Genomic DNA, 57,671 nt, shown 5'->3' with positions numbered 1-57,671 from the left:
AGCTGACCGGGACGACCCGGGACCGCTGGCAGCGCACCGAGCGGACGATCACCGTGCTGTGGGCGTGCTTCGAGGCGTACACGGACGCCCTGCACGCCGCCCGTGAGGTGCGCTCCCGGCGGCGCTGGCCGGGCAAGGAGGAGCTGACCGAGCTGACCGGGCTGCTGCGCGGGGAGCATGTGCAGGTGCCGGGCGGGGCGGGCGAACAGGCCGCGCTGACCGAGTCGTTCACGCTTGAGGGCCTGGTCGCCCGGATGAACGAGCTGTACGCGCGCTCGCTCGACGTGGTGGTGACGGCCGACGCCGTCTGGTCGGCGCTGCCCGCCCGGATAGATCTGCTCGCCGCCGAGCTGGGCCGGACGCGTTCGCTGGCGCACTCGGTCGGGGTGCGGCCCGGGGAGCATCCGGCCGGGGACGATCTGGCGGAGATCACGACCGAGCTGGCGGCGCTGCGCACCCAGGTGGTGTCGGATCCGCTGGCGTTCTGGCACTCCGCCGGGGGCAGTTCGGCGCCCGGTGGCGGGCGGCCGGACACCGGGCGGTACGACCGGGCGGCGCTCGCCCTGGAGGACATCCGGCGCGAGATCGAGGCGGTGCTCCAGGTCCGGCAGGACGCGGAGGACCGGCTGCTGCGGCTGCGGGACGTGCTGTCGCGGGCGGATCGCACGCTCGCGGAGGCCAGGTCGGCCCGCGTCGAGGTGCTGGCGAAGATCGCCGCCTGTGAGGTCCCCGCGGTCAGCGGCCCGCCGACCGCCCTCCAGGAGCGGCTCGCGACGGCCGCGGAGCACCGCCGGCACGCCCGCTGGCACCGGCTGTCGCCGCTGCTCGACGCCCTGGAGCGGGAGGCGGAGGACGAACTCCTGCGGGCTCGCGAGTCGTTGACGGCGGTCACCGCCCCGCTCGCGGTGCGCGCGGAGCTGCGCGGCCGGCTCGACGCGTACAAGGCGAAGACGGCCCGGCTCGGCGCGGCGGAGGATCCGCTGCTGGTCGAGCGGTACGACGCGGCGCGCCGGATGCTGTGGAGCGCGCCGTGCGATCTGCGGGTCGCCGAGCAGGCGGTGCTGCGCTACCAGCGGGCCGCGGCGGAGGCGCTGTCGGCGCCGCGGGATGCCGTCGAGGGTGCGGCGGGTGGCCGGATCGGCCAGGGCGGCCAGGGCCACGGCGGCGGAAGCGGCTGCGGAAACGGCTGTGGCGGCTCTGGCGGCCACGGCGCGGGGGACGGTTCGGACGGCAGGGAGAGCCAGTGGTGAACGGGGAGCCCCTCGTGGGCAGCTGTCAGCGTCCGTCGTGCGAGGGGTCGTACGAGGACATGGGAGGCGGCGAGCTGTACTGCGACACCTGCGGGCTCGCCCCGGTCGTCGCGCCCGGCGGTGTGCTCGCGGCCAACCCGACGGGTGTCGCGGTGCCGGCCCGGGAGCCGGTCAGCGGTTCGGTGCGCGGTGGCTCGCGCGCCTCGTCGCGGGCGTCCGCGCGGTCCTCGGCGTCCCGGCGTTCGGTGTCCGGGCGGCTGTCGCGGTCGCTGTCGGGACAGAGCACGGTGCGTTCGGTGTCGGTGCGCAGCTCGGGTTCGTCGGGCGCGCAGTCGGGGCGGGGCCGGCTCGGCGCCGGTCTGGTCACGATGCCCGGGGTGCCGCGCCCCGATCCGCGCGGGGCCGTCATGGCGAACCCGGAGGTCCCGGAGAGGAAGCGATTCTGCTCGCGTTCCGACTGCGGTGCCCCGGTGGGCCGTTCGCGCGGCGAGCGGCAGGGCCGTACCGAGGGCTTCTGCACCAAGTGCGGCCACCCGTACTCCTTCGTGCCGAAGCTGGCCGCCGGGGACGTGGTGCACGGCCAGTACGAGGTGGTGGGCTGTCTCGCGCACGGCGGTCTCGGCTGGGTCTATCTGGCCGTCGACAAGGCGGTCTCGGACCGCTGGGTGGTGCTCAAGGGCCTGCTCGACACCGGCGACCAGGACGCCATGGCGGCGGCCATCTCGGAGCGCCGGTTCCTCGCCGAGATCGAGCACGCGAACATCGTCCGCATCTACAACTTCGTCGAGCACCTGGACCAGCGCACCGGTTCCATGGACGGCTACATCGTCATGGAGTACGTGGGCGGCAAGTCGCTCAAGGAGATCGCCAACGAGCGCCGTACGCCCGACGGGCGGCGCGATCCGCTGCCGGTCGAGCAGGCCTGCGCGTACGGCATCGAGGCCCTGGAGGCGCTGGGCCATCTGCACAGCCGCAACCTGCTCTACTGCGACTTCAAGGTCGACAACGCGATCCAGACCGAGGATCAGCTGAAGCTCATCGACATGGGCGCGGTCCGGCGGATGGACGACGACGAGTCGGCGATCTACGGCACGGTCGGCTACCAGGCGCCGGAGGTCGCGGAGCTGGGCCCGTCGGTGGCGAGCGACCTGTACACGGTGGCGCGCACCCTGGCGGTGCTGACCTTCGACTTCCAGGGCTACACGAACGTGTACGCGGACTCGCTGCCGGAGCCGGACGGCATCGAGGTGCTGCGGACGTACGAGTCGTTCTACCGCTTCCTCGTGCGCGCCACCGACCCCGACCCGGCGCGGCGGTTCGGCTCGGCGCAGGAGATGGCCGAGCAGCTGACGGGGGTGCTGCGGGAGGTCGTGGCGCTGCAGTCGGGCCGGCCCCGGCCCGCCCTGTCGACGCTGTTCGGCGCCGAGGTACGGGTCACGGACAGCGAGCTGTTCGCCGAGCAGACCGACGATGTGTCGGTCCTCGGCGCGCGGCGCACGGAGGGGTCGCGGCGCGGGGGGCGGGCGCTGCCGACGGCGGTGGGCGGCCGGGGCGGCGCGTTCCTGCGCCCGCTGGACGTGCCCGCGACCACGCTGGCGCTGCCGGTGCCCCGGGTCGACCCGGGCGACGCCAACGCGGGCTTCCTCGCCGGTCTGCTCGCCGCCGCGCCCGCCGAACTGATCACCGCCCTGCACGCGGCCCCGGTCACCTCGCTCGAACTGCGGCTGCGCGAACTGCGGGCCCGCCTCGAAATGGGCGATCTGGGGGCGGCCGGCCGGTCGCTGGCCGATCTGGAGCAGGGCTTCGGCGACGACTGGCGGGTGGTCTGGTACCGGGGCGTCACCTCCCTGGCGAGCGGCGACCGGGAGAGCGCGGCGCTCGCCTTCGACGCGATCTACGACGCCTTCCCCGGCGAGCCGGCGCCCAAGCTGGCGCTCGGCGTGTGCGCGGAGGTGCTGGGCCAGCTGGACAACGCGACCGAGTACTACCGGCTGGTGTGGGCGACCGACCCGAGCTATGTGAGCGCGGCGTTCGGCCTGGCCCGGGTGCGGCTCGCGGCCGGCGACCGGGCGGGCGCGGTGCGGGCCTTGGAGTCCGTACCGGAGTCGTCCATCCACTACACGGCGGCGCGGGTCGCGGCGGTACGGGCCCGGCTGCGGCGCCGGCCGGCGAACGAGCCGCTGGGGGCGGACCTGACGGCCGCCGCCGCGCAGGTCTCGGCGCTCGCGGGCTTCGGGCTCGACGCGGTGCGCCGTGAGCGGCTGGCGACGGAGGTGCTGGGCACGGCGCTCGACTGGGTGCTGTCCGGCAGCCCCGGCGCGGGCCCGGACGGCACACTGTTGCTCGGCAGCGAACTGGACGAGCGCGGACTGCGCTTCGGCCTGGAACGCTCGTACCGGGTGCTCGCCCGGCTCGCCCAGCGCGGCGAGGAGAGGATCGAACTGGTGGAGCGGGCCAACCGTTTCCGCCCCCGGACGTGGGTGTGAGTATGTCCCTGAAGCCCCAGCCCCCGCACCCCCTGGGCACCTGCCCGGTGTGCGCGGAACCGCTCGAATCGGGGGACCGCTTCTGCGGGGCGTGCGGTTACGACCTGTCGGCCGCCGCCCGGCCCCGGCCGGACCGGCCGACGGTGCCGCTCCCGCTGCCCGTGGACTGGCCCGAGGCCCCGCCGCGGGACCCCCAGGCGCTGTCCACGGCGACCCAGCATCCCGGCGATCTGCCGGGCCTCGCGTCGGGCGGCGGGGAGCTGCCGGCGGTTCCGCTGCGTACGGACGAGGTGCCCGGGGCCCCGGACGGCCCGGGGGCAGGCGTGTCCGCGCCGGGCGGTGCGGAGGCGCAGAATCCGGAGCGGGACGGTGCCGCCGAGGCGGACGGCCCGGAGCCCGACGGCGACTTCACGCTCGCCGCGCCCGATCCCCGGGCCGCGCTCCAGGCGGCCGACGGCGCGGGCGGCGTGGAAAGTACGGGCGGTGCGGGCGACCGCCGGAAGGTGTGCGTGGCCTGCCGGACCGGTCGGGTCGACCGCGACGGCTACTGCGAGCACTGCGGGCACGCCCAGCCGCGCGAGCGCGACCACATGGAGCGGGAACTTCCCTCCGTCGCCGCCGTCAGTGACCGGGGTCTGCGCCATCACCGCAACGAGGACAGTTTCTCCGTCGCCGCCTCGGCGCTGCCCGACGGTTCCCCCGCCACCATCGGCATCGTCTGCGACGGCGTCTCCTCGGCGACCCGCCCCGACGAGGCGTCCGAGGCGGCCGCCGCCGCCGCGAGCGCCGCGCTGGTGGCGGCGCTGCCGGCCGGCACCCATCCGCAGACGGCCATGCACGAGGCGATCGTGGCCGCGTCCGAGGCGGTCAACGCGCTGGCCGCGCCGCCCACCGGCGAGCGCGAGCACCAGAACGCCCCGGCCTGCACCATCGTCGGCTCGGTCGTCGCCGGCGAGGTGTTCATCGTCGGCTGGGTCGGCGACAGCCGGGCCTACTGGGTGCCCGACGACCGCTCCGTCCCGCCCGCCCGGCTCACCGAGGACGACTCGTGGGCCGCGCAGATGGTCGCGGCGGGGCTGATGACCGAGGCGCAGGCGTACGCGGACGAGCGGGCCCACGCCATCACCGGCTGGCTCGGCGCCGACGCGTACGAACTGGAGCCGCACACCGCCGCGTTCAAGCCGGACCGGCCGGGCGTGGTGCTGGTCTGCACCGACGGGCTGTGGAACTACGCGGAGGGCGCCGAGGACATGGCCCGGGTGCTGCCCGCCGACGCCTCGGACCGTCCGCTGCACGCCGCGCAGGTCCTCGTGGGCCACGCGCTCGACGGCGGCGGCCACGACAACATCACCGTCGCGCTGCTGCCGTTCGCGCTGCCGCCCGAGGAGGCGGAACCCGCCGCCTGACGAGCCCTCCGGCCCGTCAGGCCCTCCGAATCCCCGTATCCCCGTCTCCCCGTATCCCCGTCTTCCGGCGACTTCCGCTGTCGTCCGCTGTCCTGACGCCGTTTCCCTTCTCGTGAGCCGAGGAGCCGCATCCCACATGGCCAACTTCGCCAAACCGACCGGGCCCCAGTTCTCGGTGGACGTGTACCAGAACGAGTTCCTGCCGGAGGGCGGCCGGGACGTCAACGCGATCGTCACCGTCACCGCGACCGGCGGCGGCACCGGCGGCCCGTCCGCCGGATCCGCGGGTTCCACCGCGGTCGTGCTCATGCTCGACTGCTCGGGGTCGATGGAATACCCGCCGACCAAGATGCGCGGCGCGCGCGAGGCGGCCGTCGCCGCCATCGACACCCTGCGCGACGGCACCGCCTTCGCGCTGGTGGCCGGTACGCATGTGGCGCGCGAGGTCTACCCGGGCGACGGCAGGCTGGCGACGGCCGACGCGCGGACCCGGGAAGAGGCCAAGCGGGCGCTGCGGGCGCTGACCGCGAGCGGCGGCACCGCCATCGGCACCTGGCTCCGGCTCGCCGACCGGCTGCTGTCCGCCGCGAAGGCCCCGATCCGGCACGGCATCCTGCTCACCGACGGCCGCAACGAGCACGAGTCGCCCGCCGATCTGCGGGCCGCCCTGGAGAGTTGTACGGGCCGCTTCACCTGCGACGCGCGCGGAGTGGGCACCGACTGGGAGGTCGACGAGGTCCGGGGCATCGCCCGGACGCTGCTCGGCACCGCCGACATCGTCGCCGATCCGGCCGGGCTCAAGGCCGACTTCACGGCGATGATGGAGCACGTCATGGGCAAGGAGGTCGCGGATGTCGCGCTGCGCCTGTGGACCCCGGTGGGCGTGGAGATCTCCCTGGTGAAGCAGGTCGCCCCGACGGTCGAGGACCTGGTCGGGCGGCGCAGCGAGGCGGGCCCGCGGGCCGGCGACTACCCGACCGGTTCCTGGGGCGACGAGTCCCGCGACTACCACGTCTCGGTCCGGGTGCCCGAGGCCTCGATCGGCCAGGAGATGCTGGCCGCCCGGGTCTCGCTGATCGTCCCGGACGCGGCGGGCGGTCCGCCGACGGCGCTCGCCCAGGGACTGGTCCGGGCGGTGTGGACGGACGACATGGTGATGTCCACGGCCATGAATCCGCAGGTCGCGCACTACACCGGCCAGGCGGAGCTCGCCGATGTCATCCAGCAGGGGCTGGACGCCCGCAAGTCGGGCGACCACGACGGGGCGACGGCGAAGCTCGGGCGGGCCGTGCAGCTCGCCGCGGCCTCCGGCAACGCGGATACGGCGAAACTGCTTTCGAAGGTGGTGGACGTGGTCGACGCCGCGACCGGTACTGTGCGTTTGAAGGCGAAGGTCGCGGAAGCGGACGAGATGACTCTCGAGACACGCTCCACCAAGACCGTACGTGTGAAGAAGTAGCCCGCGCTGCCCGCCAGGGCAACGGACGACGAGAGGGGGAAGCACCGACATGCCTACCTGCCCGAACGGACACCAGTCGGTCTCCGACGACTGGTGCGAGGTCTGCGGCCACCGCATGGCGGCCGGGGCGGGTGCGCCGACGGGTGCCGTACCGCAGTCTCCCCCGCCGCCGCCCGCCTACGGCTACCCCGGACCGGGCGGTCCGGCGGGCCCCGGCATGCCCGGCCCCGGTGGCCCTGGCGGCCCCCGTGGACCTCTCGGACCCGGTGGCCCCGGTGGGCCTGCCGGACCCGGTGGCCCCGGTGGGTACGAGCCGGGCGCGACCGCCCAGGCCGAGCTGTGCCCGCAGTGCCGCACCCCGCGTGAGCAGATGGCGCCCTTCTGCGAGGAGTGCCGCTGGAACTTCCTCACGAACACGGCGACCTCGTACACCCCGATCGCTCCCACCGGCCTTCCCGCGCCCGGGGGCGTCCACCTGCCGCCGGGCTTCCAGGCCCCGCCGCCGGGACCGTCGGCTCCTCGGCCGCCCGCCGACCCGTTCGACTACCAGGGCTCGCGGCCCTCGCAGGTGAATCGCCCGGCGGAGCCGCTGAGCACCGACCCGACGCACCTCCAGTCGCCGTCGCAGCGTCCGCCGATGGCCGGTCCGCCGGCGCCCCCGGCCCCCGGCCCGGGGCAGGGACCGGGGCAGGGGCAGGGACCGGGGCAGGGGCAGGGACCGGGGCAGGGGCAGGGACCGCAGCCGCCGCAGGGGCCCCGGCCCCCGCAGACGCCCCAGGCACCCCAGGCTCCGCAGGCGTTCCAGCCGGCCCCGCCCGCCGCGCCGGGTCCGGGCATGCCCCCGCCGCCTCGGCGGCGCGCCGACGACGACTGGCTGCTGCCGCCCCCGTCGCAGTCGGGCCCGCAGGCACCGCCCGCGCCCGTCGCGCCGGGTCCGGGCATGCCCCCGCCGCCCGGCCAGGGACAGGGCGGTCCGGGGCAGGGCGGGCAGCTGCCGCCTCCGCCCGGACCGGGCCCGCAGGATCCCGGAGCCCCCGGCCCGCACGGCTTCGGCCCGGGTCCGCAGGCACCCCAGGGCCCCGGCATGCCGGGCGCCCCCGACCCGCAGGGGCCACCCGCGCCGTTCGGCCGGCAGCCCGGCCGGCCCGCCGGGTGGACCGCGGTGATCGGTCCGGACCGCGAGTACTTCATGGCGATGATGCAGCGCAGCGGACCGGAGGCCACGGGGCTCAACATGCCCGCGTACTCCCCCGAGCAGCGCGTCCCCCTCCAGGGCAGCCAGGTCAGCATCGGCCGCCGCCGGCACTCCACCGGCGAGTCGCCCGACGTCGACCTGTCGGTCCCGCCGGAGGACCCGGGCGTCTCGCACCAGCACGCGGTGCTCGTGGCGCAGCCCGACGGCTCGTGGGCGGTGGTGGACCAGAACTCCACCAACGGCACCACGATCAACGGCTCGCCCGACCCGATCCAGCCGTACGTGCCGGTGCAGCTCGCGGACGGCGACCGGGTGCACGTCGGCGCCTGGACGACGATCACGGTCCGCCGCGGCTGACCCGTTCCCTGTCCCGGTCCGGGTCGCGGTCCCGGTCGCGGTCACGGCCGACCTGACAGAGATCCCCCCGGGGTACGCCGTACGGCAACGGCGCCCCGGGACCGGCCGGCCCACGTACAGCAGCCCCCGTACCGCAGCCCCCGAAGCGCTCCCGCTCCTCCCGCCACCACGGCGCCTGAGCGGGAGCGCTTCGCGTTTCCCCCTCCCCTGGCCTCGCCCGCCCGGCGGCCGGAAGCGATTTCGGCCACCGTTCCTCCCGGACCCCCGGTCGTTCGCCGGGACGTCTGAGACGATTGACGGGTGAACGAGATTCCGCGCGACACGCTTCAGGAGCAGACCTTCTACGAGCGGGTGGGCGGCGAGGAGACCTTCCGGCGCCTGGTCCACCGGTTCTACCAGGGGGTGGCCGAGGACCCGCTGCTGCGGCCGATGTACCCGGAGGAGGACCTCGGCCCGGCCGAGGAGCGGTTCACTCTGTTCCTCATGCAGTACTGGGGCGGCCCGCGCACCTACAGCGACCACCGGGGCCATCCCCGGCTGCGGATGCGGCACATCCCGTTCACCGTGGACCGGGCGGCGCACGACGCCTGGCTGAGCCACATGCGCGACGCGGTGGACGAGGCGGGGCTCGCGCCGGAGGACGAGCGCGAGCTGTGGGCGTACATGACGCACGCCGCCGCCGCGATGATCAACACCGCGGGCTGAGGACGCCCGCCCCACGCTCGCATTCCGGCCGCTCACTCTGACCGCCCGCTCCCGGACGAACACATTCCGGTGACGGAACCCCGAATACCGGTCACGATCGGATCAAGGTGGGTCGGCAAGCGGTTTCCAGACCCCCTCCCCTCTGACAGCATCCGATGAACGTTCGATACTGAACGATCACGGTGTTTCAGGGGGGAACCGGGTGACGGGCTTCGTACTTCTGCGGGTCAGAGCACACCGGCTTTTGCTCGCCGCCGCCCTGCTCGCCGTCCTCCTGACGACCTCGGTGCTCGCCACCCTGGCCGGTTTCTCCGGCTCGATCGGCGACGCCGCGCTCCAGAGCACCCTGAAGGGCCGCTCGGCGCCTGCCGCCGCCCTCGTCGTCAGCGGCCAGATCCCCGCCGACCACCGGGCGAGCGCCGACGCCGCCGCCCGCAAGGGCGCCGAGCGGACCTTCGCCGGGCTGCCCGTCACCGTACGGAAGCTGCAGACGTCCGGCCCGTACGCGCTGCCCCGCACGCTCCAGCCGCCGGCCGCCCGCTCCGGCGACCCGGACCTCACCCACTTCGCGGCGCTCGACCGCTCCCGGCTCACCCTGGTCCGCGGCTCCTGGCCGAAGGCCGGCGGCGCCACCGGGCCGGTCGAGAGCGCGATGCCCGAGGAGGCCGCGCGTCGGCTGAAGATCACCCCCGGTACCGTCCTCGACCTCGCCGACCGGCTCGGCGGCAAGCCGCTGAAGACCCGGATCACCGGCGTCTACCGGCCCGTCGACACCGCCGACCTGTACTGGCAGCTCGACCCGGCGGGCGGCCGAGGCGTGAAGACCCTGGTCTTCACCACGTACGGCCCGCTGGCCACCGACCCCGCCACCCTCGCCTCCGGCCGGGTCACCTCCGGCAGCACCTCGTGGCTGGGCGTCGCCGACTACACCGGCGTCGACACCGGCCGGATCGCGGCCCTCCGCGAGTCCGCGACCGACGCGCCGAAGGCGATCCTGGAGGACACCGCGGGCTTCGGCGCCACCATCACCGCGTACACCTCGCTGCCGACCGTCCTGGAGCAGACCGAGCGGGCGCTGCTGGTCTCCCGTTCCACGCTGTCGATCGTGGCCGTCCAGCTCGTCCTGCTCGCCGCGTACGCGCTGCTCCTGGTGGCCCGGCTGCTGAGCTCCGAGCGCTCCGGCGAGACCGAACTGCTGCGCGCCCGAGGCGCCTCGCGCCGCCGGATCACCGGGCTCGCCACCGTCGAGGCGCTGCTGCTCGCGCTGCCCGCCGCCGTCGTCGCCCCGCTCCTCGCGCACCCGCTGACGCTGCTGTTCGCCGACCGCACCGCGCGGGAGGCGCTTGGCCGGCTCGCGCTCGTCCCGCCGCCCGTCGTGTGGCTGGTCGCCGCCGGTGTCGCGCTGTGCTGCGCCGCCGCCGTGGTCGCCCCGGCGCTCGCCGCCGGGGACGGCGCCACCGTCTCGCTGCGCAAGGGCCGCTCCGCCGCCCTGCCCGGGCCCGTCCGCGCCGGGGCCGACATCGCCCTGCTGCTCGTCGCGGGCATCGCCTACTGGCAGCTGGACCGGCAGACCGGCACGGGCGCCGGTGCGCTGGCCGGCGACCGCTCCGGCGGTCTCGGGGTCGACCCGCTGCTCGTCGCCGCGCCCGCCCTGGCGCTGCTCGCCGGCACCGTCCTCACGTTGCGGCTGCTGCCGCCCGCCGCGAAGCTGGCCGAGCGGCGCGCCGCCGGCGGGCGCGGGCTGCCGGCGGCGCTCGCCGGCTGGCAGTTCAGCCGCCGTCCGCTGCGCGGCGCGGGCCCGGTGCTGCTGCTCGTCCTCGCCATCGCCATGGGCATGCTGGCGATCGGGCAGAGCGACACCTGGAACCGCTCGCAGCGCGACCAGGCCGACTTCAAGGCCGGTGTGCCGGTACGGGTCCTGGGCGCCGGCCCCGGCGAACTCGCCGACACCGAACGGCTCGCGATGGTGGACGGGGTGCGCGGCGTGGCGTCCGTGCACCGCGGCTCCACCGACCTCAACGGCAAGCAGGCGACCATCCTGGCCGTCGACACCCGGCGGGCCGCCGGACTGACCTTCCGCCCCGACCTCGCCGACGGCTCGCCCGCCGCCAAGGTCGCCGCCGTCACCCCGAAGCCGGGGAAGCAGACCGGCATCCCGCTGCCCGCCGGCACCCGCGCGCTCACCGTCGTGCTGCGCGACAAGGCACCGGCCGGGACGCCGAGCACCCAGGTCACGATCGTCCTGGAGGACGCGTCCGGGATGCCGTTCCACCGGCTGATCGGCACCCTCCCGGCCGACGGCCACAGCCACCGGCTCACCCTCGACCTGCCCGCGCTCGACGGCGGGCACGGCTTCCGCCTGTCCGGGCTCACCTTCGACGGTGCGGTCGACCCGGGCAAGGGCGGGCAGCGCGAGGTCTTCGTGGAGCAGGTGCTCTCGGCCCGCTCCGGGGATGCCGGGGCCGCCGAACAACCCGGACAGGTGGAAGCCGTGCGCGCCGCCCTGGCGGACTGGCACGCCACGTACAAGGTGGACGACGGCCCGGAGGAAAGCCAGGCCACCTCGATCGCGGTCCGGCCCACCGCCACCGCGCCGCTCACCGCGAGCTTCGTCGCGGGCACCGCGGATCGGCACCCGGACCGGTTCGCCAGGCAGGACGTCTACACGGTGTCGATCGACGCGCCCCGCGCCTCGCCGCCCAAGGAGATCCCGGCCCTGGCGACCGACGCCTTCCTCGCCTCCACCGGCGCGAAGAAGGGCGACAGCCTCCAGGTCTCCTTCAACGGCAACACCCTTCAGGTGCGGATCGCCGACACCGTGCGGGATCTGCCGACCACCGGGCCCGGCGCCCGCTCCGTCTCCGTGACCACGACCGTCTCCACACCCCAGGACGGCGGCGCGCTCCTGATCGACCTGCCCACGGCGAACCTGGCCCTCACCGGGCGCGGCTCCGCGACCCTGGCCCCCACCGAGTGGTGGCTGGACCCCGAGCCGGGCCGGACGGACCAGGTCGTGAAGGCCCTGCGCGCCCGGCCCGACAGCGACCCCACGCAGGTGGTCGTACGTGACGAGGTCGCGGCCGAGCTGCTCGGCGACCCGCTCGGCGCGGGCCCCAACTCGGCGCTGATGGCGGTCGCGGCGGCAGCGGCGGCGCTCGCGGCGGTCGGCTTCGCGGTCGGCTCGGCGGGCTCGATGCGGGAGCGGGCCCAGGAGTTCGGCGTGCTGCGCGCGCTGGGCGCGTCGCGCCGCCAGCTGGCCCGGCTGATCGCCGCCGAGCAGAGCGTGCTCGTCGGCATCGGTCTGGTGGTCGGTGTCGCGCTCGGCACGGTACTGACCCGGGCGGTCGTCCCGCTGATCGTGCTCACCGGGCAGGCGGAACGTCCGGTGCCCCGGGTCCTCGTCGAACTTCCCTTGGGGCACGTGCTGTTGCTGCTCGCGGGGGTGGCGGCGCTGCCGCTGGCCATCGTGGTGGCGATCGCGCTGCGCCGCCACGACCCGGCCGTCACGCTGCGCTCGCAGGGGGACAACTGATGGCCCCGGGTTCCCCGGGGTCCGGCCAGTCCCCGGGCTCCGCGGACCTCCCGGACCCGGACCCCGTGGAGTCCACGAACCCCGCGGGCACCACGGCCGCCAGGGATGCCGCGGGCACCGCCGGCCGGGTCCCGTCCGCGGTCCCGACCCCGTCGTCGACCTCGGCCCCCGCACCTCACTCGTCCCCCTCGTCTCCCACACCTCCCGCGCATCCCTTGTCCCTCTCGTCCACTCCCGCCCGCGGAAAGGCGACCGCCATGCCCCGCAAGCCCGCCCGTACCGTGGCGCCCTGGGTCCGGACCCGGTTGCGGACCGCGCCGGGCGCGGCGTTCGCGTACGGGCTGCTCGTCCTGGTCACGGCCTTCCTCGCGGCGTCTCTGCCGTGGACGACCGACGGATACGAGACGGACGGGCTGCGGCACGCGATCAGCGCCGCCCCGGCCCACCGCGCCACGATGACGATCAGCACCCGGGCGGCGAGCAGTCTCGGCGTCGAGGCGCAGGCGTCCGAGCTCTCCCCGGACAGCCTGCTCCGCAAGCGCGACAAGCTGGCGCCCCTGCTGCCGGATCCGCTGCGCGTCGACCGCGCCGACTCGGTCTACGGAGCGCACACCACGAAGCGGGTGCCCGCGCTCGACCCGTGGCTGCCCCAGCGCGACCACGTTCCGCCGCAGCTGCTCCTCGACGCCCCCACCGGCCTGGCCGACCACGCCCGCTATGTCTCCGGCCGCGCGCCGAAGCGGGGCGCGGACGGCGGCATGGAGGCCGTGGTCTCCGAGAAGACCGCCAAGGCGCTGGGCATCAAGACCGGTTCGGTCGTCCATGTGGCGGGCACCGACGGCGAGCCCAAGGCGATCACCATCACCGGCATCGTCCGTCCGCTGGACGCCAAGCGGCCCTTCTGGACGGTCGAGACGCAGCTGGAGACCCCCGCCTATCTGGCCACGGGCGGGGCCGAGCCCGCGTGGTACTGGGCGGCCGCGCTGATCATGGGGCCGGAGAGCGCGCCCCAGCTGGCCGGCACGCTCGGGGAGCCCGAGCAGTACTGGCGGTTCGCGCCCGCCGCGAACGAGCTCACCGCGCGGGACGCCGACCGGCTCGCCGGTGTGCTCGACTCGCTCGGCGCCGGCCCCGGCCTCGTGAAGATCCGTGAAGTCCTCGGCGACAACGGCGGGTTCCACACCGATCTCGACGACGTGATCACCGGCTTCCGGGACATGCGCGGCTCCATCGCCTCGGTGGTGGCGGTCGCCGTGTTCGGGGTCGGCGCGGTCGCGGCCGTCGTCCTCATCATGACCGGCGGCCTGTTCACCGCCCGCCGCCACCCCGAACTGGCCCTGCTGCGCTCCCGGGGTGCTTCACTGCCGGGCATCGGCGTCCGGCTGCTCGGCGAGACGGCCGCCGTCACCGTGCCGGCCTCGGTGCTCGGGCTGCTGCTGGCGTACGGGTTCACCGGCGCCTCGCCCGACCGGATCGGGCCCTCCTGCGTGGCCGTCGGCGCCGTCGCGCTGCTCGGCTGTCTCGTCGTACCGCTGCGCGCGATGTTCCTGCACCGCCGTCCGCAGCTGCACAGCGCGCGGGACGATCTGATCAACGCCAAGCCGTCCCGGCGCCGTACGGTCGCCGAACTCACCTTCCTGGTCCTCGCGGTGGGTGCGGTGACCGCGCTGCGCCGCCGCGGCGTGGACACCCCGGGCGCCGGATCCGGCACGAGTACGGGATCCGGCGGCGCGGCCGACCCCGGCTCCGGCTCCGTCGACTACCTGGTGAGCGCGGCCCCGGTGCTCGTCGCGCTGATCGCCGCCTTCGTCCTCGTCCGGCTGTACCCGCTGCCGCTGCGCTGGGCGGCCCGGCCCGCGCGCCGGCTGCGGGGCGTGGTCGGCTATCTGTCGCTCGCCCGGGCCGGCCGCTCCTCGGCCACCGGCGCGCTGCCGCTGCTCGCCCTGCTCGTGGCGCTGACCACGGCCGCGTTCGGCGGCTCCGTGCTCACCGGCATCTCCGACGCCCGCGACAAGGCGGCCTATCTGGCGACCGGCGCGGACGCCCGGGTGGAGAGCGGGGTCGCCTTCTCCCCGCTGCCCCCGAAGGTGGAGACCACGGTCCGCGCCTTCCCCGGGGTACGGGAAGTGTCGCCCGTCCAGGTCGAGTACGGCGTCGACCTGCCGGCCCGGCCGGGCATCAACGACAACGGCATGGGCGCCCCGCTGGTCGGCATCGACCCCGCCACGTACGCCCGGCTCGCGGAACGCACCGGCTTCGGGGCGTTCCCGGCCGATCTGCTGAAGTCCACCGGCACCGGCGGGGGCAAGGCCGTCGGGGACAACGAGCGGGTCGTGCCCGTGATCGCCTCGCCGCGGGTCGCCGACCGGCTCGGCGACAAGCCGATGGAGATCACGGCGGCGGCCGGACGCTTCCATGTGAAGGTCGTGGCCGTGCGCGAGGTCACCCCGGCCCTGCCGGACAAGGACTTCTTCCTCGTCAACCTGGCCGACCTGGTCAACCAGGCGCCCACCGCGCTGCTCGTCACCGGCGGCAAGGACGGGGCACTGGACGGCGAGGGGCTGCGCACCACGGTCCTCGCTTCCAGCAAGAGCGCCCATGTGGAACTGGCCGCCGAGAAGCGGGCCGGTTCCGTCGACTCGCCGCTCCAGACCGGCGCCGAGGGGCTCTACCTCGTCGCCATCGCCGCCGGCGCGGGCTATGCCGTCCTCGCCCTGCTGATCGCCCTGTTCCAGGTCGCCCCCGAGCGCACCACGCTGCTCGCCCGGCTGCGGACCATGGGCCTGACCCGGAGCCAGGGCCGGCGGCTGCTCGCCCTGGAGGCGCTGCCGCAGGCGGCGCCCGCGGCGGTGGGCGGCATCGTGGTCGGCTGGGTGACGATCCGGCTGCTCTCGCCGGGTGTCGACCTGACCCGGCTGGCACTCGCCGGGGCGCCCGAGGAGGCCGCGGCCCTCGGCACGGCCTTGCGGGCGGACGCCTGGACGCTCGGGCTTCCGGCGGCCGGCGTGGTGGTGCTCGCGGGCGGGGCCGCCGTGGCCCAGGCGTGGTGGGCGGCCCGTAAGGGCTCGATCAAGGAACTCAGGGCAGGAGACGCACGATGACGACGACCTCGACACCCTCGGGGGCCTCGGGGCCCTCGGCCTCGGCCTCTGCTTCGGCCTCCACTTCGGCCTCGGCTTCGGGTGCTTCGGCCTCGGGCGCTTCGGCCGGGACCACGCTGGAGGAACTGGAGCGGCGGGCCACGGCGCACCGCGACCGGCCCTCGTACGGTCATGACGCGCTGATCGCCTGCGACCGGCTGGTCCGCATCTTCACCACCGACGGGGTGGAGGTGCAGGCCCTCCAGGGCCTGGACCTGCTGGTGCGCAAGGGCGAGCTGATGGCGCTGGTCGGGGCGTCCGGCTCGGGCAAGTCGACCCTGATGAACATCCTGGCCGGGCTCGACGTGCCGACCGCCGGCGCGGCCACCGTCGCGGGCTGCGACCTGCTCGCGATGGACGGCAAGGCGCGGCTGCGCTACCGCCGGGACGTCGTCGGCTTCGTCTGGCAGCAGACCGCGCGCAACCTGCTGCCGTATCTGAGCGCCGCGCAGAACGTGGCCCTGCCCATGCAGCTGCGGGGCGGCGGCAAGGACGGCGCCGGGGGCGGCCGGTCCAAGGACAAGGGGAAGCGGGCGGAGGAACTCCTGTCGATGCTCGGCATCTCCGACCTCCGCGACCGGCGTCCGCACCAGCTCTCCGGCGGCCAGCAGCAGCGGGTGGCGATCGCGGTCGCGCTCGCCAACAACCCGTCCGTGCTGCTCGCGGACGAGCCGACCGGTGAGCTGGACTCGGGCACCGGCGAGCAGATCTTCGCGGCGTTCCGGCGGGCGAACGAGGAGCTGGGCACGACGATCGTGATCGTCACCCACGATCAGCAGGTCGCCTCCGAGGTCCGCCGTACGGTCGCGATCCGCGACGGCCGGACCTCGTCGGAGGTGCTGCGGCGCACCGAGGTCGACGCCGAGGGGCAGGAGTCGCTGGTGGCCCGGGAGTACGCGATGCTCGACCGGGCGGGCCGGCTCCAGCTGCCGGCGGAGTACACGGAGGCGCTCGCGATGCGGCACCGGGTGGCCCTGGAACTGGAGTCGGACCACATCGGGGTGTGGCCGGACGACGCGGAGCACTGACCCGGGGCCGGTGCGACGCGTGTCCCTGACACCCGTGTCCCTGACAGAAGTCGGGGGCGCGGGTCGGGGGCGCGAAGTCTGCGGGCCGAGCGCCGGCTAGGGAGCGGCTCGGGCTCAGAGACTCAGGGGCTCAGGGCCAGCAGGCCCGCCTCGGTGGGGCGGAAGCCGCATCGCGCGTAGAAGCCGGTGAGGTGCGGCTCGTAGTCCACGTGCAGCCAGTGCGCGCCCCGCTCGCGGGCGGCTTCGGCGGCGGCCCGGACGAGTGCCACGCCGAGCCCCTGCCGGCGCTCGTCGGGGTGGACGGTGGTGTCGAGGACGAAGGCGTGCGCGCCGCCGTCGCCGATCACGTTGACGTAGCCGACGAGCCGGCCGGCGCGGCGGGCCGTGACGTGCAGCAGCCGGCGGGCCAGGACCGGGGTGAAGTCGGTGCTCCGGTGGCCGGGCCAGGAGGCGTGGAACAGCGCGTCCAGCTCGGGGCTGGTCAGCTCGGCGTCGACGGCGAGGACCGGAGCGGGAAGCGCGGAGGCCGGGGCGGGGACCTCGGGGTCCGGCGCGCCGGACCCCTGGTCGTCCGCCGTCGGGTCCGTCCTCATCGGGCCCTCCGTCACCGGGGCTCGCTCGGGGTGACGGTCAGCGCCGTCGGTACGTCGCGCAGGGCGACCGAGCCGTACGGGGTGCGCAGCCGCAGCCACGGACCGGCGGCGAACAGCGCCACCGGCAGTTCCTCGCCGGGTACCGGCGGCAGGAAGCCCAGGGACTGCGCGGCGTGCGCGGCGCGCAGCGGCAGGCCCGTACCGGTGAAGACGCGGGACCAGATCTCGCGGCCGATCCGGTCGCGTTCGGCGCGGGTGCGCCGTTCCTCGGGCAGGGCCTCGTCCCGGGACCGGAACTCGGCCACCGCCTCGGCCACCGCGCCGCGCAGCTCGGCGGCGGACGGCAGTCCGGCGACCGGCTGCCAGTCGGTCCGGGGCGGCAGCACCCCGGTCCACGGCGGGCCGGTGACCGTGCCGGGCACGAACGCCTTTCCCGACGACTCCTCGATTCCTTCGAGGAGTTCGCCCGCCGAGACGGTCGCGTCCAAGTCGACGGGGTCGGCCAGGCGCGCCGTACGGATGGCGATCACCTCGAACGACGGCGGCCGGCCGAACACGGCGACCGCGCCGCCGCCGGCCTGAAGACGGACGGTGGCGGCGCGGTCGTAGTGCAGCAGCCGGCGCAGGAAGGCGGCGAGACCCGCCGCCTCCCTGGGGTCGGCGAAACGCAGCGGCGCGGACGCGGTCATGCGTCGGTGGCCCGCGAGGTCATCCCGTCGTCCATGTACTCCTTGAGGAACTCCCGCTCCTCGTCGCTGATGCGACGGGGACGCTGCTCCTCCAGGTCGAACGGCACGACGACTGTGGACGCCCGGACGTAGGTGACGTCGGGGTCCTTGATCTCGTACGCGATCGTCAGCGACGCCGCGCCGATCTTGGTGACCCAAGACTCGACGGTGACCGGCTCGTGCCGGTGCACCAGCGGCCGGACGTAGTCGATCTCGTGCCGGGCCACGACGGACCCGCCGGAGAAGGACGGGCTCCCGTCCCCCGGCGCCAGCCGGAACATGAAGTCGATCCGGGCCTCCTCCAGGTAGCGGAGGAAGACCACGTTGTTGACGTGCCCGAAGGCGTCCATGTCCGACCAGCGGAGGGGACAGGAGTAGAGGTGCCTCGCCATGGGTTCGCCGGCCTCAGCCTCGGGTCAGCTTCTTGTGCGTGGCACGGTGCGGACGGGCCGCGTCCGGGCCGAGGCGCTCGACCTTGTTCTTCTCGTACGACTCGAAGTTGCCCTCGAACCAGAACCACTTGGAGTCGCCCTCGTACGCCAGGATGTGCGTGGCGACCCGGTCCAGGAACCAGCGGTCGTGGGAGACGACCACGGCGCAGCCGGGGAAGTCGAGGAGCGCGTTCTCCAGCGAGGACAGGGTCTCGACGTCGAGGTCGTTGGTCGGCTCGTCGAGGAGCAGCAGGTTGCCGCCCTGCTTCAGGGTGAGCGCCAGGTTCAGGCGGTTGCGCTCACCACCGGAGAGCACACCGGCCGGCTTCTGCTGGTCCGGGCCCTTGAAGCCGAACGCGGAGACGTAGGCGCGGGACGGCATCTCGACCTGGCCGACGTTGATGTAGTCGAGACCGTCGGACACGACCTCCCACAGCGTCTTCTTCGGGTCGATGTTGGCGCGGCCCTGGTCGACGTACGAGATCTTGACGGTCTCGCCGACCTTGATGTCGCCGGAGTCCGGGGTCTCCAGACCCTGGAGCATCTTGAAGAGCGTGGTCTTGCCGGCGCCGTTCGGGCCGATCACGCCGACGATGCCGTTACGGGGCAGGGTGAAGGAGAGGTCGTCGACCAGGACCTTCTCGCCGAAGGCCTTGTTGAGGTTCTCGACCTCGACGACGACGCTGCCCAGACGCGGGCCCGGCGGGATCTGGATCTCCTCGAAGTCCAGCTTCCGCATCTTGTCCGCCTCGGCGGCCATCTCCTCGTAGCGGGCGAGGCGCGCCTTCGACTTGGCCTGACGGCCCTTGGCGTTGGAGCGGACCCACTCAAGCTCTTCCTTGAGGCGCTTGGCGCGCTTGGCGTCCTTCTGGCCCTCGACCTTGAGACGGGAGGCCTTGTTCTCCAGGTACGTGGAGTAGTTGCCCTCGTAGGGGATCGCGCGGCCGCGGTCCAGCTCGAGGATCCACTCGGCGACGTTGTCGAGGAAGTACCGGTCGTGGGTGATGGCCACGACGGTGCCCTTGTACTTGGCCAGGTGCTGCTCCAGCCAGTTCACCGACTCGGCGTCGAGGTGGTTGGTGGGCTCGTCGAGGAGCAGCAGGTCGGGGGCCTCGAGCAGCAGCTTGCAGAGCGCGACACGGCGCTTCTCGCCACCGGAGAGGTTGGTGACCTGCCAGTCGCCGGGCGGGCAGCCCAGGGCGTCCATGGCCTGCTCCAGCTGGGCGTCCAGGTCCCACGCCTCGGCGTGGTCCAGGTCGTCCTGGAGCTTGCCCATCTCCTCCATGAGCTCGTCGGTGTAGTTCGTCGCCATTTCCTCGGCGATCGCGTTGAACCGGTCGAGCTTGCCCTTGATCACGGCCACGCCGTCCTGGACGTTCTCCAGGACGGTCTTGGACTCGTCGAGCTTGGGCTCCTGCATGAGGATGCCGACGGAGAAGCCCGGCGACAGGAACGCGTCACCGTTGGAGGGCTGCTCCAGGCCGGCCATGATCTTCAGCACGGTGGACTTACCGGCACCGTTCGGGCCGACCACACCGATCTTCGCACCCGGCAGGAAGCTCAGCGTCACGTCATCGAGGATGACCTTGTCGCCGTGCGCCTTGCGCGTCTTGCGCATGGTGTAGATGTACTCAGCCAAGAGAAACCGTCCGGCAAGGAGTGAGTGGGCAGATGGACTCCATCTTGCCTGACCGAGGGCCGTCGGCGGAAACCACATCCGCCGGGGCCGCCTGAGCTGCGCGTTCTCAAGGGCCGTTCGGTGACCGGCGGGCACCGGCGGGCAGCCGTTCGACGGTGGCCGGGCCGCCGCGCGTCACCACGCATCACCATGCGTCACCGTGGTCATGAGAGGCGAGGGGCGGGGGCGGCCCCTGGAGGGCCCGGCGCGGGTCAGTCCGGGCGTTTCACGTCCTCCCCCTTCACGTCGGAGGCGACACCGAACGGCTTGATCACCGTCGCGCCGGCGGTCACGTCACCCGCCAGGCAGAGGGGGTCCTCGAAGATCCGCAGGTCGAGAACGAACCGCGTCGTCCGCCCCGCGCGCTCCAGGCCGTGGATTCTCTCGTCGGTGTAGCCGAGCTTGTTCAGGGCGGCCCTGACCCGTTCCGGCGTGGGGTCGGGGAGCGCGTCCAGCTCCTTGGTGATGCGTGCGGCGTGCAGCCGGCCCTCGCACCGGAAGGCGGCGGTCAGCTCCACCCCGGACGACCGGCGGGCGGGGCGCGTGGAGGACGCCGGCGGCCGCGACGGGGGGTCGCCGACGGGCGGCGGCTCGGCCGGGCGCGAGGTGAGGGGTGTCACGGGTCTCCCCGAGGGCCCGGTGGGCACAGGAGGCTCCTCGGAGTCCGGGGGTGCGGTGGGCGCGCCGGGGTGGCACGGCCGGCCGACGGCGAGTTGCATCATCATGAACTCCACCTCCGGGTCCGTCCGGGGAGGTACGGGGGCGGGTGTGGCCGTGAGGGTGCCGGCCACACCGCCGGACGTCGCCCCGGTTCCGGGCTTGGTTTCGGTCCCGCAGGCGGTGAGCACGCCGAGGGAGAAGACGGTCACGGCGGCCATGGCGCTGATTCGTGTGAGTTTCATGCGCCCAGTGTCGGAAGCGCGCCCGGCCGCGGGCATGAGCACGCGTACTCATCCCAACAGGCGTGACATACACAGGCGTTGAGCCAGGGGAACCCCGGAGGGAACGCGGAACGGCCCCGGTGCGCGTGATGCGCGCCGAGGCCGCTCCCTATCCCTACAACGGGTTCAGGCGTTCAGGCGGTGCCTTACTGACCGGCCGCCTTCTTCTTGCGGAGGAAGAAGATCGCTCCGCCGCCGACCACGACGAGCGCGACGGCGACACCGGCGATCATCGGGGTGGCGCTGGAGCCACCGGTCTCGGCGAGGTCGCCGCCACCGGTGTTCGTGCCGGGAGTGTTGCCGCCCGTGGTGTCACCACCGGTGGTGGAGCCACCGGCGGACGGGGACGGAGACGTGGACGGGGAGGTGGACGGCGCCGGGGTGGTCTCGGACGGCGTCGGGCCGGGGGTGGCCGTCTGGCAGTCGAGCACGCCCTCGATGACCTTCTCGAAGCCGTTCGGGCCCGTGATGGTGAACTTGTACGCCTCGTCCTCGGCGACCGGGACGGTGAACGTCTCGGTCTTGCCCGCGGCGATGGTGTGCGTCTCGCCCTTGACCTCGAAGGTCCAGTCCTCGTCGCCCTCGTTGCCGGCGGTGATGTCCACGCCGCCCTTGGCGCAGTTCTTCATAGCGGTCACGGACGGCAGGGCACCCTGCTTGGCCCAGGTCGCGCTCGCCTTGGCGGTGACGGTGGAGGTGCTGGTGCCGGCCAGGATGAGGGTCTGGCTCTTGACCTTCTTGGCCACGAAGGCGCGGCCGATCGGCACGACGGTGTTGGCCTGGACGTTCAGCTCGGCGCTGCCGTCGGCGGCGCCGGCCGGAACACCGAAGTAGATCTTGTTCTCGCCCTTGGAGACGGCGGTGACCGCCTTGCCGTCGGCGTCCACGATCTGCACGCCGGCGGGGGCACCGGGCGCGAGGGAGACCGCGGCGGTGTCGGCGCTGGTGTCGACGGTGATCGGGCCGAGACGCTCGCCCGCCTTTCCGGCGACGGAGGACGGCGAGAGGCTGAGCGACGCCTTCGGCTCGGCCAGGTTGGTGGCGTTCTTCTCCAGGTAGTCGGTCAGCTTCGCGGCCGCGCCGTTGGTCGGCATGGCGTCGACCTTGTCGGAGAAGTGCCAGATCGCGGCCTGGGTGGCGGCGGCGGCCGTCTCCACGGTGAGGCCCTTCGCGCCGGCCTTGCGGCCCAGCTCGCCGAGGTCGTTCACCTGCGGGTAGGAGTGCTGCAGGATCCAGCGGATCTTGCCGGCGTCCGCGTTGTCGTGGAGGGACGACTGGTCCCAGCCGACCTCGTCGTACTCCTGGCCCTGGATGGCCCTGGTGTGGAAATCGATGCAGTAGGTCTGAATGGACCCCCCGGACTTCACATCCATCTCGAACAGACCGGCGGACACCTGCCGCTCGTGCCCGTTGGACTTGACGACCACCTTGTCGAAGACCTTCAGGTCGCCGAGCGTCGCCGTGGCACCACCGATGCCCTCGTTGCCCTGGTCCGCCATCGCCGGCCCCGCGACCGCTATCGCGCTCGCGGCGACGAGGCCCGAGACCATGGCCGCGGCGGCAAGGCGGGCAACGCCGCGCCTGCGTACAGAAATCATGGAATTCCCCTCCGGACAGGCCGCTCCGCGTCATCGATCGAGACGCGTGGGGGGAGCGCCTGTCAGCAGACTCACTGACCCACGGGAAGCAAACGCCTCATGAGTACCCAGAATCCTAGGGAGCGGGAAGGCCGGGGTATCCCCTCGCGCAGTCTGATAACCATTCCGACTCGAAATCGTTATCGGAGACCGTCAGTTGGACGAGAATTGCAGGTCGCGGTATCGACAAATCCCCACGCCCGAAGGTCAGGAGGCGGACACCACCGAGGGATCCCCTCCCACTCTCCAGGGGTCGGGCACATCATCGGACGCTCCGTCAAGAGCCTTGCCGGGTACGCCGATGGACCGTACGACCCCTGCCCGCTCGTCCCGGTTCCCCCGCTTCCCCCAGTCCTCCTCCCCCGTCGGCGGCGGCCCACTCGCGGACGTCTCCCTCACCGCCCGCACCGCCCTCCGGAACGCCGCCGTGCCCCGCGTCAGATCGTGGCCCACCGCCGTCGCGGCGACGTCCACGAAGGTCTTGCGCCGCCCGTCGAGTTCCTCCTCGCGGATCTTCAACCTCCCGTGCACCACGAGGGGTTCCCCCACCGACACCGAGGCGGCCAGATTCACCGCCAGGGCACGCCAGGCGGACACCGTGTAGAAGCTGGTCGGACCGTCCGTCCAGACGGCCCGCTCGCGGTCCCAGCGACGGGCCGACACCGCGAAGCGGAACCGGGCCACCCCGCCCGTCGCCGTGTCCCGGTACTCCACGTTCGTCGCCACGTTGCCGACCAGGGTCACCGTCGTCTCGCTCATCAGCCGTCACCTTCCGCGCCGTTCGGGCCCTCGCGGCGAGGGCCGTGCTCGGATCCCATACTGATCCTCTTCCGGAGAATCCACTCAAAGCTGTGGACAGCAGGGCAGTTGTGGAAAACCCCGCCACTCGGGCGAGTGACGGGGCCTGGGGACAGCAGGGGACGGACACCCCTGGAACATGGCTTATCTGGACCGCGCGGCACCCGCCCTCGTCGGCCCGAGCCGGGTCCCCCGCGCGACGCCACCGAACCCGTGGCCGGCGTGACTGTTGTGACCACTGCGACCGCCGTGACCGCTGTGACTGTCGTAGCCACCGAGGCTCCCGTGCCCCAGTCCCGCGCCCATCCCGGCACCGGCTCCCATCCCCCGGCTCGCGACCCGCTCGGCGCCCGAGGCCGTCACGTACTGCTCGCGCACCTCCCGGTAGCGCATCAGCTCCGCCGCGATCGGATCGAGCACCCGCGCCCGCCCGCAGGCCGCGGCCGCCTCCCGCAGCCGCCGCTCGGCCTCCTGCCCGTACCGCCGCGCCGGCCCCCGTACGGCCACCGCGCACGCCCACTCCACCAGCGGACCGCCGACGATCCCCGCGAGCATGATCAGAGCGGGCACGAGCAGGCCCGGGGTCAGCACCCCGGCGATCTGCCCGATCAGCCACAGCGCGCCGAAGATCTGCAGCAGCGTCATCATCGCCTGCGCGAACACCGCCGCCGGCCACCACGCGGGCCGGGGCGGGCGGGCCGCCGGGTCGCCCATGGTCACCGTGAGTTCGTCGAGAGCCTCCGGTAGCCCGACGGCCCCGCGCGCCGCCGCCTCCCGTACCGCCTGCGCCCAGGGCCCGGGCAGCCCGCGCGCGGCCTCGTCGGAGACGGCCCGTACGGCCTGCTCGACACGCTGGCGGGCGGTCAGCTCGTCCTCGACCGGGCTGTCGAGCCTCGGGTCCGTGATGCCGTGCGCGCGGAGGGACTCGTACCAGCGGTAGAGCCGCAGCCAGGGCGTACCGCAGGCCTTGATGGCGGTGCGCCGCCAGACCCGCTCGGCGGCCTCGCCCGCCGCCCGCGCGCCGACCGCGCCCGCGAGCCGGTCGGCGAACTCGTCCCGGGCCCGCTCGCCGAGCCCGGGCCGCCCGTCCGCCACGTACACCGGACGCAGCCGGGCGGCGGCCGCGTCGACGTCGGCGGCGAGCCGCCGCTCTGGCGCGGTGCGCTCCTGGACGAACCGGCCGAGCAGCTCGCGCAGCTCCCCGACGCCCGCGCCGGTCAGCGCGGACAGGGACAGCACCGTGGCGCCCGGCTCGCCGTGCTCGCCCAGCGCCATCCCGTCGTCGTCGAGCAGCCGGCGCAGATCGTCGAGGACGAGGTCGGCGGCCTCGGTGCCGAGCCGGTCGATCTGGTTGAGGACGACGAAGGTGACCTCGGCGTGCCCGGCGAGCGGCCGCAGATAGCGCTCGTGCAGGGCCGCGTCCGCGTACTTCTCCGGGTCCACCACCCAGATCACCGCGTCGACCAGGCCGAGCAGCCGGTCCACCTGGTCGCGGTGGGCGGTGACGGCCGAGTCGTGGTCGGGCAGGTCGATGAGGACGAGGCCCTGGAGGTCGCTGTCGCCGGTGCCGCCCGCGAGCGGCCGGCGGCGCTGCCGGCCGGGGATGCCGAGCCGGTCGAGGAGCCCGGCGGCCCCCTCCGACCAGCACAGCGCGAGCGGCGCGGAGGTGGTGGGGCGGCGCAGTCCGGTCTCGGCGACGGGGACGCCCGCGAGGGCGTTGAACAGCGTCGACTTGCCGCTGCCGGTGGCGCCCGCGATGGCGACGACGGTGTGCCGGGACGACAGCCGCTGGCGGGCCGCCGCCTCCTGGAGGACCCGGCCGGCCTCGGCGAGCACCTCACTCTCCACGCGCGTACGGGACAGGCCGACGAGTTCGTGGAGCGCGTCGAGCCGGGTGCGCAGGGCTCCCCCGTACCCACCGCCGCCGAGGGCGGGCGGCGCGTCGTCCTCAGTGTCGGATCCGGCGGCGCGCCCGGGGGCGGACGGCGCCGGGGCTCGCTCGTCCGGGTGCGGGGAGCGGCCGGCGGCGGTGGAGGCGTGGGAGTCGGAGTCGGGGGTGCGGTCGGTGGGGGTGCGGTCGGCGGCGCGGCGCGCGATCAGGCCGTCGTCCCAGCGGCGGGCGGACCGCTCGGAGCCGGGGGCGTCGGGGGCGGTGGGGGTGCCGGTGGGGTCGGCGGGGTCGGTGGCCTCGGGCGCGGTCGCGGGCGGGGCCGAGGTCGCGCCCGTCGCTTCGGCCGGGGGCTCGGGCGCGGGTTCCACGGCGGTACCGTCCACGGCCCCGCTCACTCGCCCGGCCGGTGTCCCGGTTCCGACGTCCCCGGCGCTCCCGGAGCCGCGCTCCGTACCCGGGTGCGCGCCCTGGTCCCCATCCACCTGTGCGTCCATGTCCACGGCGTCACTTCTCCTTCTGCAGTACGGAGAGCGCGGCGATCAGTTCGGCCTGCGGCTCGGGGGTCACGTCGAGGGCGTCGAGGGGCGCCAGGCAGCGGTCGCGTTCGGTGTGCAGGGCGCGGTCGAGGTACGCGGTCGCCAGCTCGCCGCCCTTGTCGCGCAGCCGCAAGGCGCCCTGGGCGCCGAGGAGTTCGGCGAGCCGGTCGCCGGCGGCCCGGGTGCGCCGGCCGCCGAGGAGGACGGCGGCGAGGAGCGCGGTGAGGGTCTCGCTGTCGGGGGCGGCGGGCGCGGGGGCGCGGCGGCTCGTGCGGGTGGGACGGCCGGTACGGGCGGCGGCGGGACGTTCCATCTCCCGTACCTCCTCCTCGACCATCTCCTCCAGGACGCGCCGCCAGCGCCGTACGGTCATCGCGACCCGCTCGCCGGAGTCCGGGTCGGCGCCGCCGTAGCGGGCCGGGCGGCCGTACGGGAGCAGGGCGAGCGCGGCGGGCTCGCGGCGCCAGGCGTCGCGGACGCGCTCGTCGGCGGCGGCGACGGCGCACTGCGCGAGCGCGGCGAGGGACTCCACGAGCGCGTCGAGGAGTTCGCCGGCGGAGCTGTCCCGGGGGTAGCCGCGCCAGCGCGTCCGCGCGTCGCCGGCGAGGACGGCGCCCCGGCGCACCTGCTCGCGCAGTCGCCGCCCCTGTTCCTCGTACGCCGCCTCGACGGCGCCCCCGAGCCGTACGGCCGCCGCGTACTGCGCCGCCACGGCCCCCGCCAGCTCCGGCATCCGGCTGTCGAGCGAGTCGAGCACCCCGGCGGCGGTCCGGCCGACGGCCTGCTGGCGGGCGGCCGGGTCCTGGGCGCAGTGGGCGAGCCAGCCGCGCAGCGGGGCGACGGCGTTGTCGGGCAGCAGTCCGCTGCCGCCGCCGGTGGACTCGGGCAGCTCGGGGATGGTGAACCGGGGCAGGTCGCCGAATCCGGCCTTGAGGAGCAGCGCCTCGTACTGCCGGGAGACCTCGCCGATGACCTGGTGCGGGACGCGGTCGAGGACGGTGACCAGGGTCGCGTCGTACTCCTTGGCGGTCCGCAGCAGGTGCCAGGGGACGGCGTCGGCGTACCGGCTCGCGGTGGTGACCATGACCCAGATGTCGGCGGCGCAGATCAGCTCGGCGGCGAGCAGGCAGTTCTCGACGACGAGCGAGTCGATGTCGGGCGCGTCGAGGAGCGCGAGCCCGCGCGGCAGGGTGGCGGAGGTCTCGACGCGCAGGGAGTTGTCCTCGGGGGGCTCCTCGGGGTGGTCGTCGTCCTGCTGGGGCAGCCAGACCCGGGTGAGCTGGGGCAGGACGCGCATGCCGGCGAACCAGTGGTGATCCTCGGGGTGGCAGACGAGCACGGGGGTCCGGGTGGTGGGCCGGAGCACTCCTGCCTCGCTGACGCGCCGCCCGACGAGCGAGTTGACCAGCGTCGACTTCCCGGCCCCGGTGGATCCGCCGACGACCGCGAGCAACGGCGCGTCGGGATCTTTCAGACGGGGCACCAGGTAGTCGTCGAGCTGTGCGAGCAACTCGGCCCGGGTCTGCCGGGCCCGGGGCGCGCCGGGGAGCGGAAGGGGAAGACGCACGGCGGCGACACGGTCGCGCAGGGCGGAGAGTGCGTCGATGAGCTGGGGCCGTTCGTCCAAGGTCACCACATGCGAAGAATGCCCAATTTAGGAGTCATTTTGAAGCGTATGGGCGCCCTGCGCGCCGACCGAACGGATGTAGCCGAGAACGTCAGGCATAACGACTGCACAACACCCGGCCCCCGTGGCGCAAAAAGCGCTGCGCGAATCGCACCTGGCTGCGATTATCGGACCGCTTCACCGAACCTCCACATCGTGCCACGCAGGTGAAGCAGCCGGGCCAGGGCCACCGGACCCCTATCCTTGACCCGGTCACCGTCGGCCCCCGTAGCTCAGCGGATAGAGCAGGTGCCTTCTAAGCACTTGGCCGCAGGTTCGAGTCCTGCCGGGGGCGCGTGACGGAAGACCCTCCTTCGGGAGGGTCTTTCTGCTGGTCGGGGGAGTTTTTCGGTCGAGATGGGGCGGGGCGGGAACCGGGCACTGTTGGCTTGATCCGTCCGACTGGAACCGGCCGGGGGCGGCCTCTGGCGGCCGTCCGGCCCGAAAACGGCCCGAAGTTCGGGCCGCCACCCACACCCACCTCCCGACATCCGCCTGAGTCTCGGCACCCCGATCGCGGGCCCCGTCGCGCCTGGCCCTTCGCGCTCCGCGCAACGCTGCCGCCACCTTCACAACACCGGGATGGCCGCCCCGCCGACGGCGGCCCCACTCTCAACGACGAGGCCGACGGTGTGCGCTTCGTCCAGCCCGCCGGCCTCGTCCCACACAACATCCACGCCGGCATGCGCCAGCAGATCGAAAACGACCTCTCAGGCCTGACCATGCTCCGGACAGCCCAGAGGGGGCTGTACGACTCGTCGTCGTACAGCCCCCTCGGAGGATCTGCTTAGGAGTTTCCCCTTCCGTTGCCGTAGTCGGAGCCGCCAGAGCCGTAGCCGCCGCCTCCGCCCGAGGTCACCTGGATGGTGGCGGTGGCAGTGTTGCTGGTGATCGTGTCGCCCTCAACGCCGAGCGCGGTGGCGTGGGCGGTGTTGGTGACCGGGCAGGTGGTGCCGTGGTCGCCGTACCCGCCGTTTCCGCTGCCGCGCGTGCCGCACACCGCGTCGGCTTCGGTGACGGTGTACGTGCCCCGGCAGGTCGTGCTCTGACCGGGGTCGAGGGTCGTCGTGTCACAGGCCACCGACGCCACGTGGTCGTCATGGACAGCCACGTCCGTCAGCGCCGTCTGCCCGGTGTTCGTCACCGTGTAGGTGTACGTCACCTCGTCGCCCGGAGAGGCGGTGCCCTCCACGTCGGACTGCTTCGTGATCGACAGCGACGACTGGCCCGAGACGACCGGAACCGTCTCCTCGGCCGGCGGGCTCTCCACCGTCCCACCCTCGGGATCGGTGCCGCTGGCGAGGGCCGTGTTGGTCACGTGGCCGGCCGCGGCATCGGCGTCCGTGATGACGTAACTGCCGTGGCACCGGGTGCTGTCTCCGGGGCTGCCCTGGGGGGCGAGGGTGGTGGACTCGCAGGTGATGCCGGTGACCCGGTCGTCCGTGACGGTGAGGTTGGTGATCTGGGTTGGGCCGGTGTTGCTGACGGTGTAGGTGTAGGGAACGGTGTCACCGACGTGGAACGGACCGGGAGTGTCAGCCTCCTTGACGATGCCGAGACCGGCCGGTTCCTGGCTGGGGACGACCTGATCGACGACCCACGGCGCCTCGGTGGGAAGGAGGTCGGTCAGCGCGCCGGACACGTCACTGGCCGCCTGCGCGGCGATCTTGTTCCAGGTCCGTTCGCCGCCGACGAACGCGGCGCCACCGGCCTTGGTGGTGGGCACGTTCATGGTCCACGTGTAGGTGTACGTCGTGCCGGGCGCGATGATCGTGTTGCCGTAGTCGAAGCGGATCGCGCGCACCGCCGACCAGTTGGTCACCCCGCCCGCCGTGACCCAGTCAGAGTGGGCGTTGACATCGCCGCCGCAGTAGAACGGCTGGGTGCCGGTGTTGTCCATCTCGGGCCGGCAGGGGTCGGTGTTGGTGGAGTAGTAGACCGTCACCGGATCGGAGCCGGTGTCGATCGGCCCGGTCAGCGTCGGCACCCATTCGTTGACGTCGCTGTGATCGGCATACCGGGAAGCCGTCACACCGGTGTTGTCGGGGTACGGAAGCAGGTCGTAGGCGACGAAGTGGGTCATGGGCTCGTTGCCGTTGTCAGCGAGAGTCACACGGTAGGTGACGGTGCCGCCCGCGGTGGAGGTACCCACCTGGGTGGGGTCCTGTTCCGCCGATCCGAGGAAATCGGTGTCCCTGTCACCCTTCACCTCCTTGGTGACGCCCAACGCCGCCGACCGGGCCACGGCGAAGTCGGCGGTGGTCGCCGAGACACCTTCCTGCGTGTCACCGTTCTTGTTCACATCGGCGGCGTCCGCGACCTTGCCGAAGCTGCCGGCGAGCAGGTAGCCGCGCACATCGAACAGGTACGCGACGTTACCCTCGTAGGCCGGCTGAACGGGGTAGGTGGGGTCCGTCGGTCCCGCGCCACCGGCAGTACCCCCGTACGTGCCGGCAGGCGTGTACGGATTGACGGTCGTCTGGAACGCGTACCGGCAACTGTCGCTCAACGGAACGGTGGCGCCGGAGCCGGCCGTGGTCGCGATCAAGGCTGTGCGGCCGTTGAGGTAGTTCGGCGTCAGTGACACCTCGAAGTCGGACGCCACCGGACACCCTGCCGCCTGGCCGGCGGCGAGGGTGAAGGATCCCGGCACGTAGGTCAGCTGGGGCGGGATCAGGTCGATGATCTCGGGCTGGAGGTCCGTGGTCGCCAGGCTCGGGTCCCAGCCGATGTTCAAGCCCCAGGTCTGCGTCGCTCCCGGCGCGGCCGGGGTGGGGCCGACGAGGTCCTTCCTGAGGTACCCGCTGGTGAGGTACTCCTTGATCCTCAGCGACGAGCAATCCGTGGCGGTGTCGTCGGCCACGCCAGGCGCCGAGACGGTCGTGCTCTGGCAGTTCGTGATCGTCGATCCGGGCGTCGCGGACGCGTCGATCGTGCCGTTGATGATGATGCCGTAGGTCGTCGACGGCGAGACGTTCGGGATGGTCACGGTGATGTTGGTGACCCGCACACCGGGCTTGGTGATGTCGAGCCGCGAGCCCGGCCAGGTGAGTGTCTCCTGCGACGAGTCGCTGTAGGTCACCACGATCGTCGTGCCGCTGGGCGGCGGGGCCCCCGTGCTGTTGCTCTGAAACGAGCCGATGGCCGTCGCGTTGAACCCTGCCGGCAGGTCGTCGCGCATGACGAGCGACGCGTCGACGTTACCGCGATTGCCCACGTTGATGTACCAGTTCGCGGGCCCGTTGACGGCCGCCACGCTGTAGTCGGTGCCCTTGTACGTATACGCCTCGACCACCGGCGGACCGCTGGGGATCGTCGTGACCGCCGTGGCGGTGAGCGGAGGGATCGGCGTGGTCGAGCCGAAGGGCGTAGCCTCCAGCCTCGCCGTGTTCGTGAAGGTGTCGTCCGGCTGCGCCGTAGCCGGGAGCGTGTACGTGATGGTGCGCCCGGCCTGGTCGCCGGCCATCCGGGGGATGGCCGGCCAGGTCGCGGTGTGAGTGCCGGAATCGTACGTGCAGCCGTCGCTGCAGCTCACGAACGTGACTCCAGGTGGCAGCACATCGGAGATGACCACGTTGTCAAGGGCGAGCCCGCCCTCCGCCGACGTCGGGTTCGTCTGAATGTTGCGCGCGAAGATCAGGTAGGAGACCGTGCCGCCGGCGACCGCGATGCTGGGACCGCTCTTGAAAAGCTCCGGGTTGGGCACGGCGTTGAGTTGGACAGTGGCGGTCGAGGGCTCGACGGTGTCGCCGGCCGTGTCGCTGGCGGTCACGGTGACCGTCTGCGGTCCGGGCGCCGTCAGGTAGTTCTGGGTCGGCCAGTTGACCTGGATCTGCTGCGAATTGCCGGCGGTCGCGTTCGGCCACGTGAGCGTGAGCGTGCCCGCCGAATCGGCCGACTGGGTGATCCCGGCCGCGATTTGGGCGGGGCTCAGCGACGCGCTGGGCGTGCCGGCGGCGCTGGTCCAGCCGGCCGGCGCGGGCATCGTGGCCGTGATCGTCCCGCAGCCGGTCGGGTTGGAGCACTGCACATTGAGCGCGTAGATCAGTACGTCGCCGGAGTTCACCGGGGTCGTCACCGGCGACAACGCGACCGTGAGCAGCGTTTGCGCGTGCGCGACGACGGCCGGCCCGGTGGCGCACACCAGCAACGCGGCCACCATGGCGACCCGCCAGAAGTGCAGCCAGGTCGGCGGTCTCGGCGGGCACCCGGCCGAACGCCCGGGACCCCGCCACCTCCCCCACTTCCACAACCGGCCGCCCGGCGCCTTACCGCCGGCACGGCCCATACCCGCCTTGCCCATGTCCACCTCCGGAGCTACCCATGATTTACGCGATGGAGAATCGCCTCCGATCTGGAAATCGATGACGAATCAGGCGAATGCTAATCTCCTCCGACTCTTACACCTTTCCTTCAAATGTCGGCATTCAGGCGATTTTTGATTGCTGCGATTCGGGTCGGCATTCGGGCGCCTCCGATACAGCCGCACCGGTGGAGTCCCGAGGCTTCGCACCAACTGCTGGAGGGCGTAGCCCACATGATCTGGCGTCAGTGGCCCGCTTCAGGGGGACGGGCGAAGGTGTAGCCGCTTTCCATCCACTTGTCGCCCGCAGCGGCCTTGTCGGCCTCCTGGCGGCGCACACAGGACGCCTGGGCAGGCCCCCTGGGCACGGCGCGCCCATCGCGACGGACTTCCCCTGACGGGCAGTCGGCTGATTGGCCCAGTGACCCAGCGGACCAGATCACCCACGGCCACAGGGCGCGAGTGTTTTTGGGCGACGAGGCGTCACAATTATTATGAGATATCAGGATTGACTGGTTCGCGCCGTTGGTGGAACAGGACGCGGCCCCGGATGATCAAGGTCTGAAGCCATTGATCACAACCGAAGCCGCGTCTGCATGCCATCCTGGATCTGCGTGAGCGCATCGGCCTCGTGCGCGGCATCCCGCGCACTTGCACCCTGGCCCGCCTCCTCGCCCGTATCGACGGCGACGCCCTCGATACGGCCCTGGGCGCATGGCTCCGGCTGCAGCACACCGACCCGCTCGCCGGATCCGTGCCGGCAAAGAGCCCAGCCAAGCGGCAAGCCATCTCAGTACGGTAAGACCCCGCGTGGCTCGCGCACCCGCGAACGCCGGGCGGTCCGCCTGCCCGCCGCTTCGATCCACGGCACCCGCGCCGTCATCGCCCAGCGCCAGGTCGACTCCAAGAGCAATGAGATCACCGCGTTCCGCCCGCTGCTCGACCCCCTGGACCTGGCCGACACCGTGGTCACCTTCGATGCCATGCACACCCAGCACGACCACGCCCACTTCCTCGCCGAGGAGAAGAAGGCGCACTACAACGCACTGATCAAGGGCAACCATCCCAGAACCTTGTCGCCGCGCGTGGCATTGTCCCCGTCCGGGACTCGAAGGTCTCCGACAGGCCGTCGCTCAGCGTCTCCGCTGCCGCGTTCTCGTCGTTCGTCGCGGGCGTCAAGGGCGCCGAACTCGGCGACTGAGACGTCAAATCTCGCACCCCTGCCCCTATTGGGGGACAAGGGAACAGCGTTTCCCCGGAAACGGAGCGGCAGGCCTCGGGCAAGCCGCGACGGGGGACGGGAACGCGCTGAGGCGTTGCCCGGCCGAGCCGGCCCCGTAGGCCCGGCCGGCCCCCGACGCGTCCACTCCTCCCTGAGATGTGCCGGATCATGGAGGACATGGTCTTCACCGAGGTGTACGTGGACCATCCGCGCAACCAGTGGACCAGCCCAGAGCTCGACGAGGACATCCAGCGCCTCCAGCGGGACACCGAGCTGAAGATCGCCGTATCCCGGCTCAAACAGCGCTATCTCACCTCCCGCGACGCCCTCCTGCACGGGGACCTGCACACCGGCTCGATCATGGTCTCGGAGTCGTCCACTGGCATGATCGACCAGGAGTTCGGCTGCTACGGCCCCATGGGCTTCGACCTCGGCACGCTCCTGGCCCACCTGCTGATCGCCTACTACGCCGCCGACGCGCACCCCGCGGACCGAACCGCGCAACAGGACTGGCTGCTGGCCTCCGTCGCACAGCTCTGGAACGACTTCCGCAGCCACTTCACCGAACTGTGGCGCGGCCACGCCGACGGGGACGCCTACCCGCCGGCCCTCTTCACCGGCCCCGCCGCACCCGCACTGGAGACGGAACGGAACCGCTACCTGGACGAGTTGTTCACCGAGACCCTCGGCTTCTGCGGAGCGGAGATCATCCGGAGAGTCGTCGGCTTCGCCCGCCCGGCCGACTTCACCACCCTCAGCGACACCACGGCGCGCGCCGCCGCCGAGCGCCGGGCTCTGGCGCCGGCCCGCCGCCTCGCGACGGCCCCGACCGCCTACCGCACCGCCGAAGCCCTCACCGAGGCAGCTCACACCAGCTGATCCGCGATGTGGAGACAACGCCGGCAGCGTCCACTCAGCGAGATCGCGTTACGACAAGATGACCGGCATACGCCGTGCTCAGCGCCGCACCACGAGATGCCTGCCGCACCACCCACGCGATTCCGCCGTAGGTTTACGCCCCAGTACATCGCATCCGCACCTCAGCCCCCTTGATACCTGACGGTAGCCGCGTGAACACTGAAAGTGGGCGCGGTCGCGTGACCGCACCACCGAACAGACTCGTCGGCACGGTCGGACACGCGGGTGCGTACACCGTGACCGTCCGGCCACTCTCGTCAGATGAAACCGCTTCCAGGTTCTTTCCATGCGTGCGGGCGAGTCGTGTCTGCTACACGGAGGAAACAAATGGCAGGCATCACCAAGATCACGGTCCAGCTGATCACGGCACCCGACACGGGGGCCGGCACCCACGGCTTCGTGTACATCGGGGTCGCCGGCCGGGAGTTCCACGTGGACTCCTCCCGTAACGACTTCGAGCCCGGCGACAACTACACGTACGTCTTCGGCGACGGCTCCAACGTGCTCGACGCCGCGCGCAACGACCCACGCCACGTCCCCGCCCTCGACACCGATGACGTCGACCGCTACCCCGTCTACCTCCGCTTCGAGGGCGTCGACAACAACGACGACTGGCTTCTGGACCGCGTGATCGTCACCGTCAACCCGGGCGGCTCCGGCTCCAGCACCTACGACAACCCGCGCCTCGCCGGAGGCGGAGCAGACCAGAAGATCTGGCTCAGCCAGCGCTCGGGCAAGACCGTCTACCTGCGGCGCGTCTGACCGGTGAGCCGCCGGTGTCCCCCGCTCGATCCGAAGCGGGGGCACCGGCACGCCGTGAGAGTGATCGACACCGGAATGAGGCGACGAGCGTCCCCCGGAAGCCTCGTCCCTCGAACTCGTGCGCCTACCCGCCATCGGCCACGCAGGCCAGCGCCTCGCCGAGGGTGAAGGCCCCGGTGTACAGGGCGCGGCCGATAAGGGCGCCGTCCACCCCGGCCGGTGCCAGCGCCAGGACCGCCCGCAGGTCGTCCAGGGTGGCGATGCCTCCCGCGGCCAGGACGGCGGCCGGGGTCCGGTCGCACACCTCGCCGAAGAGCTCCAGGTTGGGGGCCGAAAGGCTGCCCTCCCGGCTGACGTCGGTGACGACATAGCGCGCGCAGCCCGCGCCGTCGAGCACGGCGAGTGCCCGCCACAGGTCCCCCGCGTCCGTCCCGTGCCCCGGCCCCGCCAGGCGGGGGCCGCGGTCGGTCACGTGGACCGGCAGACTGACACCGATCCGCTCCCCGTACCGGGCGACCGCCTCGGCGCACCACCGGAGATCGGTCAGGGCGCCGCGGCCGAGGTTGAACCGGCTGCACCCGGTGGCGAGGACCCGTTCGAGAGCGGCCGGATCGTCGACACCGGCCCGGCACATCAACTGGACGTCGAGGTCGACGGCCTCGACGACACGGCGGGCCTGCTCGAAGTCGAAGCCGCCGTCCGCCTCCTCGGTCATCACCAGGTGCAGCCACCTGGCCCCTTGTTCCTGGAAGGCCAACGCGGCCCCGACCGGGTCGCTCCGGTCGAGCTCTGGCACCTGGCCGTCCCCCACCAGGTGCACCACCCGGCCACCGGCCACATGCACCGAGGGAAAGAGCTCGAACCTAGCCGCGGCACCCGTCTCCGGCACGGAACCCGCTCCCTGAACGCCTCGCGCCACCTTCGCCACCGTCCTGCCTCGACCGCCGAAGAAAACCCGTCCGTGCACCGGGCACGATAGGGCGTTCTCCGCCGTCCTGATACAGCGCGAACACGCCACCGCCTCCGCCGCGCACGGCACGGCGGAGGCGGGTGGGCCGACCCGAGCGGTCTACCTGCCGTCCACCCTGGCCCGGGCCATCGTCGCCGGGTCAGACGGCCCGACGGTTGCCCTTGTCGTCGCAGGGGATCCGGGACGCCGGGTGGTGGGCGAGGAAGTCGCGGGTGGCCTGCCGTTCCGCCTCGGCGAGCGCCGTCGGCCTCACGTCGACAATGCCGCCGAAGGGCCGGTCGACGTCCTTGATGATGATCAGCGTCGTGGTGAGCAGGACGGTGATCACCGTGAGGGTGACGATCTGGCTGCGGTTGTTCTCGCGCGGCAGACAGAAGCCGAGCGCCATCACCGTGATCACCAGAGTCGCGAGCAGGAACCAGAAAATGGCGGCGGCGATGCTCGGGGTCGCCTGGGTCAGGCGTTCGTCGCGCGCGACGGAGCGGTCGTTGTCGGCCGAGACCAGCATGCCGAAGACCGGCTTGTCCTGGAGCTGGCCGAAGACCGTCCGGAAGTCGGTGGACCACACGCTGGGCGCCGGGGAGCCGGCACCGCTCCCCTTGGCCATGGTGGGCCATTCCTGGGTACGTACGGCGCGGGCGTAGCAGATGGCGTCGGCCTGGATCCGCGCCCGCTGCGGCGAGCTCGCGGGAAGATACCCGGCCGTCTCCACCAGCTGGTCCAGCGACCGGGCCTCGCTGTCCGCGGCGACCTCGGCCTTGCCGTAGGAACCGTTGGCGGTGACCAGGACGAAGCTCAGCAGGAGCACGGTCATCGTCAGCAGCGGGCCGACGAGGTCCTTGACCGCCATGCCCTTGCCGTCGTCCTCCTTGAGGAGCCTCGGCCGCAGCCACTTGTTCGCGGCGAGGCCGGCGAGCAGGGCCAGCGCGGCGAGGACGATGACGAGGACCATGGACGGTCACCTCCGGGGACGGGCGGGGGTCCCCTGCCTCAGGCGGGAAGGGGGAGGAATCGGTCGCGGTACGGCCGCGATCATCCCGCCCCCGCCGCCCCGGCCTTCCGGGGAAACGGCATCGTTCCCGAACGGACGACACCTCTTCCGCCGAACGGCCGCCCCTGCCGCCCCACCGCCCGCTACCAGCCCCTGCCGCCCCCACCGCCCCGCCGCTACCCGGAGGCGGGCAGCGAGACCCGGACGGTGAGCCCGCCGCCGGGGTTGGGGGCCAAAGTCAGCTCTCCGCGGTGGGCGCGGACAATGCCCGCGACGATCGCGAGACCGAGGCCGTGGCCTCGGCGGGCGGGGTCCTTGTCGGTGACCCGGCCGCCGCCGCGCAGGAACGGTTCGGTGAGCCGGTCGACGGCGGCGGCGTCGGCGGCGGGCAGTCGCGGCCCGGTGTTGGTGACCGTCAGCAGGACATGACCGGGGCGGAGCGGATCGGCGCCGGTGGCGAGGGAGAACGATCCGCCGGTGGGCAGGTTGTGTCGTATGGCGTTGTGGAGCAGGTTCAGCGCGAGCTGGCGCAGCAGGACGCCGTTGCCGGTGACCGGGGCCGGGCCGAGGTCGGCGGTGAGGGCCACACCTCGCGCGCCGGCCTCCTCGCGGACGGCCGCCACGGCGCCCCGGGCGGGGTCGGCGAGGTCGAGCCGTTCGGTGGCGGGCGGGGTGTGGTCGAGAGCGGCGAGCTGAAGCAGCGCGTCGGTGATGTCGATGCCGCGCTGGTTGGTCTCGCGAAGCCGGGAGACGAGCCGGCCGTAGTCCTGGCCGTCGGGGTCGGCGACGGCCACGTCGAGCATCGTGCGGCTGACGGCGAGGGGGGTGCGCAGTTCGTGCGAGGCGTTGGCCGCGAAGCGCTGCTGGGCGTCGAAGGAGCGCTGGAGGCGGGCGAGCATGTCGTCGAAGGTGTCGGAGAGTTCGGTGAACTCGTCGCGCGGGCCGGTGAGTCCGACGCGATGATCCAGGGAACCTCCGGCGGCCCGGCGGGCCGCCCGGGTGATGTCCTGGAGCGGGCGCAGGACCCGGCCCGCGATGAGCCAGCCGGCGCCGAGCCCCACCAGCGCGAGGAGGAGCAGGGCTACGGCGGAGGCCTTGATCAGGGCCCGGAGGATGTCCGGACGGGTGGCGACGGCGGCGGCCTGCGGATTCACGGCGCTCAGGGGGTAGTCGGGCACGAAGCGCATGGCCAGGTAGACCACGACCAGGCTGAGCGCTCCGGCGACGAAGACGAACAGGGCGTAGGTGAGGGTGAGTTTCATCCGGGCGGTCAGCCGCCGGGGCCGCGGTACGGGCTGCCGCGCATCAAGAGGCATCGCTACGTGCGGAGTTGACGTCCCCGCGGCATCGGCACGGGGTTCGAGGCCGCGCCTCATCGCTCGCCGCCCTGTCCCGTGTTCCCGCCGGCCGGCTCGCCGAGACGGTATCCGACACCGGACACGGTGTGGATGACCGCCGGTTCGCCGAGCCGTTTGCGGAGCGTCGACATGATGATGCGGACCGCGTTGGTGAACGGGTCGGCGTGCTCGTCCCAGGCCCGCTCCAGCAGCGTCTCCGCGCTGACGACCCCGCCCCGCGCGGTCATCAGGACCTCCAGGACGGCGAACTGCTTGCGGGTGAGCGCCACATACCTCCCGTCGCGGAAGACCTCCCGCCGGAACGGGTCCAGCCGGATCCCCGCCTGGTCGACGACGGGAGGCGTGCCCTCCTTGGGCCGGCGGGCCAGCGAGCGCAGCCGTACGACCAGTTCCTTCAGGTCGAAGGGCTTCGTCAGGTAGTCGTCGGCGCCGATCTCGAACCCGGCGACCTTCTGGTCGATCAGTCCCGCCGCCGTCAGCATGAGCACCCGGCAGCCGAGCCCCCGCTCCACGATGCTCCGGCACACGTCGTCGCCGTGCGTGCCGGGGATGTCGCGGTCGAGCACGACGACGTCGTACGTGTGTACGGCGAGGCGTTCCAGGGCGGTGTCCCCATCCCCGGCGATGTCCGAGGCGATGGCTTCGAGCCTCAGGCCGGCCTGCACCGCCTCGGCGAGATACAGCTCGTCCTCGACTATCAGCACCCGCATCCGGTCTCTCCTGATCTCCGCCCGTTCGGCGACTACGCGCGGTCCGTGTGGTCAGCGCGGTCCGTGTGAACCGCGTGATCCGCGTGATCCGCGTGCCCACGATTCCGCGCCGCCCGGCCCGCTCCGTCCGCGAGGGGGCTCGGGGCCATCCAAGCGGAACGGGGTTACCGAGAACATATCGGGAATTCAAGACGTCCCGGCAACCCGTCCCCCCGTTCACTCGGGGCAACGGCCCGCGGCGCCCGCCGCCCGCCCGGACCCCCGGAGGCGACCATGTACGACGACCCCGCTGGAACACAAGGAATACAAGGAACACAAGGAACACAAGGAACACGACGCGCACGGCGTCTCCCCCACCGGACCGCGTGGGGTGCCGGTGCGCTGGCCGCCGTCGTGGTGGCGGGGCTGGGGGCGGCCGTGACGGTAGGGGACACGGCACCAGGAGGCGGCCCGGCGGCCACGGCCGCTCCGGCCACCCCTGCCGGCGGGTCCGCGACCACGGACTCCGGCCCGGAGGACACCGACAGCGACACCCGGCCGGAGGGCCGCCCCCTCACCCCCTTCGACACCCACCATCCGGCCGTCGGACGCCTGGACGCCCGCCTGCTGAAGGCCGTACAGGCGGCGGCCCGGGACGCCCGCGCCGATGGCGTGGAGTTCCGGGTCACCTCGGGGTGGCGCACCAGGGAACACCAGCAGCGTCTGCTGGACGAGGCCGTCGAGCGGTACGGAAGCGTCGAGCAGGCGAGACGGTTCGTGAGTACGCCGCGGAAGTCGGCCCATGTGTCGGGCAAGGCCATCGACATCGGCCCCACCGACGCGGACGACTGGCTGATCCGCAAGGGCTCCGCCTACGGCCTGTGCCAGGTCTACAACAACGAGATGTGGCACTTCGAACTGCTCACCACCCCCGGCGGCACCTGCCCGAGCCTTCTGATCGACGCGGCCGGCTGACCCGCCACCGCGCTCACCGCCGCGCCTCGTTCATCGCGTTCACCGCGTTCACCGCGTCTGGTCTGCGAGCCGACGCACCACTCCCCTTCCCCAGGACGTGCCATGCGCCACCCGTACCAGGACCCCCACCCGGATGTGTACATAGGAGGCGGATTCTCCGACCCTGACGACCGTGGCCCCGACGACCGTGGCCCCGGCGAGCGCCCCTCCGACGCCCCCGGCCTCGACACCGATCCCGACGCCGATCCCGATCACGAGCCCGATCACGAGCCGAGCTCCGGCTCCGGCTCCGGCTCCGGCTCCGGCTCCGGCTCCGGCTCCGGTCGCAGGTATCGGGTCCCGGGCGGGGTCGCCGCCGCCGTGGTGACGGGACTCGTCCTGCTCTGCCACTCCTTCGTGCCGAACACGCCAGGCAATCTGGGCAGTCTGCTCGACACCGTGCTGCCCTGGACCGGACTGGCCGTACCGGTGCTTCTTCTCCTCGCTGTGTTCCGCGGATCCGTGCCAGGAGGCGTTGCCGCGCTTGCGCTCGGAGCCGTGTGGTCCGCCTCGTTCGCGCCCCTGTTCCTCGCCGATCACGACGGCTCCGCACCGGACCCGAACCTGACCGTGGTCACCCACAACGTCGGCGCGGCCAACCCCGACCCCGCCGGGACCGCCCGGTCACTCCTGGCGGCGGACCCCGATCTGGTGGCCCTGGAGGAGATCACCGACGAGACGCTGCCCGCCTATCGGAAGACGCTGGACCGAAGGCTTCCCCACTCGGCGCGCGTCGGCACCGTCGCCCTGTGGAGCCGCTTCCCGATCGACGAATCCCGGCGCGTCACCATCGACCCCGGCTGGAGCCGCTCGCTTCGCGCGCTGGTCCGGGGTCCGAAGGGCCCCGTCGCCGTCTACGTCGTGCATCTGCCCTCGGTCCGCGTCGGCGCGTCCGGCTTCACCACGGGCAGGCGCGACAACCACCTCACCGCGCTCGCCTCGGCCCTCGATCACGAACAGCAGCGGAAGATCCTCCTGCTGGGAGACCTCAACGGCACCACCGCCGACCGCGCGTTCGCGCCCCTGATGTCGCGGCTGACACCCGCATCGGACGCGTCCGGCGCGGGCTTCGGCTTCAGCTGGCCTGCGGCCTTCCCGCTGGCCCGCCTCGACCACATCCTCACCCGGGGTGTCACCCCCACCGACGCCTGGACGCTCCCGGCCACCGGCAGCGACCACCGCCCCGTCGCCGCCCGGCTCCGGGCATGACGGCCCTGGGGCCCAGTGACGGTCTCGGGGTCCGAGGAGTCTCGGGGCCGGGCATCCCGAGTCCCCGGGGTCCCGGGTTCTCGGAGCCCCGTCATCCGGTGTCGGGCCTCGCGCGGGCCCGGCCGGCGAACTCAGCGGCCCCGGACTCCGGCCGGCGGAGCGGGCGGGAACGCCGTGCCGATGCCATTGCCAGTGCCGTACCGCAGCTCGTACTCCTCGTTGGACATGATCTCCGTGCCGCCGCCCCCGCAGTCCTCCCGGACCGTCACCGCCCGCGCGGCGGCGGGGCCGGTGCCGAGGACGGTGATCGCGGCGATCAGGGGAAGGGCGGCGAGGAACACTCTCGTCGTACGCATGGAGGGAGCCAAGCAGACCCGCGCCGCCTCGCCCCGCGGCTCCCGGGGCACGCCACCCGAACGGGGAACCACACCGAGTAGCCTTCCCTTGAGAGAAAGCGAAGGTCGGTTGCCCAGCATTCCTGATTATGCTAACCAGCCGGAAGCCGGAAGCCGGAAGCCGGAAGCCGGAAGCCGGAAGCCGGAAGCCGGAAGCCGGAAGCCGGAAGGCTGTTGAGGCCGTCGAGGCCCTGAGGGCGGCGGGCGCGGTGATGCCGTCGTCGGGCGGAGGTACGCGATGGAGCCGGTGATTCCGCAGCCTCCGGTGAATCCCGCGAGCCCCGCAGGCCCCACGAGTCCCACGAGTCCCACGCATTCCGTCAACCCCGTCGCGCCCGTCCTCGCTCCGGTCGGCCCCGACGCGGCACGCTGGCGGACCTTCGACGGCGAGCGGACGCTCGTCGTCGCGGCGCGGACGGTCACCTCACTCGTACGGGTACTGGAAGTCGTGCCCGAGCTCGTGCATGACGATCCGCGGATCACCGTCGTGTTCGCCTACGACCCGACGTCCGCTTTCAACAACGGCGTCCTCGATCTGCTGCGGAGCCTGGGCTGCCGTACGCTCCCCTGGCCCCAGCTCGCGGAGATCGCGCCGGATCTGCTGATCTCCGCCTCCGAGAACATCAAGGTCCCGCCCGGCGGTTACCCGGTGCTCGTGCTGCCGCACGGGGTCGGCTTCCACAAGCACGTGCCGGACTCCGACGGTCCCGGCACCCGGCTGTCGGGTCTGGTCCCGGAGGATCTGCTGGCGGCCCGCCGGGCCTGGCTCGCCGTCTCGCACCCCGACCAGACGGCGCAGCTGGCCGCAGCCCATCCCGGCACGGTGGGACGGACCGTCCTCGTCGGCGATCCCGTGCTCGACCGGCTCCTGGTCAGCGCCCGGCAGCGGGAGCGCTACCGGGCCGCGCTCGGGGTGCTGCCCGGTCAGCGGCTGATCCTGGTGACTTCGACCTGGGGCGGACAGTCGCTGGCCGGGACCCGGCCCGGGCTGCCGGCCGAACTGCTCCGAGCTGCCCGCCGACGAGTTCCGGGTGGCGCTCGTCCTGCACCCGAACGTCTGGTCCGCGCACGGCGCCTGGCAGATCCGAGTCATGCAGCGGTCGGCCGTGGAGGCCGGGCTGATCGTGGTCGATCCCACGGACGGCTGGCAGCAGGCCCTGGTCGCGTCCGACCTCGTGATCGGCGACCACGGTTCGGTGACGCTGTACGGGGCGGCGACCGGACACCCGGTCCTGCTCGGGGCGTTCGGGTCCGAGTCCGTCCCGGGGACGGCGGGGCAGGCGCTCCGCACGGCCGCCGGATGGCTGGACGACGACGGCGCGCCGCTGCGTCCACGGCTGGAAACGGCCCTGTCCGCACACGGCGACCACCCGGACCGGTTCACCGAGGTGACGGCGCGCGCCTTCGTCGAGCCGGGCATGGCCCTGCCCCGCCTGCGCGAACTGGCATATGACCTCCTTCGCCTCCCCCAGCCCCGGCATATGCCCGTCCGCGGCGCCCAGGGCCCCCGAGGTCCCCGCGCCTTCCCCCTCCCGCCGTCCCAGCACGCCGCCCGCGCCCGGTCGTTCCTCGTCCACACGACCGTCGTACGAGACGACGGGGTGCGGGGCGCCGGGGTACGGGACGACGCCACCGCCATGGGCGAACTCCACGTCCACGTAAGCCGGCTGCCCGCCGGACTCGCCGCGGAGCCGGTGGAGGAGGGCACGTCGTTCTGGCATCTGGCCTGTGACATCGACGAGCCGGACACCCGGCTGACGGAGAGCGCCTCCGTCGTGTCCGCCGGGTCCGGGGTGTTCGCCCCGGGAGCGGCGGCCGAGGGCGTCGCCCGTCTCCTCGCCGACTTCCCGGGCGCGCGGATCGCGGCGGTCTCCCGGGAGGCCGACTGCCTGGTGGGTCTGCGCGACGGGCGTACGGTACGGGTCGCCGCAGCCGACGCCCCTGGCCCTGGCCCTCAGGATGCCCCGCACGCCCCGGGCACCCCGCCGGTCCCACCCGCCCCAGACGCCCCGCACATCCCAGCCGCCTCGCCCGCCCCCGACAGCCTCGCGCCCGTCGACCCCGGTCTGGCCGCCGCCGTCGTCTACGCGTGTCTGCGGGCCGGCATCCCGCCGCACGGGACGACGCACGGGTTCACGCTGGTGCTCCACCTCGGTCCGCACCGCGGCCGACGGCTGGAGCTGCGCCCCGGGGACGCCGGACGTCAGCCTCGGGCGAGCCGTTCCAGGACCGTGGCGGCCCGGGGGCTGCCGCCCTCCTCGTAAACGGCGAGGGCACGGCGCAGGCATCCCCTGGCCCGTTCGGGGTCGCCGGACCGCTCCGCCAGGCCGGCGAGGTCCTCCATGATCCGCGCCTCGTAGTGGAACGCCTGTTCCTGGCGCAGGACTTCGGCGGCCTCCGTCAGGTCGGCGGTGGCGCCCGCGAGGTCGCCGAGCGCCGCCCGGGCCCGCCCGGTGTCCGCGAGGGCGCGGGCGGCCATGCGCCGGTCGGGCTTGTCGGGCAGCGCGAGGAGTTCGTCGCGGGCCCGGCCGAGGGTGGCGAGGGCGGTGCGCGGATCGCCCGCCGCGTGCTGCGCGCAGCCGAGGAAGTAGCGGGCCAGTGCCTCGCCCCGGGCTTCGCGGGCCTCGGCGTTGAGGGCGAGCGAGGCGCGGTAGGCGTCGATCGCGCGGGCCGGGTCGTGCCGGTCCCAGTAGCGGCCGGCGAACTCCTGGACCGACGCCTGGAGGGCGACGTGCCCGGATTCCACCGCGAGCCGTTCGGCGACCGCCAGGTGTTCCCGGGCCCGCTCGTCCTGGCCCAGGTCCAGCAGGGGCCGGGACAGCAGGCTGCGCAGCCGGGCCTCGGCCGCGCCCGCCCACTCTCCCCCGGCGGCCCGGTCCCGCCGCGCCGCCGCGATCCCGAGCTCCAGTGACTCGCGCCATTCGGCGAGGTGCCGGTGATGCAGGAAGAGCACGGTGAACGACTCCGCCGTCTGCCACACCACACGGTCGAATCCCAGCCCGGCGGCGGTACGGAGCACGGCGAGGATGTTGCCGCGCTCGGCCTCCAGCCAGGCAAGCGCGTCCCGGCCGGGATCGTCGGAACCGGCGAACGGGTCGGCATCGGCGAACGGTTCGGCGGCTGCCAACGACTCGGCCTCGGGGGCGCGCTCACGAGTCGGACCGCCCGCCGGATCCGCCCCGTCGCCGCCCTGGGCCGGGGCCGGGGCCGGAGCCGACTCGGCCGCCAGGACCTCGGCCGGGTCGGTGATGCGCAACCGGTCGGCGCGGACGGCGAGATCGGCCCGTACCACCAGCCGCAGATAGTGCCCGGCGACCCGTCCGACAGCCTCCCGCACCGCGCCGGGCGGGTCCTCGGCGTCGGACATCCGGCGGGCGTGGAGCCGTACCAGACCGTGCAGGGTGTAGCGCTGGTCCTCCAGAACGGACAGCAGGCTGGCGTCCTCCAGCGCACCGAGCGCCTCCGCCGTCTCCGGCAGCGGCCACGAGCCCGCCGCTGCCGCCGCCACGGCGGTGTCGAAGCTGAGCTGGGGAAGCCGGCCGAGGGCCCGGTACAGGCGGGCGGCAAGAGCCGGGAGGTCCCGGTAGACGAGGTCGAGAGCGGCGGACACGGTGCGCTCCTCACGGGCTGACGCCGGGGTCCGCGCGGGCGCCCCGGACACGGCGATGCGGTCGAGGCGGCTCTGTTCGTCGGAGAGTTCGTCGGCGAGTCGTGCGAGCGTGAGGTTCCGCCGGGTCAACAGCCTTGCGGCGCACAGCCGTACGGCCAGCGGAAGACCTCCGCACAGATCGACCAGGCGCGCCGCCGCGGCCGGATCGTCCGCGATCCGCCGGGGGCCGCACAGGGCCGTCAGCAACTCAAGCGCACTGTCAGGGTCGAGAACATCGAGCGGCAGCAACGAGGCTCCGTCGAGGATGAGTTCACCGAGCTGCCAGGTGCTCGTCGCCAGCAGGGCACTGCCGTCTCCCTGCGGCACGAGGGCGGTGACCTGGGCCGGGCTGGTCACATCGTCCAGGACCACCAGCAGGCGCCCGCGTTTGCCCGACAACTCCCGGTAGAGCGCGGCACGTTCGGCGAACGAGGCGGGAAGGTAGGCGTCCTGGACCCCCAGGGCCCTCAGACAGCCGGCCAGAGCCTCCGACACATCGCCGCCCGAGCCCCCACCTCCCCCGAAGAATCCGGCGCCTCCGCCGCCGCCCCTCCCACGCTCCCGCCCCGCGTCGTCCCGCAGAGCCGCGAAGTCGACGAAGAGCTGTCCGCCCGGGAACAACCGCTGGTTGCGGTGGGCCCACTGACTGGCGGCGGCCGTCTTGCCGATGCCGGGAAGGCCGCTGAACACGCCGATGGGACAGTGCCCCGGGGCGTCTTCCCCGGCATACGCGAACACCTCGTCGAGTACGGCCAGCGGCTCATGGCGGTCGACGAAGCCCCGGGGCGGCCGGGGCACCTGGTCGGGCCGACGGTCGCCCTCGGGCTCCGCGCCCCCGGCGGCGGCGTGGTAGTTGAAGGTGATCGAGCCCTGGACGACGCCCACTTGGGCCACCGGCCCCTCGATGTGACCGCCGGAGACACTGTTCCTGGTCTCGGGCGCCAGAGGGCGTTCCGTACGTCCGGGCTCGTCCGCACCGCTCGTACCGCCCGGCCCGCCGACCGGCTCACCCGCACCACCCGACTCGTCCGGCCTTCTCGCCCCGCCCGGCTCATCCCGCCCGGTCATGGACCACCGCCTCTCGGACCGCCGCTGCCGACCAGGAGTCACCGTACTGGACCCGGCCCCTCGCGCGAGGGCGGCTCACGAGCCACCTTCCCTCGGGCCGGCACCTTCCACGTCCGCACGGGCCAGTGCCACCGCCGCGCTGTCCAGGAGCATGTCGAGGGCGGTCGGGTAGGCGCTGTTCTTCATCCGCGCGATCAACCGGGGCGCGGTGGCCGCGATGTGGGGGTGGGTGCCGGCCGGCAGACGGGCGTACGTGGCCTGCCAGACCGCCTCGTCGGCGGCCCGCGCGGAGTGCGGGAGGGCGAGGGCGGCCGCGTCGAGGGCGGCGAAGGCGAGCGCCTGATCGATGAACGCCTGGTAGATCCGCACCGCTTCGGGGTCGGGCAGCCCGGCCGTGCGGAGCACGCCGATGACCGCCTCGTCGACGGCGATCTCGTTGGCCCGGCCGCTGACCCGGCTCGCGGTGAGGATCGCCGCCTGCGGGTGCGCGAGATAGGCGGAGTGGATCCGCAGCCCCAGGTCGCGCAGATCGTGGCGCCAGTCGCCGATGGCCTCCCAGCCACGCAGGGCGCGCCCGACGAGTTCGTCGCCGACGGCGAGGAGAAGGTCGTCGGTGCCCCGGAAATAGCGGTAGAGGCTACTGGGGTCGGCACCGAGTGCCGCACCGAGCCGGCGCACCGTCAATCCGTCCCGGCCGTGTTCGTGGAGCATCCGCAGCGCGGTCTCGATATAGAGCCGCTCGGAGAGAACGACTCCTGCCTTGTTGGGCTTTCTACGGCGCCGGGCCGCCTCCGACACCACTTCCTTAGGCATGACTGCCCCTTTCGTGCCTGTTTCCCAGGTTACGCCAACACCGTTGACCCATCTCGGCCGGGAAGACTTTCATGGGCATACCCGGGAACCACTCCGACCAATGCGGATGAAAGGTATGTCTCTGTCATGCGAGTTCTGCTTGTCGGCGCCGGCGGTGTGGGCACCGCCATCACCCGGATCGCGGCCCGCCGCACCTTCTTCGACCACATCGTGGTCGCCGACTACGACCTGTCCCGGGCCGAGGCCGCCGTCGCCGCCCTGGGCGACGGGGAGAACCGGTTCAGCGCCGCCCGCGTCGATGCCTCCGACCAGGCCGCCGTCGCCGCGCTGCTCACCGCCGAGCGGTGCGATGTTCTGCTCAACGCCACCGACCCGCGCTTCGTGATGCCGCTGTTCGAGGCGGCGCTGGCCGCCGGGGCGCACTACCTCGACATGGCGATGTCGCTGTCATACCCGCACCCCGACCGCCCGTACGAGGAGTGCGGAGTCAAGCTGGGCGACGCGCAGTTCGAGCGCGCCGGCGCGTGGGAGGAGGCGGGGCGGCTCGCCCTCGTCGGCATCGGCGTGGAGCCGGGCCTGTCCGACGTCTTCGCCCGCTACGCCGCCGAGCGCCTCTTCGACGACATCGAGGAGATCGGCGTCCGCGACGGCGCGAACCTCACCGTCGACGGCTACGAGTTCGCGCCTTCCTTCAACATCTGGACCACCATCGAGGAGTGCCTCAACCCGCCGGTGGTCTGGGAGAAGGACCGCGGCTGGTTCACCACGGCGCCGTTCAGCGAGCCCGAGGTCTTCGACTTCCCCGAGGGCATCGGCCCGGTCGAGTGCGTCAACGTCGAGCACGAGGAGGTCCTGCTCATCCCGCGCTGGGTGGACGCCCGCCGCGTCACCTTCAAGTACGGCCTCGGCGACGAGTTCATCGAGACCCTGAAGACACTGCGCAAGCTGGGCCTCGACCGCACGGAGCAGGTGGCGCTCCCCGGCGGGACGCGCGTGTCGCCGCGCGACGTCGTCGCCGCCTGCCTGCCCGACCCGGCCACGCTCGGCGAGCGCATGCACGGCAAGACCTGCGCGGGCACCTGGGTGAAGGGCACGAAGGACGGGGCGCCGCGTGAGGTGTACCTGTACCACGTGGTCGACAACCAATGGTCGATGCGCGAGTACGGCTCGCAGGCCGTCGTCTGGCAGACCGCCATCAACCCGGTTGTCGCCCTCGAACTGCTGGCCACCGGCGTCTGGACCGGCTCCGGCGTGCGCGGCGCCGAGGCCTTCGACCCGAGCCCGTTCCTCGACCTGCTGACCGCGTACGGCTCCCCGTGGGGCATACGCGAGCAGTGACCGCGCGGGCCTCTGGGCCCCTGCCGTCGGCGGCGCTACGGTCAACCCGTTGTGACCGGATCGCCCCGGGCTCGTTGCACGCCGTAACCGATCCGGTGGAGAGCGGGGGAGAGCGGAGGCACGACAGTGCGCGACGAACAGGCGGTGCCGGCCCAGACGGTGGCGACGACGGTGACCGGGGCCGAAGCGGCTCCGGGGTGCATCGACCCCGGGGGCCCGCCGAAGGCGGGTCCCAAGGCGGCCGGCCCGGGGGCGAGTGGCCCGCCGGCGAGTAGCCCGGCTGCGAGTAGCCCGGCGACGGCCGGGGTCCCTGGCCTGGCCGGTCCCGGCGGAACCGGTCCCGGAAATACGGCCGTACGCCTGCCGACCCTGAACGACCCGCCGACCCTCGGCGACCCGACGGCCGTACGGCTGGCCGCGGCCGATCTGGCCGCGGGCTGCGCGGTGGTGCACGGCTTCGCCCACGGCTACGCGCTGACCACCCGCCCCGACCACGAGCTGATCGCCCGGGCGGGCCGGCTCACCGGCCGCCCCTCCGGCCGGACCGGCGCCGTGACCACCGTCCCGTCCGCCATCCGCGGGCTGTTCGACTGGTCCCGGCTGCCCGCCGCGCTGCCGCGACGGCAGCTGTGGTCGCTGATGGACGAGCTGTACGAGCTGGGGCCGTTCGGCTTCCGCGGGCCGGCCGCGGACCGGGTCCCCGGGCATCTGACGGCCGAGGCGGACGGCGCACCGCGCACGGTCCGGGTGGTCGCGCCGGGCCGGCACTGTCCGTCGAACACCTTCCTCGCGGCGGCCCTCGCCCGGACCGGGACCGATTTCCTCTTCGTCACCTCCGCGCACCGGCCCGGTGAACCGCCGTACGGCTGTGGCGAGATGGCCCGCGCGGGCTTCGGCGGCGAGCCCGACGTACGGGTCCTGGCGCACGCGGACGACGAGGCGGCCAGGCTGCGGTATCCGTTCCACGCGCCCGCACCGGCGCCGGTGAGCGTGATCGCGTTCCACCACGCGGCGGGACACGGCCGGGCCGATCTGCCCGTACTGACGCTGGAACGGGCCGGGTCCCTGTCGGAGGATCACATCCGTTCGCTGGCCGCCCGCAACGGCTTCGCCCTCTCCCCCGCCCCGGCGCCCTAGCGGCGGAAACGGCCCCCGTCAGAACAGGTGGGTGAGTTCCACGCCCAGCCAGACGGCGCCGAGACCGGCGGCGGTGCTGCCGGCGATGTTCGCGGCGGCGTAGGCGCGCGCCCCGCCCTCGTACAGCTTCAGCGTCTCGTAGGAGAACGTGGAGTACGTGGTCAGGGCGCCGCACAGGCCCGTGCCGAGGAGCGTCCCGACGCCGGTCGAGGCCACGCCGGTGAGCAGGCCGAGGAGGAGGGAGCCGGAGACGTTGACGAGGAAGGTGCCCCACGGGAAGACGGAGTCGTGGCGGGACTGCACGGCGCGGTCGGTGAGGTAGCGCAGGGGCGCGCCGACGGCGGCACCCGCGACGACGAGGAGCCAGTTCACGCGGGCGGCTCCACCACGGGACCGGGGCCGGGACCGGGGCCGGGATCGCCGCCCGTACCCGCGCCCCCGCCCGTCGGCCGGCCGCCCCCGCCCCCGTACCGGATGGCCTCGCAGGGGTCGAGCAGCACCAGGCCGTCCGTCATCAGCTCGTCGAGTTCGGGCAGGAAGGCGCGGATCCGTTCCTCCGCGTCCACGACGAGGACGGCCACCGGCAGGTCCTGGCCGAGCGAGAGCAGCCGGGTGGTGTGGACGTGCGAGGAGGCGCCGAAGCCCTCGATGCCGCGGAAGACGGAGGCGCCGGCCAGTCCGGCGGCGTGCGCGCGGTGGACGATCTCGGTGTAGAGCGGCCGGTGGTGCCAGGTGGCGTTCTCGCTGACGAGGACCGTCAGCCGCAGCGCCCGCCGGCCCGTCGACAGCCCGGGGAAGTCCGGGGGGAACGGGTTCATCCCTGCCTCCTTGCCGGTACGGCCCGCACGGCGGCCCGGGTCGCCGCGACGGCAGCGGCCACGGCGGCGAGCGCGGTCACGGTGGTCCCGGCCATGTAGAGCAGCCCGCGCGCGAGATCGCCGCGGGCGAGCAGCCGCTGGAGATCGAGCGCGTAGGTCGAAAAGGTGGTGAAGCCGCCGCAGATGCCCGTCCCCAGGAAGGGGCGCAGCAGGGGGTGCGGCGGGGTGAGGGTCTCGGTGGCCAGCACCATGATCACGCCGAGGGCGGCGCAGCCGACCGCGTTGACGGTGAAGATCGTCCAGGGGAAGGCGCCGGCCGGGGTGGGCCAGGCGAGCGTCGCGGCGTAGCGGGCGGTGGCGCCGAGGGCGCCGCCCGCGGCGACCACCCCGACGACCGGCAGCTGCGCGCGGAATCCCATGAGGTCAGGTTAGCCGCGCGCCGGACACCCGTACGAACCGAAGAGGACGGGGGAACGGGGCGGACAGGGAGGACGGGGCTGAGGGGGCGGAGGGGCGCCGGGGCCGCGACGGGCGAGGGAGCCGCGAAGCGGAAGGCGGGGCGTGGTGCGCGCAGGCGCGGAGACGGGTCGGGGGCTGGGGCTGGATGTCCGGGTCCGGCGGCGGATTCGGCGGCGGTCGTACGGATGTCGTGGCCGCACGACACCACCGACGGCGCGGACGAACGGGAACGCGTGGTCGCGTGCGCCCCGTGAGCAAGGCGCACAGGCCGACCCCGGCCTGGGGCATTAACCGGAGTACGGCCCGTGCGACCTCGCCCCGATGGTCCGGCCGAGGCCTCGCGGTGGTCAAAGCCGCTGCGATGAGTCTGTCACCTCCCCGAGAGGGGCTTCCCGAGCGATGATCCGGTCCGGTTTCCGGGCGGCTTTCCGGGCCGGAAACCGGGTGGATTTCCGGGTGGTTCTCAGGGCTGCTCACCGGCGGTCCTCGGGAGCACTCTCCGGGGGCGTCCGGGGCTCTCGTCAGGGGCTCGCGCGGCGCGCGCGAGGGGCGGACGGGGGACGGTGAAAGGCCGTTCGGCACCCCGTCCACATTCCCCCCGGGGGTATGTGGTGGTCCGGCCACCATCGAAGCGCTCAGACGGGTGCCGAGTCCACCTCGTGCCTGCCGCCGGGAGACGGGAGGGTGGAGACGCAGCTGGAGGGAGCTGCGAAATCCGTAGGTCAGGAGTGCCGTGAGTACATCGGTCACCAGATTCAGAAGCACCACCCCGTACCGGGACCCGCTCGGCGAGATCGGCGACGCGGGCGAGATCGGAGAAGACCTGTACGGCGAACTCTGCGCCGTCCTCTTCTCCGCCTTCCCGCGCCGCGATCAGCGGCTGAAGGCGGAGCAGTATCTGCACGGTCTGCTGACCGCGCAGGGGCGCAAGTCGATCCGCAACATCGCCGCGCAGTTCGGCGGCCCGGCCGCCGAACAGAGCCTGCACCACTTCATCTCCAGTTCCACCTGGGACTGGCGGCCGATGCGGACCGAGCTGGCCCGTTTTCTGCAGCGGCGGGGCACGCCGCAGGCGTGGGTGGTCCGGCCGATGCCGATACCGAAGGCCGGTCAGCACTCGGTCGGCGTGGACCGGCGGTTCGACCCGGAGCAGGGGCAGGTCTTCCGGGGGCAGCAGGCGTTCGGGGTGTGGTTCGCCTCGGACGAGACCAGCATTCCCGTCCACTGGCGGCTCTTCCTGCCCGACCCCTGGGTGAAGGACCGGACCCGCGCGGACCGGGCCGAGGTGCCGGAGGGCGCGGCCGAGGAGACGCTGGAGGAGTGCGCGGTCAACGCGGCGCTCGACATGGCGTTCTGGCCCGAGGTGGCGCGCAAGCCGTTACTGCTCGACATCCGGGGCGGCGCGGGACGGGCCGCGCTCCAGCGGCTGACGCTCGCGGGGGTGCCCGTGGTCGCGCGGATCAACCCGGCCTGCCGGCTGACCGTCGCGGACCGCTCGCTGCCCGGCTTCGGCGCTGGGCCGCTCACCGCGCTCCAGATCCTGGAGTCACTCAAGGGCCTGCGTCGGCCGGTGAGTTGGCTCGACGCGGCGGCCGGGACGCGCACCTCGCGGACCTCGCTGGCCACCGCCGTGCGGGTCACGCTGCCCGTACCGCCGGGCGAGCGGCAGCGGCCGCTCCTGCTGCTCGGCGAGTGGGACGACCCGAGGCGCGCGCCGGTCCGGCTGTGGATCACGGATCTGACGGGCTCGGCGATCGGACCGCTCCTGCGCCTCACCAAGCTGTCGCGGCGGGTGGAACGGGACCTGCGGCAGATCGGCGAGGGCGCCGGGCTGCGGGACTTCGTGGGACGGTCGTTCCGCGGCTGGCACCGGCACATCACGCTGGCCTCGGCGGCACACGCGGTGACCGCACTCGGAGCCGAACACATAGCTCCGTACGGCGAGTTCCAGACGCGCTCGGCAAGCTGACCCCGCCGGCCCGCCCAGTCGCCCGTCCGCCCAGTCGCCCAGTCGACCGTTCGCCCATCCGCTCGGGAGCGCTCACCGACTCCGGGGGGGGGCGGGCGGGGGACGGATCAGGTGCCTGTCAGACGCCGGGGACCGGGCCCGCGCCGCCGGTCACGGGTGCCGGGGGGCGGGAGTCGGCGGTGGTGGCGCGGCGGCGGGCGAGGATGTCACGGGTGCGCTGGAGCCTTAGCGCGAGCTGGACTTCCAGTACCTGCCCGGGCTTCTGCCATTCCGCGCCCAGGAGTTCGCCGATGCGTTCGAGGCGGCGCGAGACGGTGTTCGGGTGGACGTGCAGCTCCTCGGCCGCGTTGGTCGGGCTGCCGCCGGAGGCGAAGTACGCCTCCAGGGTGCGGATGAGATCGGTGAACCGCTCGGCGTCGTACTCCAGTACGGGACCGATCGCCGACTCGATGAAGCCGTCCACGTCGTGGTCGTCGGAGAGCAGCAGCCCAAGGAAGCCCAGGTCGTCCGCCGAGGCCGCCGTCCCCGTCCCGCCCAGCGCGCTCATCGCGTCCAGACAGCGCAGGGCCTCCTGGTGGAGCCGGGGAACGCTGTCCACACTCCAGCCGGGACCGGCCGCGCCCACCGACACCGGGTGGCCGAGCAGCGGCCCCAGTTCGCCGGAGACGGCCCGGGCGGCGGCCGAGGCGTCCGTGCCGGGCAGCAGCAGGACGACGCTGCCGCCCTGCACGGTCTTCAGGCCGGACATGCGGTACGCGTACGAGGACGCCCACACCACCGCGCGGCCCGGCTCGCCGCCCTCGGGGCGGGCGACCACGACGACATGCGGCCGGCGCAGATCGAGGCCGAGTCGGCGGGCCCGCTGGTCGATCTGCCCCGGGGCGTGGCGCGGCTCGGCGAGCAGGTCGTCGAGGAGTTCGTCGCGCACCGGACCTTCGGCCACGGCGGTGGAGCGCTGCATCAGCAGGAGCAACGCGACCGACTGCGCGGCGAGTTCGAGGAGCCGCACGTCCTCGCCGGTGAGCGGGGTCGCGGCGCGTACGACGAGGACGCCCAAGTCCTCGGAACCGGCGATGACGGGGGCGATCCAGGTGCGATGCCCGCCGGAGTCCTCCCCGGCTCCTTCGCCTTCACTCCCGGGAACTCCGGGCGCTTCGAATGCTTCGGGAGCTTCGGGGACTTCGGAATCCTCGGGAGTGCCAGGGAAGCCGGGGAAACCGGGGTCCCCCGGCGCGCCGGGAGTGTGCGCGCGGGCGGGGCGGCGGCTCGCGTGGGCGTCGAGCGCGGCCTTGGCCACGGCGCCCTCGTCGAGCCCGTCGATCTCCCCCGCGGCGGCGAGCACCCGGCCCCCGGGGTCGCGGATCTCGATGCCGGCATCGAGGGCGTCGCCGGCGGCCTTCGCCACATGACCCAGATCGCCGCCGGCCAGGATCAGGTCCATGATCCGGCCGTGGGCCTCGCCGATGTACCGCATGCGGGTCAGCGCCGTACGCGCGCGTGAGCTGTCCTCCTCCAGCTCGCTGACCTCGGCCCGGGTCCGGTCGAGCAGCCCGGCCCGCCCGGCGGCGACGGCCGCCAGGTCCGCGAGCGCGGTGAGCAGGACGATCTCGCCCGAGGTGAAGCGGCGGGCGCAGCGGTCGACCCCGTACAGCACCCCGACGACCGCGCCGCCCAGGCGCAGCGGCACGGCGAGAACGGCCCGCAGGCCCTCGTTGCGGACGAACGCGTCGAGGGCCACCGTGTGGGCGAACCGCCGGTCCTGGAGGTAGTCCTCGGTCCAGACGGGTTCGCCGTGCGTGTGGACGAGACCGCCCAGTCCGTCCTCGTCGAGGGCGGCGGCGAGGCCCGCCGGATCGAGTGGGCTGATCACCCCCTCGGAGGCGTGCACCACCCGGACGCCCTGGGCGGCCGGGCCGGACAGGGAGAGACAGACCAGATCGAGATCGAGCAGTCGCCGGGCCCGGCGGACCACGGACCGCAGCAGGTCTTCGAGGCCGTACGACAGGGTCAGGTCGCGCGCGGTGTCGGTGAGGGCGTCGAGACCCGCCTCGCGGCGCTCGTGGCGGGCGAGGGTGTGACCGACCCCGATGGCGAGATGAACAGCCCTTTCCATATCGGCGAGTTCGTGCTCCGGCATGCCGGACTCTCGGGCTTGGTCGACCAGTTCGGCGTAGCGCTCGGGGGGAGCCTGACGGGAGAGAAGCTCCAGTACGGCGAGCGCGCCGGCGCCCCCGCCGGTGGCGCCACCGCGGCGATCGGCGTCCGCGTGCCCCTCCGTGCCGTGGTGGCTCATGTCTCGACTCCCGCCTCCGCGCGGCCGGTTGCCGCGAGGCAGACCCGTGCCGCTGGCCGAATTCCGTATCCGCCGTTGATGACGATCAACGGCGGTGCGGATCACTTCATTCCCGGACCTACCGCTCGCCCGCCGCCCCACGCTGTGCCGCTTCCGCCTGGTGCCGCCAGCCCTGATGGGCGTTCCGGCGGCCGGACGTCCGGGGCGGGCGTCCGGTCCGGGCTCTCGTGCCGGCGACGGCGGGCACGTTCGGCACCGCTGCCGTGACGGACTCCGGGACGGACGGTGACATCGTTGTCGACACCGATATCGACACCGATGTCGACATCGTTTCCCGGAGGGGGACTTGGGCCGGTTCCGCCGTCCTGGCGAGGGGGACCAAGGCCCCCGAGGACGCTGCGGACACCGGGAACGCTGGGAACGCCGGGGCGGGCAGTTGCGCCGCCGGCCGGCGTGCGGGACGGAGGGCGCGCTGCTGCGTGGGGATCTTGCGCAGGGGCGTGTGGCGGGCGGCGAGGAGCAGATCGTGCAGCCGGCGCAGTCGGGCCGAGGGTTCCCGGCCGCCGTCGCGCTGGAGCAGTGCGCACAGCCGCCGGTGGGCCTCCAGGGCGTCCTCGACCCGGCCGGAGCGCAGCAGGGCGACGATGAACTGGGCGTTGAGCGGCTCGTTCAGCGGATACCGGGCGGTGTGCAGGGCGAGTTCGGGCAGCAGCTCGGCGTGCCGGCCGAGTCCCAGGTGGGCCTCGGCCCACTGGTCGAGGACGCTGAACCGGGAGGCTTCGAGGCGTTCGGCCTCGGTACGCAGCCGGGGCCCGGCGGCGACTCCCGCGTACGGTTCGCCGCGCCAGAGCGCGAGGGCCTCGCCGAGCCGGAGTGCGGCGCGCGGCAGATCGCCGGCCTCCATGGCCCGATATCCGGCGCCCGCCGCACGCGAGAACTGTCCCACGTCGTGGGAGCCGCTCCCGGTGTCGAGCCGGTAGCCGCCGGGCTCGGCGGCGAGCACGGTCTCGGCGCTGCGCCCGTCGGCGGCGCCCCGGTCCTGTGGCAGCGCGGCGGCGATCAGGGAGCGCAACCCGGTGATGTGGGCCTGGAGTTCGTACCGGGCCCGGCGCGGGGCGCCGCCCGGCCAGAGTTCCTCGGTGAGGACGGACGCCGGGACGAGCCGGCCCGCGAAGGTGGCCAGCAGGGCGAGGACCTGCCGGGGCGCGGCGGCGGCCGGGGTGACCGACACCCCGTTCTCCCGCACCGAGAGTCCTCCCAGAATCCGGACGTCCACCCTGCCCCCCTCAGCTCATGCGTCTGCGCAACGGGCTGTCCTGATCGATTAGAAAAGAGACCGTCCGGCATGTCAATGAAACCTGGGAGTACGGAAACGACACCTCCCCGCCAGGATGCCGTTGCCCTCTTTGGGGGATTTGTTGTCATCAATATGGCTTCTGGACAGGGGGATAGACGCTCACGGACCTGTCGACACCATGACGGATGTTCGGTTTCGTGGTCCGTTTCGCGGTCGGCATCGGAGGCCGAGGAGGCGGAGGGCAAAGGAGAGGGATCGTCGGTGGGGCCGTTCGGCACCGATTCAGCGGAAACCGGCTCCGGAGCCCGGCACCCCGGGGCTCGCCCAGGACTCCGACGCGCCCTTGTCCCGCACGGCACCGCCGGGGGCGGCACTCTCGGGGACGACGCCCTCGGGAACGGTGCACTCCGGTTCGCCGGAGACGCCCAGGACGCGGGCGCCGCGGGTGGGGTCCATGTCGAGGACGGCCAGCACGGCGGGGACCACGACGCTCGGCAGTACGTGCTGGTAGAGCACGGAGGCCCAGCGCTCCATGGCGGACTGGCCGCCCCCCAGCGCGCGGGTCATCAGGTTGAGCCCGGCGAAGGCGCCGACGACCAGCCCGGCCAGCTCCTCCGGGTCGGCGTGCGGAAGGAGTTCGCCGGATTCCTTGGCCGCGCGGAGAAGGCTGCGGTTGATGTCGGTCCACTCGCGGTAGGGGCCGCTGCGGTCGAGTTCGGGTCCGCTCTGTTCGAGGGTCAGCCGCACACTGCCGCTCAACACCCGGTCACGGGTCAGCCGGTGCGCGAACACCATGCCGGAGTCCACGAACTCCTGCACCTTGGAAGCCTGCTGGGGCGCCGGGGGCACGGTCACCGTCTGGGCGTCGAGCACGGCGTGCGCGAGGTCTTCCTTGGAGTCGAAGTGGAAGTACAGGGCACCCTTGGTCACTTGGGCGAGCGCGAGGATCTCGGACAGCGTGGCCGCCTCGTAGCCGCGCTCGTCGAAGACGGTGGCGGCCGCCTCCAGGATCGCCCTGCGGGTACGAATCGCCCGGTCCTGCTTCGCCATGGGGAGTCCCGTCCCTCTTCTCGCGCGGGCCGGGGTCCCCCGAGCCCTCGAAACGGACCACCAGGTACCTGTTTTCCGGCAGCTGGAAGATACCCGAGTCCACGTGCGCCGTGAACCCGTGATCACGCCGCCCGCCCGCCACACCGCCCTGACCACGGCCGATGATCTCGTGATGGCCCTTCAGAACGTCAGGTCCGCACCCTCGGAGCACGTCCGGGCGCCCGCCCTTGTCACGCCGCGCGACGGGAAAACCGACGCGTCGGGCGTCAGCCCCGTACAGAAAATCGAGAAGGGGTGGTGGTGAACGCCGAATTCACGGGGTGCGGGCCCGAACGGACGTCCGATACGCGGCGGATCACCAGCCGGAGAGACCGGCGGAAAGACCGGTGAATCAGCGGTCGGAGCGAAGGGCTCCGGGGCCGAGGGGGAAGCGGCCAGGAAAGCGGGCATATATGGGACTCGGAGGGGTCAATGCGGCATTGGCGGCGAGGG

Annotated in this window: 43 protein-coding genes, 1 tRNA gene and 1 pseudogene (1 of these 45 only partly in view); 19 read left to right on the top strand and 26 right to left on the bottom strand. The window is 73.2% G+C overall.

Features of this window, described 5'->3' with window-relative positions; genetic code table 11:
- The 9 genes from ACGFRB_RS12120 to ACGFRB_RS12080 all read left to right on the top strand — a co-directional run.
- A protein-coding gene (locus ACGFRB_RS12120; RefSeq protein WP_393242212.1) for a hypothetical protein crosses the window boundary here: on the top strand, nt 1–1,250 show its 3' portion. It extends 148 nt beyond the left edge of the window; the window shows 1,250 of its 1,398 coding nt (coding positions 149–1,398); its start codon lies beyond the left edge, outside the window; it ends in the stop codon at nt 1,248–1,250.
- 59 nt (nt 1,251–1,309) lie between these two features.
- Nucleotides 1,310–3,736, top strand: coding sequence for a tetratricopeptide repeat protein (locus ACGFRB_RS12115; protein WP_393242547.1), 2,427 nt, complete (start codon nt 1,310–1,312; stop codon nt 3,734–3,736).
- 2 nt (nt 3,737–3,738) lie between these two features.
- Nucleotides 3,739–5,142 carry a protein phosphatase 2C domain-containing protein gene (locus ACGFRB_RS12110; RefSeq protein WP_393242210.1) on the top strand — a complete coding sequence of 468 codons (1,404 nt, stop codon included), beginning with the start codon at nt 3,739–3,741 and terminating at the stop codon, nt 5,140–5,142.
- 136 nt (nt 5,143–5,278) lie between these two features.
- On the top strand, nt 5,279–6,601 hold the full coding sequence (locus ACGFRB_RS12105; RefSeq protein ID WP_393242207.1) for a VWA domain-containing protein: 1,323 nt from the start codon (nt 5,279–5,281) through the stop codon (nt 6,599–6,601).
- 49 nt (nt 6,602–6,650) lie between these two features.
- Nucleotides 6,651–8,153, top strand: coding sequence for an FHA domain-containing protein (locus ACGFRB_RS12100; protein ID WP_393242205.1), 1,503 nt, complete (start codon nt 6,651–6,653; stop codon nt 8,151–8,153).
- 300 nt (nt 8,154–8,453) lie between these two features.
- The gene (locus tag ACGFRB_RS12095; protein ID WP_363000411.1) at nt 8,454–8,858 is read left to right on the top strand and encodes a globin; all 405 of its coding nucleotides are present in this window, start codon (nt 8,454–8,456) and stop codon (nt 8,856–8,858) included.
- 202 nt (nt 8,859–9,060) lie between these two features.
- Nucleotides 9,061–12,390: an FtsX-like permease family protein gene (locus tag ACGFRB_RS12090; RefSeq protein ID WP_393242202.1), complete on the top strand. Its 3,330-nt coding sequence runs from the start codon at nt 9,061–9,063 to the stop codon at nt 12,388–12,390.
- Nucleotides 12,391–12,647: 257 nt separating this feature from the next.
- A complete protein-coding gene (locus ACGFRB_RS12085) occupies nt 12,648–15,491 on the top strand; it encodes an FtsX-like permease family protein (RefSeq protein WP_393242199.1) in 2,844 nt (947 codons plus the stop codon).
- Entirely contained in the window at nt 15,488–16,558 is a 1,071-nt protein-coding gene (locus ACGFRB_RS12080; RefSeq protein ID WP_393242196.1) for an ABC transporter ATP-binding protein, read from the top strand. The genes ACGFRB_RS12085 and ACGFRB_RS12080 overlap by 4 nt, the downstream gene beginning before the upstream one ends.
- A gap of 122 nt (nt 16,559–16,680) precedes the next feature.
- On the opposite strand, the gene ACGFRB_RS12075 is transcribed toward ACGFRB_RS12080, so the two are convergent.
- The 9 genes from ACGFRB_RS12075 to ACGFRB_RS12035 all read right to left on the bottom strand — a co-directional run bounded on the left by ACGFRB_RS12075 (nt 16,681) and on the right by ACGFRB_RS12035 (nt 27,418).
- Nucleotides 16,681–17,151, bottom strand: coding sequence for a GNAT family N-acetyltransferase (locus ACGFRB_RS12075; RefSeq protein WP_393242193.1), 471 nt, complete (start codon nt 17,149–17,151; stop codon nt 16,681–16,683).
- 11 nt (nt 17,152–17,162) lie between these two features.
- Nucleotides 17,163–17,840, bottom strand: a complete 678-nt coding sequence (locus tag ACGFRB_RS12070) for a hypothetical protein (RefSeq protein ID WP_393242190.1) — start codon at nt 17,838–17,840, stop codon at nt 17,163–17,165.
- Nucleotides 17,837–18,271: a thioesterase family protein gene (locus ACGFRB_RS12065; protein ID WP_363000423.1), complete on the bottom strand. Its 435-nt coding sequence runs from the start codon at nt 18,269–18,271 to the stop codon at nt 17,837–17,839. Before ACGFRB_RS12065 ends, ACGFRB_RS12070 begins: the two co-directional genes overlap by 4 nt.
- A gap of 13 nt (nt 18,272–18,284) precedes the next feature.
- On the bottom strand, nt 18,285–19,949 hold the full coding sequence (gene ettA / locus ACGFRB_RS12060) for an energy-dependent translational throttle protein EttA (protein WP_393242187.1): 1,665 nt from the start codon (nt 19,947–19,949) through the stop codon (nt 18,285–18,287).
- Between the two features lie 251 nt (nt 19,950–20,200).
- Entirely contained in the window at nt 20,201–20,890 is a 690-nt protein-coding gene (locus tag ACGFRB_RS12055; protein ID WP_393242184.1) for a hypothetical protein, read from the bottom strand.
- Between the two features lie 185 nt (nt 20,891–21,075).
- Nucleotides 21,076–22,527, bottom strand: coding sequence for a Cys-Gln thioester bond-forming surface protein (locus tag ACGFRB_RS12050; protein ID WP_393242181.1), 1,452 nt, complete (start codon nt 22,525–22,527; stop codon nt 21,076–21,078).
- A 246-nt stretch (nt 22,528–22,773) separates the two neighbouring features.
- Nucleotides 22,774–23,325: a single-stranded DNA-binding protein gene (locus ACGFRB_RS12045; protein ID WP_393242178.1), complete on the bottom strand. Its 552-nt coding sequence runs from the start codon at nt 23,323–23,325 to the stop codon at nt 22,774–22,776.
- A 183-nt stretch (nt 23,326–23,508) separates the two neighbouring features.
- Nucleotides 23,509–25,749 (bottom strand): GTPase, encoded by a 2,241-nt coding sequence (locus tag ACGFRB_RS12040; protein ID WP_393242545.1) that lies wholly within the window; start codon nt 25,747–25,749, stop codon nt 23,509–23,511.
- Between the two features lie 10 nt (nt 25,750–25,759).
- Nucleotides 25,760–27,418 carry a dynamin family protein gene (locus ACGFRB_RS12035; protein WP_393242543.1) on the bottom strand — a complete coding sequence of 553 codons (1,659 nt, stop codon included), beginning with the start codon at nt 27,416–27,418 and terminating at the stop codon, nt 25,760–25,762.
- Nucleotides 27,419–27,679: 261 nt separating this feature from the next.
- On the opposite strand from ACGFRB_RS12035, the gene ACGFRB_RS12030 reads away from it, so the two are divergent.
- Nucleotides 27,680–27,752: transfer RNA gene (locus ACGFRB_RS12030), tRNA-Arg, on the top strand.
- 492 nt (nt 27,753–28,244) lie between these two features.
- Here the strand turns inward: ACGFRB_RS12030 and ACGFRB_RS12025 are convergent.
- From ACGFRB_RS12025 to ACGFRB_RS12015, 3 genes are all read right to left on the bottom strand, one after another.
- Nucleotides 28,245–31,619 carry a hypothetical protein gene (locus ACGFRB_RS12025; protein ID WP_393242175.1) on the bottom strand — a complete coding sequence of 1,125 codons (3,375 nt, stop codon included), beginning with the start codon at nt 31,617–31,619 and terminating at the stop codon, nt 28,245–28,247.
- Between the two features lie 386 nt (nt 31,620–32,005).
- Nucleotides 32,006–32,128 (bottom strand): hypothetical protein, encoded by a 123-nt coding sequence (locus ACGFRB_RS12020; protein WP_393242172.1) that lies wholly within the window; start codon nt 32,126–32,128, stop codon nt 32,006–32,008.
- A gap of 206 nt (nt 32,129–32,334) precedes the next feature.
- Nucleotides 32,335–32,493, bottom strand: coding sequence for a hypothetical protein (locus tag ACGFRB_RS12015; RefSeq protein WP_393242169.1), 159 nt, complete (start codon nt 32,491–32,493; stop codon nt 32,335–32,337).
- A 336-nt stretch (nt 32,494–32,829) separates the two neighbouring features.
- Between ACGFRB_RS12015 and ACGFRB_RS12010 the strand changes: the two are divergent.
- From ACGFRB_RS12010 to ACGFRB_RS12000, 3 genes and pseudogenes are all read left to right on the top strand, one after another.
- A pseudogene (locus ACGFRB_RS12010) lies at nt 32,830–32,961 on the top strand (DUF397 domain-containing protein); the annotation flags it as partial.
- A gap of 189 nt (nt 32,962–33,150) precedes the next feature.
- Entirely contained in the window at nt 33,151–33,861 is a 711-nt protein-coding gene (locus ACGFRB_RS12005; protein ID WP_393242166.1) for a phosphotransferase, read from the top strand.
- Nucleotides 33,862–34,227: 366 nt separating this feature from the next.
- Nucleotides 34,228–34,662, top strand: a complete 435-nt coding sequence (locus ACGFRB_RS12000) for a hypothetical protein (protein ID WP_393242163.1) — start codon at nt 34,228–34,230, stop codon at nt 34,660–34,662.
- A 124-nt stretch (nt 34,663–34,786) separates the two neighbouring features.
- Here ACGFRB_RS12000 and ACGFRB_RS11995 read toward each other — a convergent pair whose 3' ends face one another.
- The 4 genes from ACGFRB_RS11995 to ACGFRB_RS11980 form a co-directional block, all read right to left on the bottom strand.
- Entirely contained in the window at nt 34,787–35,551 is a 765-nt protein-coding gene (locus ACGFRB_RS11995) for a HisA/HisF-related TIM barrel protein (protein WP_393242160.1), read from the bottom strand.
- 220 nt (nt 35,552–35,771) lie between these two features.
- Nucleotides 35,772–36,584, bottom strand: a complete 813-nt coding sequence (locus tag ACGFRB_RS11990; protein WP_393242157.1) for a hypothetical protein — start codon at nt 36,582–36,584, stop codon at nt 35,772–35,774.
- 215 nt (nt 36,585–36,799) lie between these two features.
- Complete coding sequence (locus ACGFRB_RS11985) at nt 36,800–37,939, bottom strand: sensor histidine kinase (RefSeq protein WP_393242155.1); 1,140 nt, start codon at nt 37,937–37,939, stop codon at nt 36,800–36,802.
- Between the two features lie 56 nt (nt 37,940–37,995).
- A complete protein-coding gene (locus ACGFRB_RS11980; protein WP_363000443.1) occupies nt 37,996–38,691 on the bottom strand; it encodes a response regulator transcription factor in 696 nt (231 codons plus the stop codon).
- Between the two features lie 417 nt (nt 38,692–39,108).
- Here ACGFRB_RS11980 and ACGFRB_RS11975 point away from each other — a divergent pair, with 417 nt between their 5' ends.
- The gene (locus ACGFRB_RS11975; protein ID WP_393242152.1) at nt 39,109–39,645 is read left to right on the top strand and encodes a M15 family metallopeptidase; all 537 of its coding nucleotides are present in this window, start codon (nt 39,109–39,111) and stop codon (nt 39,643–39,645) included.
- 102 nt (nt 39,646–39,747) lie between these two features.
- Entirely contained in the window at nt 39,748–40,893 is a 1,146-nt protein-coding gene (locus ACGFRB_RS11970) for an endonuclease/exonuclease/phosphatase family protein (protein ID WP_393242149.1), read from the top strand.
- Nucleotides 40,894–41,024: 131 nt separating this feature from the next.
- Here ACGFRB_RS11970 and ACGFRB_RS11965 read toward each other — a convergent pair whose 3' ends face one another.
- Both ACGFRB_RS11965 and ACGFRB_RS11960 read right to left on the bottom strand, forming a co-directional pair.
- Nucleotides 41,025–41,249, bottom strand: coding sequence for a hypothetical protein (locus ACGFRB_RS11965; RefSeq protein WP_393242146.1), 225 nt, complete (start codon nt 41,247–41,249; stop codon nt 41,025–41,027).
- A 463-nt stretch (nt 41,250–41,712) separates the two neighbouring features.
- Entirely contained in the window at nt 41,713–41,976 is a 264-nt protein-coding gene (locus tag ACGFRB_RS11960) for a hypothetical protein (RefSeq protein ID WP_393242143.1), read from the bottom strand.
- Between the two features lie 343 nt (nt 41,977–42,319).
- On the opposite strand from ACGFRB_RS11960, the gene ACGFRB_RS11955 reads away from it, so the two are divergent.
- Nucleotides 42,320–43,552 carry a hypothetical protein gene (locus ACGFRB_RS11955; protein ID WP_393242140.1) on the top strand — a complete coding sequence of 411 codons (1,233 nt, stop codon included), beginning with the start codon at nt 42,320–42,322 and terminating at the stop codon, nt 43,550–43,552.
- On the opposite strand, the gene ACGFRB_RS11950 is transcribed toward ACGFRB_RS11955, so the two are convergent.
- Complete coding sequence (locus ACGFRB_RS11950; RefSeq protein WP_393242137.1) at nt 43,492–46,005, bottom strand: NB-ARC domain-containing protein; 2,514 nt, start codon at nt 46,003–46,005, stop codon at nt 43,492–43,494. The genes ACGFRB_RS11955 and ACGFRB_RS11950 overlap by 61 nt on opposite strands.
- 75 nt (nt 46,006–46,080) lie before the next feature.
- Entirely contained in the window at nt 46,081–46,818 is a 738-nt protein-coding gene (locus tag ACGFRB_RS11945; RefSeq protein ID WP_393242134.1) for a TetR/AcrR family transcriptional regulator, read from the bottom strand.
- Between the two features lie 126 nt (nt 46,819–46,944).
- Here ACGFRB_RS11945 and ACGFRB_RS11940 point away from each other — a divergent pair, with 126 nt between their 5' ends.
- Entirely contained in the window at nt 46,945–48,156 is a 1,212-nt protein-coding gene (locus ACGFRB_RS11940; protein WP_393242131.1) for a saccharopine dehydrogenase family protein, read from the top strand.
- Between the two features lie 126 nt (nt 48,157–48,282).
- Nucleotides 48,283–49,293, top strand: a complete 1,011-nt coding sequence (locus ACGFRB_RS11935; RefSeq protein ID WP_393242128.1) for a hypothetical protein — start codon at nt 48,283–48,285, stop codon at nt 49,291–49,293.
- 18 nt (nt 49,294–49,311) lie between these two features.
- On the opposite strand, the gene ACGFRB_RS11930 is transcribed toward ACGFRB_RS11935, so the two are convergent.
- Genes ACGFRB_RS11930 through crcB form a run of 3 tightly spaced genes read right to left on the bottom strand, consistent with a single transcriptional unit; the run spans nt 49,312 to nt 50,530 of the window.
- Nucleotides 49,312–49,665 carry a fluoride efflux transporter FluC gene (locus tag ACGFRB_RS11930; RefSeq protein ID WP_393242125.1) on the bottom strand — a complete coding sequence of 118 codons (354 nt, stop codon included), beginning with the start codon at nt 49,663–49,665 and terminating at the stop codon, nt 49,312–49,314.
- Nucleotides 49,662–50,111: a DUF190 domain-containing protein gene (locus ACGFRB_RS11925; protein ID WP_393242122.1), complete on the bottom strand. Its 450-nt coding sequence runs from the start codon at nt 50,109–50,111 to the stop codon at nt 49,662–49,664. The genes ACGFRB_RS11930 and ACGFRB_RS11925 overlap by 4 nt, the downstream gene beginning before the upstream one ends.
- Nucleotides 50,108–50,530 (bottom strand): fluoride efflux transporter CrcB, encoded by a 423-nt coding sequence (gene crcB, locus ACGFRB_RS11920; RefSeq protein WP_363000465.1) that lies wholly within the window; start codon nt 50,528–50,530, stop codon nt 50,108–50,110. The genes ACGFRB_RS11925 and crcB overlap by 4 nt, the downstream gene beginning before the upstream one ends.
- 773 nt (nt 50,531–51,303) lie before the next feature.
- On the opposite strand from crcB, the gene ACGFRB_RS11915 reads away from it, so the two are divergent.
- Nucleotides 51,304–52,539 carry a transposase gene (locus ACGFRB_RS11915; RefSeq protein WP_363000467.1) on the top strand — a complete coding sequence of 412 codons (1,236 nt, stop codon included), beginning with the start codon at nt 51,304–51,306 and terminating at the stop codon, nt 52,537–52,539.
- A 118-nt stretch (nt 52,540–52,657) separates the two neighbouring features.
- On the opposite strand, the gene ACGFRB_RS11910 is transcribed toward ACGFRB_RS11915, so the two are convergent.
- The 3 genes from ACGFRB_RS11910 to ACGFRB_RS11900 form a co-directional block, all read right to left on the bottom strand.
- The gene (locus ACGFRB_RS11910; RefSeq protein ID WP_393242117.1) at nt 52,658–54,832 is read right to left on the bottom strand and encodes a GAF domain-containing protein; all 2,175 of its coding nucleotides are present in this window, start codon (nt 54,830–54,832) and stop codon (nt 52,658–52,660) included.
- 118 nt (nt 54,833–54,950) lie between these two features.
- Nucleotides 54,951–56,108 carry a BTAD domain-containing putative transcriptional regulator gene (locus tag ACGFRB_RS11905; protein ID WP_393242114.1) on the bottom strand — a complete coding sequence of 386 codons (1,158 nt, stop codon included), beginning with the start codon at nt 56,106–56,108 and terminating at the stop codon, nt 54,951–54,953.
- 303 nt (nt 56,109–56,411) lie between these two features.
- Nucleotides 56,412–57,179, bottom strand: a complete 768-nt coding sequence (locus ACGFRB_RS11900; RefSeq protein ID WP_393242111.1) for a ScbR family autoregulator-binding transcription factor — start codon at nt 57,177–57,179, stop codon at nt 56,412–56,414.
- Between the last annotated feature and the right edge of the window lie 492 nt (nt 57,180–57,671).

Source organism: Streptomyces sp. NPDC048718 (assembly GCF_043198875.1).
In the GTDB taxonomy this organism is placed as follows: domain Bacteria; phylum Actinomycetota; class Actinomycetes; order Streptomycetales; family Streptomycetaceae; genus Streptomyces.
The sequence above is the reverse complement of the archived record's forward strand: the minus strand, read 5'-3'. Positions and strand labels throughout refer to the sequence as shown.

What these genes read in the sequence shown, in the direction of transcription:
- ACGFRB_RS12115 (WP_393242547.1), top strand. Translation starts at nt 1,310, where the DNA reads ATGGGAGGCGGCGAGCTGTACTGCGACACCTGCGGGCTCGCCCCGGTC.
- ACGFRB_RS12110 (WP_393242210.1), top strand. Translation starts at nt 3,739, where the DNA reads ATGTCCCTGAAGCCCCAGCCCCCGCACCCCCTGGGCACCTGCCCGGTG.
- ACGFRB_RS12105 (WP_393242207.1), top strand. Translation starts at nt 5,279, where the DNA reads ATGGCCAACTTCGCCAAACCGACCGGGCCCCAGTTCTCGGTGGACGTG.
- ACGFRB_RS12100 (WP_393242205.1), top strand. Translation starts at nt 6,651, where the DNA reads ATGCCTACCTGCCCGAACGGACACCAGTCGGTCTCCGACGACTGGTGC.
- ACGFRB_RS12085 (WP_393242199.1), top strand. Translation starts at nt 12,648, where the DNA reads ATGCCCCGCAAGCCCGCCCGTACCGTGGCGCCCTGGGTCCGGACCCGG.
- ACGFRB_RS12080 (WP_393242196.1), top strand. Translation starts at nt 15,488, where the DNA reads ATGACGACGACCTCGACACCCTCGGGGGCCTCGGGGCCCTCGGCCTCG.
- ACGFRB_RS12075 (WP_393242193.1), bottom strand. Translation starts at nt 17,151, where the DNA reads ATGAGGACGGACCCGACGGCGGACGACCAGGGGTCCGGCGCGCCGGAC.
- ACGFRB_RS12070 (WP_393242190.1), bottom strand. Translation starts at nt 17,840, where the DNA reads ATGACCGCGTCCGCGCCGCTGCGTTTCGCCGACCCCAGGGAGGCGGCG.
- ACGFRB_RS12065 (WP_363000423.1), bottom strand. Translation starts at nt 18,271, where the DNA reads ATGGCGAGGCACCTCTACTCCTGTCCCCTCCGCTGGTCGGACATGGAC.
- ACGFRB_RS12055 (WP_393242184.1), bottom strand. Translation starts at nt 20,890, where the DNA reads ATGAAACTCACACGAATCAGCGCCATGGCCGCCGTGACCGTCTTCTCC.
- ACGFRB_RS12050 (WP_393242181.1), bottom strand. Translation starts at nt 22,527, where the DNA reads ATGATTTCTGTACGCAGGCGCGGCGTTGCCCGCCTTGCCGCCGCGGCC.
- ACGFRB_RS12045 (WP_393242178.1), bottom strand. Translation starts at nt 23,325, where the DNA reads ATGAGCGAGACGACGGTGACCCTGGTCGGCAACGTGGCGACGAACGTG.
- ACGFRB_RS12040 (WP_393242545.1), bottom strand. Translation starts at nt 25,749, where the DNA reads ATGGACGCACAGGTGGATGGGGACCAGGGCGCGCACCCGGGTACGGAG.
- ACGFRB_RS12025 (WP_393242175.1), bottom strand. Translation starts at nt 31,619, where the DNA reads ATGGTGGCCGCGTTGCTGGTGTGCGCCACCGGGCCGGCCGTCGTCGCG.
- ACGFRB_RS12005 (WP_393242166.1), top strand. Translation starts at nt 33,151, where the DNA reads ATGGAGGACATGGTCTTCACCGAGGTGTACGTGGACCATCCGCGCAAC.
- ACGFRB_RS12000 (WP_393242163.1), top strand. Translation starts at nt 34,228, where the DNA reads ATGGCAGGCATCACCAAGATCACGGTCCAGCTGATCACGGCACCCGAC.
- ACGFRB_RS11990 (WP_393242157.1), bottom strand. Translation starts at nt 36,584, where the DNA reads ATGGTCCTCGTCATCGTCCTCGCCGCGCTGGCCCTGCTCGCCGGCCTC.
- ACGFRB_RS11985 (WP_393242155.1), bottom strand. Translation starts at nt 37,939, where the DNA reads ATGCCTCTTGATGCGCGGCAGCCCGTACCGCGGCCCCGGCGGCTGACC.
- ACGFRB_RS11980 (WP_363000443.1), bottom strand. Translation starts at nt 38,691, where the DNA reads ATGCGGGTGCTGATAGTCGAGGACGAGCTGTATCTCGCCGAGGCGGTG.
- ACGFRB_RS11970 (WP_393242149.1), top strand. Translation starts at nt 39,748, where the DNA reads ATGCGCCACCCGTACCAGGACCCCCACCCGGATGTGTACATAGGAGGC.
- ACGFRB_RS11965 (WP_393242146.1), bottom strand. Translation starts at nt 41,249, where the DNA reads ATGCGTACGACGAGAGTGTTCCTCGCCGCCCTTCCCCTGATCGCCGCG.
- ACGFRB_RS11950 (WP_393242137.1), bottom strand. Translation starts at nt 46,005, where the DNA reads ATGACCGGGCGGGATGAGCCGGGCGGGGCGAGAAGGCCGGACGAGTCG.
- ACGFRB_RS11945 (WP_393242134.1), bottom strand. Translation starts at nt 46,818, where the DNA reads ATGCCTAAGGAAGTGGTGTCGGAGGCGGCCCGGCGCCGTAGAAAGCCC.
- ACGFRB_RS11940 (WP_393242131.1), top strand. Translation starts at nt 46,945, where the DNA reads ATGCGAGTTCTGCTTGTCGGCGCCGGCGGTGTGGGCACCGCCATCACC.
- ACGFRB_RS11925 (WP_393242122.1), bottom strand. Translation starts at nt 50,111, where the DNA reads ATGAACCCGTTCCCCCCGGACTTCCCCGGGCTGTCGACGGGCCGGCGG.
- crcB (WP_363000465.1), bottom strand. Translation starts at nt 50,530, where the DNA reads ATGGGATTCCGCGCGCAGCTGCCGGTCGTCGGGGTGGTCGCCGCGGGC.
- ACGFRB_RS11910 (WP_393242117.1), bottom strand. Translation starts at nt 54,832, where the DNA reads ATGAGCCACCACGGCACGGAGGGGCACGCGGACGCCGATCGCCGCGGT.
- ACGFRB_RS11900 (WP_393242111.1), bottom strand. Translation starts at nt 57,179, where the DNA reads ATGGCGAAGCAGGACCGGGCGATTCGTACCCGCAGGGCGATCCTGGAG.